The 54,685-nt window shown below is 56.6% G+C and carries 51 protein-coding genes; 20 read left to right on the top strand and 31 right to left on the bottom strand.

All coding sequences use genetic code 11. The features are described 5' to 3' along the window. The 5 genes from FQK12_RS27960 to sdhC all read right to left on the bottom strand — a co-directional run. The coding region (locus FQK12_RS27960; RefSeq protein ID WP_146295651.1) for a 2-oxoglutarate dehydrogenase E1 subunit family protein at positions 1 to 107 on the bottom strand (107 nt) is incomplete at its 3' end. 379 nt (positions 108 to 486) lie between these two features. Next, positions 487 to 1,203, bottom strand: a complete 717-nt coding sequence (gene sdhB, locus FQK12_RS02380; protein WP_004130526.1) for a succinate dehydrogenase iron-sulfur subunit SdhB — start codon at positions 1,201 to 1,203, stop codon at positions 487 to 489. Between the two features lie 15 nt (positions 1,204 to 1,218). After that, positions 1,219 to 2,985 (bottom strand): succinate dehydrogenase flavoprotein subunit, encoded by a 1,767-nt coding sequence (gene sdhA / locus FQK12_RS02385; protein ID WP_014228442.1) that lies wholly within the window; start codon positions 2,983 to 2,985, stop codon positions 1,219 to 1,221. After that, entirely contained in the window at positions 2,985 to 3,332 is a 348-nt protein-coding gene (gene sdhD, locus FQK12_RS02390; protein ID WP_004100278.1) for a succinate dehydrogenase membrane anchor subunit, read from the bottom strand. Before sdhD ends, sdhA begins: the two co-directional genes overlap by 1 nt. Continuing rightward, complete coding sequence (sdhC, locus tag FQK12_RS02395) at positions 3,326 to 3,730, bottom strand: succinate dehydrogenase cytochrome b556 subunit (RefSeq protein WP_014837839.1); 405 nt, start codon at positions 3,728 to 3,730, stop codon at positions 3,326 to 3,328. Before sdhC ends, sdhD begins: the two co-directional genes overlap by 7 nt. Positions 3,731 to 4,369: 639 nt before the next feature. On the opposite strand from sdhC, the gene gltA reads away from it, so the two are divergent. After that, on the top strand, positions 4,370 to 5,653 hold the full coding sequence (gltA, locus tag FQK12_RS02400; protein WP_004100276.1) for a citrate synthase: 1,284 nt from the start codon (positions 4,370 to 4,372) through the stop codon (positions 5,651 to 5,653). A 45-nt stretch (positions 5,654 to 5,698) separates the two neighbouring features. Here gltA and nei read toward each other — a convergent pair whose 3' ends face one another. The 8 genes from nei to FQK12_RS02440 form a co-directional block, all read right to left on the bottom strand. After that, positions 5,699 to 6,490: an endonuclease VIII gene (nei, locus tag FQK12_RS02405; protein ID WP_014228440.1), complete on the bottom strand. Its 792-nt coding sequence runs from the start codon at positions 6,488 to 6,490 to the stop codon at positions 5,699 to 5,701. A gap of 15 nt (positions 6,491 to 6,505) precedes the next feature. Continuing rightward, a complete protein-coding gene (pcp, locus tag FQK12_RS02410; RefSeq protein ID WP_014228439.1) occupies positions 6,506 to 7,150 on the bottom strand; it encodes a pyroglutamyl-peptidase I in 645 nt (214 codons plus the stop codon). A gap of 9 nt (positions 7,151 to 7,159) precedes the next feature. Next, positions 7,160 to 8,155, bottom strand: a complete 996-nt coding sequence (locus FQK12_RS02415) for a DUF979 domain-containing protein (protein WP_014228438.1) — start codon at positions 8,153 to 8,155, stop codon at positions 7,160 to 7,162. After that, on the bottom strand, positions 8,152 to 8,877 hold the full coding sequence (locus FQK12_RS02420) for a DUF969 domain-containing protein (protein WP_014228437.1): 726 nt from the start codon (positions 8,875 to 8,877) through the stop codon (positions 8,152 to 8,154). The genes FQK12_RS02415 and FQK12_RS02420 overlap by 4 nt, the downstream gene beginning before the upstream one ends. 62 nt (positions 8,878 to 8,939) lie before the next feature. Then, a complete protein-coding gene (gene pxpA / locus FQK12_RS02425; protein WP_004848906.1) occupies positions 8,940 to 9,686 on the bottom strand; it encodes a 5-oxoprolinase subunit PxpA in 747 nt (248 codons plus the stop codon). Next, entirely contained in the window at positions 9,676 to 10,608 is a 933-nt protein-coding gene (pxpC, locus tag FQK12_RS02430) for a 5-oxoprolinase subunit PxpC (protein WP_009651642.1), read from the bottom strand. Before pxpC ends, pxpA begins: the two co-directional genes overlap by 11 nt. Then, entirely contained in the window at positions 10,602 to 11,258 is a 657-nt protein-coding gene (gene pxpB, locus FQK12_RS02435) for a 5-oxoprolinase subunit PxpB (RefSeq protein WP_004848901.1), read from the bottom strand. The genes pxpC and pxpB overlap by 7 nt, the downstream gene beginning before the upstream one ends. A gap of 15 nt (positions 11,259 to 11,273) precedes the next feature. Beyond that, on the bottom strand, positions 11,274 to 12,017 hold the full coding sequence (locus FQK12_RS02440) for a type 2 GTP cyclohydrolase I (RefSeq protein WP_014228436.1): 744 nt from the start codon (positions 12,015 to 12,017) through the stop codon (positions 11,274 to 11,276). 270 nt (positions 12,018 to 12,287) lie between these two features. Here FQK12_RS02440 and dtpD point away from each other — a divergent pair, with 270 nt between their 5' ends. After that, positions 12,288 to 13,769 carry a dipeptide permease DtpD gene (gene dtpD / locus FQK12_RS02445; RefSeq protein ID WP_014228435.1) on the top strand — a complete coding sequence of 494 codons (1,482 nt, stop codon included), beginning with the start codon at positions 12,288 to 12,290 and terminating at the stop codon, positions 13,767 to 13,769. Here the strand turns inward: dtpD and phrB are convergent. Together phrB and FQK12_RS02455 are read right to left on the bottom strand one after the other, a co-directional pair. Beyond that, positions 13,732 to 15,180 carry a deoxyribodipyrimidine photo-lyase gene (gene phrB / locus FQK12_RS02450; protein ID WP_014228434.1) on the bottom strand — a complete coding sequence of 483 codons (1,449 nt, stop codon included), beginning with the start codon at positions 15,178 to 15,180 and terminating at the stop codon, positions 13,732 to 13,734. The genes dtpD and phrB overlap by 38 nt on opposite strands. A gap of 244 nt (positions 15,181 to 15,424) precedes the next feature. Further along, the gene (locus tag FQK12_RS02455; protein WP_004848892.1) at positions 15,425 to 15,631 is read right to left on the bottom strand and encodes a DUF2517 family protein; all 207 of its coding nucleotides are present in this window, start codon (positions 15,629 to 15,631) and stop codon (positions 15,425 to 15,427) included. A gap of 309 nt (positions 15,632 to 15,940) precedes the next feature. On the opposite strand from FQK12_RS02455, the gene kdpF reads away from it, so the two are divergent. Genes kdpF through kdpE form a run of 6 tightly spaced genes read left to right on the top strand, consistent with a single transcriptional unit; the run spans position 15,941 to position 23,729 of the window. Further along, on the top strand, positions 15,941 to 16,030 hold the full coding sequence (gene kdpF, locus FQK12_RS02460; protein WP_009651669.1) for a K(+)-transporting ATPase subunit F: 90 nt from the start codon (positions 15,941 to 15,943) through the stop codon (positions 16,028 to 16,030). Continuing rightward, positions 16,030 to 17,709, top strand: a complete 1,680-nt coding sequence (kdpA, locus tag FQK12_RS02465) for a potassium-transporting ATPase subunit KdpA (RefSeq protein ID WP_014228433.1) — start codon at positions 16,030 to 16,032, stop codon at positions 17,707 to 17,709. The genes kdpF and kdpA overlap by 1 nt, the downstream gene beginning before the upstream one ends. A gap of 21 nt (positions 17,710 to 17,730) precedes the next feature. After that, positions 17,731 to 19,779, top strand: a complete 2,049-nt coding sequence (kdpB, locus tag FQK12_RS02470) for a potassium-transporting ATPase subunit KdpB (protein ID WP_004848888.1) — start codon at positions 17,731 to 17,733, stop codon at positions 19,777 to 19,779. A gap of 10 nt (positions 19,780 to 19,789) precedes the next feature. Continuing rightward, a complete protein-coding gene (gene kdpC / locus FQK12_RS02475) occupies positions 19,790 to 20,365 on the top strand; it encodes a potassium-transporting ATPase subunit KdpC (protein ID WP_014228432.1) in 576 nt (191 codons plus the stop codon). 2 nt (positions 20,366 to 20,367) lie between these two features. Further along, positions 20,368 to 23,055, top strand: a complete 2,688-nt coding sequence (gene kdpD / locus FQK12_RS02480) for a two-component system sensor histidine kinase KdpD (protein WP_014228431.1) — start codon at positions 20,368 to 20,370, stop codon at positions 23,053 to 23,055. Next, a complete protein-coding gene (gene kdpE, locus FQK12_RS02485; protein WP_014228430.1) occupies positions 23,052 to 23,729 on the top strand; it encodes a two-component system response regulator KdpE in 678 nt (225 codons plus the stop codon). The genes kdpD and kdpE overlap by 4 nt, the downstream gene beginning before the upstream one ends. A gap of 233 nt (positions 23,730 to 23,962) precedes the next feature. On the opposite strand, the gene araD is transcribed toward kdpE, so the two are convergent. The 11 genes from araD to seqA form a co-directional block, all read right to left on the bottom strand. Beyond that, the gene (araD, locus tag FQK12_RS02490) at positions 23,963 to 24,658 is read right to left on the bottom strand and encodes an L-ribulose-5-phosphate 4-epimerase (protein ID WP_014228429.1); all 696 of its coding nucleotides are present in this window, start codon (positions 24,656 to 24,658) and stop codon (positions 23,963 to 23,965) included. Further along, positions 24,648 to 25,547: an L-ribulose-5-phosphate 3-epimerase gene (locus FQK12_RS02495; RefSeq protein WP_014228428.1), complete on the bottom strand. Its 900-nt coding sequence runs from the start codon at positions 25,545 to 25,547 to the stop codon at positions 24,648 to 24,650. The genes araD and FQK12_RS02495 overlap by 11 nt, the downstream gene beginning before the upstream one ends. Beyond that, positions 25,544 to 27,022 carry an FGGY-family carbohydrate kinase gene (locus FQK12_RS02500; RefSeq protein WP_004848873.1) on the bottom strand — a complete coding sequence of 493 codons (1,479 nt, stop codon included), beginning with the start codon at positions 27,020 to 27,022 and terminating at the stop codon, positions 25,544 to 25,546. Before FQK12_RS02500 ends, FQK12_RS02495 begins: the two co-directional genes overlap by 4 nt. Before the next feature lie 27 nt (positions 27,023 to 27,049). Next, positions 27,050 to 27,979 carry an ABC transporter permease gene (locus tag FQK12_RS02505; protein ID WP_046878552.1) on the bottom strand — a complete coding sequence of 310 codons (930 nt, stop codon included), beginning with the start codon at positions 27,977 to 27,979 and terminating at the stop codon, positions 27,050 to 27,052. A gap of 67 nt (positions 27,980 to 28,046) precedes the next feature. Beyond that, positions 28,047 to 29,531 carry a sugar ABC transporter ATP-binding protein gene (locus FQK12_RS02510; RefSeq protein WP_014228427.1) on the bottom strand — a complete coding sequence of 495 codons (1,485 nt, stop codon included), beginning with the start codon at positions 29,529 to 29,531 and terminating at the stop codon, positions 28,047 to 28,049. A gap of 105 nt (positions 29,532 to 29,636) precedes the next feature. Further along, positions 29,637 to 30,503 carry an ABC transporter substrate-binding protein gene (locus FQK12_RS02515; RefSeq protein WP_014228426.1) on the bottom strand — a complete coding sequence of 289 codons (867 nt, stop codon included), beginning with the start codon at positions 30,501 to 30,503 and terminating at the stop codon, positions 29,637 to 29,639. 280 nt (positions 30,504 to 30,783) lie between these two features. Continuing rightward, a complete protein-coding gene (locus FQK12_RS02520) occupies positions 30,784 to 31,857 on the bottom strand; it encodes an erythritol/L-threitol dehydrogenase (protein WP_014228424.1) in 1,074 nt (357 codons plus the stop codon). Positions 31,858 to 31,973: 116 nt separating this feature from the next. Then, the gene (locus tag FQK12_RS02525) at positions 31,974 to 32,771 is read right to left on the bottom strand and encodes a DeoR/GlpR family DNA-binding transcription regulator (RefSeq protein ID WP_004848865.1); all 798 of its coding nucleotides are present in this window, start codon (positions 32,769 to 32,771) and stop codon (positions 31,974 to 31,976) included. A gap of 322 nt (positions 32,772 to 33,093) precedes the next feature. Next, positions 33,094 to 33,513 (bottom strand): hypothetical protein, encoded by a 420-nt coding sequence (locus FQK12_RS02530; protein ID WP_014228423.1) that lies wholly within the window; start codon positions 33,511 to 33,513, stop codon positions 33,094 to 33,096. 57 nt (positions 33,514 to 33,570) lie between these two features. Beyond that, positions 33,571 to 35,211, bottom strand: a complete 1,641-nt coding sequence (gene pgm, locus FQK12_RS02535; RefSeq protein ID WP_014228422.1) for a phosphoglucomutase (alpha-D-glucose-1,6-bisphosphate-dependent) — start codon at positions 35,209 to 35,211, stop codon at positions 33,571 to 33,573. Positions 35,212 to 35,242: 31 nt separating this feature from the next. Beyond that, positions 35,243 to 35,791 carry a replication initiation negative regulator SeqA gene (gene seqA, locus FQK12_RS02540; RefSeq protein WP_014228421.1) on the bottom strand — a complete coding sequence of 183 codons (549 nt, stop codon included), beginning with the start codon at positions 35,789 to 35,791 and terminating at the stop codon, positions 35,243 to 35,245. A 184-nt stretch (positions 35,792 to 35,975) separates the two neighbouring features. On the opposite strand from seqA, the gene ybfF reads away from it, so the two are divergent. The 8 genes from ybfF to FQK12_RS02580 all read left to right on the top strand — a co-directional run bounded on the left by ybfF (position 35,976) and on the right by FQK12_RS02580 (position 43,633). Then, the gene (gene ybfF / locus FQK12_RS02545; protein WP_014228420.1) at positions 35,976 to 36,749 is read left to right on the top strand and encodes an esterase; all 774 of its coding nucleotides are present in this window, start codon (positions 35,976 to 35,978) and stop codon (positions 36,747 to 36,749) included. Between the two features lie 133 nt (positions 36,750 to 36,882). Further along, entirely contained in the window at positions 36,883 to 37,176 is a 294-nt protein-coding gene (gene ybfE / locus FQK12_RS02550) for a LexA regulated protein (RefSeq protein ID WP_004848855.1), read from the top strand. Between the two features lie 149 nt (positions 37,177 to 37,325). Then, positions 37,326 to 37,856, top strand: coding sequence for a flavodoxin FldA (fldA, locus tag FQK12_RS02555; RefSeq protein ID WP_004100234.1), 531 nt, complete (start codon positions 37,326 to 37,328; stop codon positions 37,854 to 37,856). 291 nt (positions 37,857 to 38,147) lie between these two features. Next, positions 38,148 to 38,600: a ferric iron uptake transcriptional regulator gene (gene fur, locus FQK12_RS02560; RefSeq protein WP_004130476.1), complete on the top strand. Its 453-nt coding sequence runs from the start codon at positions 38,148 to 38,150 to the stop codon at positions 38,598 to 38,600. Between the two features lie 129 nt (positions 38,601 to 38,729). After that, complete coding sequence (gene tcuR / locus FQK12_RS02565; RefSeq protein ID WP_014228419.1) at positions 38,730 to 39,656, top strand: tricarballylate utilization LysR family transcriptional regulator TcuR; 927 nt, start codon at positions 38,730 to 38,732, stop codon at positions 39,654 to 39,656. A gap of 97 nt (positions 39,657 to 39,753) precedes the next feature. Beyond that, positions 39,754 to 41,157 carry an FAD-dependent tricarballylate dehydrogenase TcuA gene (gene tcuA / locus FQK12_RS02570; RefSeq protein WP_014228418.1) on the top strand — a complete coding sequence of 468 codons (1,404 nt, stop codon included), beginning with the start codon at positions 39,754 to 39,756 and terminating at the stop codon, positions 41,155 to 41,157. After that, on the top strand, positions 41,144 to 42,283 hold the full coding sequence (gene tcuB, locus FQK12_RS02575; RefSeq protein WP_014228417.1) for a tricarballylate utilization 4Fe-4S protein TcuB: 1,140 nt from the start codon (positions 41,144 to 41,146) through the stop codon (positions 42,281 to 42,283). The genes tcuA and tcuB overlap by 14 nt, the downstream gene beginning before the upstream one ends. A gap of 54 nt (positions 42,284 to 42,337) precedes the next feature. Further along, entirely contained in the window at positions 42,338 to 43,633 is a 1,296-nt protein-coding gene (locus FQK12_RS02580; RefSeq protein ID WP_014228416.1) for an MFS transporter, read from the top strand. A gap of 52 nt (positions 43,634 to 43,685) precedes the next feature. Here the strand turns inward: FQK12_RS02580 and chiQ are convergent, their stop codons facing one another. From chiQ to nagE, 4 genes are all read right to left on the bottom strand, one after another. Next, on the bottom strand, positions 43,686 to 44,018 hold the full coding sequence (gene chiQ / locus FQK12_RS02585) for a ChiQ/YbfN family lipoprotein (protein WP_004848843.1): 333 nt from the start codon (positions 44,016 to 44,018) through the stop codon (positions 43,686 to 43,688). Positions 44,019 to 44,064: 46 nt separating this feature from the next. Beyond that, positions 44,065 to 45,468: a chitoporin ChiP gene (chiP, locus tag FQK12_RS02590; RefSeq protein WP_004130464.1), complete on the bottom strand. Its 1,404-nt coding sequence runs from the start codon at positions 45,466 to 45,468 to the stop codon at positions 44,065 to 44,067. 438 nt (positions 45,469 to 45,906) lie between these two features. Next, complete coding sequence (glnS, locus tag FQK12_RS02600; RefSeq protein WP_014228415.1) at positions 45,907 to 47,574, bottom strand: glutamine--tRNA ligase; 1,668 nt, start codon at positions 47,572 to 47,574, stop codon at positions 45,907 to 45,909. Between the two features lie 178 nt (positions 47,575 to 47,752). After that, positions 47,753 to 49,705 carry a PTS N-acetyl glucosamine transporter subunit IIABC gene (gene nagE, locus FQK12_RS02605; protein ID WP_014228414.1) on the bottom strand — a complete coding sequence of 651 codons (1,953 nt, stop codon included), beginning with the start codon at positions 49,703 to 49,705 and terminating at the stop codon, positions 47,753 to 47,755. Positions 49,706 to 50,017: 312 nt separating this feature from the next. Between nagE and nagB the strand changes: the two genes are divergently transcribed. The 4 genes from nagB to FQK12_RS02625 are packed head-to-tail and all read left to right on the top strand — an operon-like array spanning position 50,018 to position 54,054. Beyond that, complete coding sequence (gene nagB, locus FQK12_RS02610) at positions 50,018 to 50,818, top strand: glucosamine-6-phosphate deaminase (RefSeq protein ID WP_004130458.1); 801 nt, start codon at positions 50,018 to 50,020, stop codon at positions 50,816 to 50,818. A gap of 60 nt (positions 50,819 to 50,878) precedes the next feature. After that, a complete protein-coding gene (gene nagA / locus FQK12_RS02615; protein ID WP_014228413.1) occupies positions 50,879 to 52,027 on the top strand; it encodes an N-acetylglucosamine-6-phosphate deacetylase in 1,149 nt (382 codons plus the stop codon). An 8-nt stretch (positions 52,028 to 52,035) separates the two neighbouring features. Continuing rightward, on the top strand, positions 52,036 to 53,256 hold the full coding sequence (locus FQK12_RS02620; protein ID WP_014228412.1) for an N-acetylglucosamine repressor: 1,221 nt from the start codon (positions 52,036 to 52,038) through the stop codon (positions 53,254 to 53,256). Between the two features lie 45 nt (positions 53,257 to 53,301). Further along, positions 53,302 to 54,054, top strand: coding sequence for an HAD-IIA family hydrolase (locus FQK12_RS02625; RefSeq protein ID WP_004100215.1), 753 nt, complete (start codon positions 53,302 to 53,304; stop codon positions 54,052 to 54,054). A gap of 75 nt (positions 54,055 to 54,129) precedes the next feature. Here FQK12_RS02625 and tnpA read toward each other — a convergent pair whose 3' ends face one another. Beyond that, positions 54,130 to 54,564 (bottom strand): IS200/IS605 family transposase, encoded by a 435-nt coding sequence (tnpA, locus tag FQK12_RS02630; protein ID WP_014228411.1) that lies wholly within the window; start codon positions 54,562 to 54,564, stop codon positions 54,130 to 54,132. Positions 54,565 to 54,685 lie beyond the last annotated feature (121 nt).

A 54,685-nucleotide genomic window follows, 5' to 3' on the forward strand; every position in this document is an offset into this window, starting at 1 on the left:
GAGTCAGGATCGGTTAAGAAGTCTTCATAGAGCTGTTCTATCCAGCTCTGGTTCGAACCAGAGAGGTAAGAAGAGTCCAGCCAGGCTTTCATTGCGCCGTTCTGCATCGTGATCCCTTAAGCATTTATATGCTTATTTCGCCGTAGAAACTACCACGCACAGAAGTTGTACGTGCCGGGGTTCACTTGTTGCGGATGAGTTGTGGTTTCGTCCGCTAAGGAACCTTTAAAAACTGTCTAATAATCTTCTTTGTTCAGGCTGCGACTGTGTTGCGACCCTCACTCACTCCGGTCACATAGTTCACTATGCTCCCGGAGATTCGTTCTGCTCGCGCCTTGTCTCGCGCTGAACATCTCGATTATTACTATTAATATGGCAGTTTTTAGAGGTTTCCTGCTATATCCCCCGGCGGCGCGAACGCTGCCGGGGCTACTGCTTTTGGTAGCCCGGATAAGCGCTAGCGCCATCCGGGGCAGACCGGGTTACTTACGCACTGCGCTGCAGCAGCATCGACTTAATATGGCCGATGGCGCGCGTCGGGTTCAGCCCCTTAGGACACACACTGACGCAGTTCATAATGCTGTGACAGCGGAATACGCTGAAAGCATCGCTCAGCCCTTCGAGGCGCTCGCTGGTTTCGGTATCGCGGCTGTCGATCAGGAAGCGATACGCGGCCAGCAGGCCGGCCGGGCCGATAAACTTGTCCGGGTTCCACCAGAACGACGGGCAAGACGTTGAACAACATGCGCAGAGAATACACTCGTACAAACCATCGAGTTTCTCACGCTGCTCTGGCGATTGCAGATGCTCGCGAGCCGGAGGATTTTGCCCATTATTCAACAAGTAAGGCTTAATCTTCTCATATTGTGCATAGAATTGCCCCATGTCTACCACCAAATCACGGATAACCGGTAATCCTGGCAGCGGACGGATAACAATTTTCTTACCCGGCTGATTCAGCGCGGAGATCGGCGTGATGCACGCCAGACCATTTTTCCCGTTCATGTTCAGACCGTCGGAGCCACAAACCCCTTCACGGCAGGAGCGGCGGAACGACAGCGACGGGTCTTTCTCTTTCAGCTGGATTAACGCGTCCAGCAGCATCATGTCGCGACCCTCTTCCGCTTCCAGGGTGTAATCCTGCATGCGCGGAGCATCGTCTACGTCCGGGTTATAACGATAAACTGAAAACTCGAGTTTCATATTCCTGTCTCCGCATTAATAAGTACGAATCTTCGGCGGGAATGCCGGACGCAGCTTCGGTTCCATATTGACGCTACGACGCGTCATGGATTCCGACTCTGGCAGATACAGGGAATGGCACAGCCAGTTTTCATCATCACGATCCGGGAAGTCGAAGCGGCTATGCGCGCCGCGGCTTTCGGTACGGTAGTTCGCAGACATCGCGGTGGCGTAAGCGGTTTCCATCAGGTTATCCAGCTCCAGGCACTCAACGCGCTGGGTGTTGAACTCGCTGGAAGTATCATCCAGGCGGGCGTTTTTCAGACGCTCGCGGATGGCTTTCAGCTGCTCAAGGCCCTTCGCCATTGCATCCCCTTCGCGGAAGACTGAGAAGTTATGCTGCATACACTCTTGCAGCGCTTTGCGGATTTCGACCGGGTCTTCACCATTCCGGTTGCCGTTCCAGCGGTTCAAACGTTCCAGAGAAGCGTCGATCTCTTCATCCGTCGCGTCGCGCAGTACGCCCTGCTCGGCGATAGACTCTTGCAGGTGCAGACCCACCGCGCGGCCAAAGACCACCAGGTCAAGCAGCGAGTTGCCGCCCAGACGGTTCGCGCCATGTACCGATACGCAGGCGATTTCGCCTACCGCGAACAGTCCCGGAATAACCACATCTTCGCCCTGCTCGTTGACGGTCAGCGCCTGTCCGCTCACTTTGGTCGGAATACCGCCCATCATATAGTGGCAGGTTGGGATAACCGGAATCGGCTCTTTTACCGGGTCGACGTGGGCAAAGGTGCGGGAGAGCTCCAGGATACCCGGCAGGCGGGATTCCAGCACTTCTTTACCGAGGTGATCGAGCTTCAGCTTGGCGTGCGGGCCCCACGGACCATCGCAGCCGCGACCTTCACGGATTTCGATCATGATGGAACGCGCCACCACGTCGCGACCCGCCAGATCTTTCGCATTCGGGGCATAACGTTCCATGAAACGTTCGCCGTGTTTGTTCAGCAGGTAGCCGCCTTCACCGCGGCAGCCTTCTGTCACCAGAACGCCCGCCCCGGCGATACCGGTCGGGTGGAACTGCCACATTTCCATATCCTGCACCGGCACGCCGGCGCGGATCGCCATACCAACGCCGTCGCCGGTATTGATATGGGCATTGGTGGTGGACTGGTAGATACGACCGGCGCCGCCGGTAGCCAGCACGGTGGCGCGAGCCTTGAAGTAAACCACTTCACCGGTTTCGATACACAGGGCGGTACAACCGACCACCGCGCCATCGGCGTTTTTCACCAGATCCAGCGCGTACCACTCGGAGAAAATAGTGGTGTGATTCTTCAGGTTCTGCTGATAGAGGGTGTGCAGCAGGGCGTGACCGGTACGGTCAGCCGCCGCAGCGGTACGTGCCGCCTGCTCGCCGCCGAAGTTTTTCGACTGGCCGCCGAACGGACGCTGATAAATCGTGCCATTTTCGAGACGCGAGAACGGCAGACCCATATGATCCAGCTCCAGAATCGCTTCCGGGCCGGTTTTACACATGTATTCGATGGCGTCCTGATCGCCAATGTAGTCCGACCCCTTAACGGTGTCGTACATATGCCATTCCCAGTTATCTTCATGGGTATTACCGAGCGCGACGGTGATACCACCCTGCGCGGAAACGGTATGAGAACGGGTCGGAAAAACTTTAGAGAGCAGCGCACAGCTCTGGCCGCTCTGGGAAATCTGCAGCGCCGCGCGCATACCTGCGCCGCCGGCACCAATGACAACAGCATCAAATTCTCTGACAGGCAATTTCATTACACACCCCACACCACAACAAATCCATAAAGAACGTAAGCCACCAGCGCAACAACGATCAGCAGTTGCAGAATTAAGCGCACGGCCAGTGGTTTAACGTAGTCCGTTAATACCTGCCACATCCCGATCCAGGCGTGGATCAGAATGGAAACGAGAGCCAGCAGGGTGAAGACTTTAGTGAACGCGGAGGAGAAAAAGCCCGTCCAGACTTCCCATGAAATTTCACCGGTGGTGGCAAAGAAGCCAACCATATAGATGATGTAGAGGGTCAGAACGATAGCGGTAGCACGGACCAGAATAAAGTCATGTACGCCGTTGCGTCCTAGTGCTGAGGCGTTGCTTACCATACGAGGACTCCTGCGAGAAGTGAAAGCACGACAGTAATAACAAAAGAAATTTTGGCGGAGCGTGTCCCTACTTCGAGGGTTTCTTCAAGGTAGCCAAAATCCATCAGCAGGTGGCGAATACCGACCACCGCGTGATACGCCAGCGCGGTCAGGATGCCCCACATGATGAACTTCACAAAGAAGCTATCCATAATGGATGCCGCAGTGAGAAAACCTTCGGGAGAGGAAAGGCTGGTGCCCAGCAGCCAAAGCAGAATCCCGATCGCCACGAAGGTGATCACTCCGGATACGCGATGGAGAATGGACGCTATCGCCGTGATTGGGAACCGGATCGTTTGCAGATCCAGATTGACAGGTCTTTGTTTTTTCACATTTCTTACCATGAATAACGCCCACATGCTGTTCTTATTGTTTCCTTCCTCCGGTCTGCTTGCGGGTCAGACAGCGTCCTTATCTATAACTAAAAGTCATGTTAAAACGCCTTTCCAGGAGTTAAAGCGTGACAAAATAACGCTGGGTGGCTCGGGATTGCAGGGTGTTCCGGAGACCTGGCGGCAGTATAGGCCGTTCACAAAATCATTACAATTAACCTACATATAGTTTGTCGGGTTTTCTCCCGAACAGTGATCCATGTCACGATAACAACATATTTTTAATTTTTAATCATCTGATTTGACAAATATTAAACATTATTGTTACAACCATTACCAGATAAATGCAATAATACGCAAAAGTTATGGGGTCACTCTTTTACCTGAGAATAAGTTATGCAACAGTGAGAGAGTATTGACCGATGTAATCAGGACAGTTATTAGTGGTATATAGTTTTATAATATTCGGGCTGCTAAAACGCTGATTTGCTGTTGTTTCGTCGTAGGCTGAAGACGTACCATCAAGCGCCCTTGCTCTGTACCCTGCCCTTTTCGCGACGCAGAGCGATGTGCAACATAACAAACTGGTAATGTCATCTGCTACGGGCTGAATGCAAATCCACCACCCGGCAGCCTTAAGCAATAAAGGCGCTAAGGAGACCATAAATGTCTGATGCTAAAGCAAAAATCACCCTGGGTGGTGATACTGCTATCGAACTGGATGTGCTAAAGGGCACGCTCGGTCAGGATGTTATTGATATTCGTAGTCTTGGTTCAAAAGGCGTGTTTACTTTTGACCCTGGTTTTACCTCCACCGCATCCTGCGAATCTAAAATCACCTTTATCGACGGTGATGAAGGTATCCTGCTGCACCGCGGTTTCCCGATCGATCAGTTAGCAACCGACTCCAACTATCTGGAAGTATGCTACATCCTGCTGAACGGTGAGAAGCCGACCCAGGCCCAGTACGACGAATTCAAAACCATCGTTACCCGCCACACCATGATTCACGAACAGATTACCCGTCTGTTCCACGCGTTTCGCCGCGATTCTCACCCGATGGCCGTCATGTGCGGTATCACCGGTGCGCTGGCCGCGTTCTATCACGATTCGCTGGATGTGAATAACCCACGCCACCGCGATATTGCCGCATTCCGCCTGCTCTCCAAAATGCCGACGATGGCGGCAATGTGTTACAAGTACTCTATCGGCCAGCCTTTCGTTTATCCGCGCAACGACCTCTCCTACGCGGGTAACTTCCTGAATATGATGTTCTCCACGCCGTGTGAAAAATATGAAGTGAATCCGATTCTGGAACGCGCCATGGACCGTATCCTGATCCTGCACGCCGACCACGAACAGAACGCTTCAACGTCCACCGTACGTACCGCCGGCTCTTCCGGCGCGAACCCGTTTGCCTGCATCGCTGCGGGTATTGCCTCCCTGTGGGGACCGGCACACGGCGGCGCCAACGAAGCGGCGCTGAAGATGCTCGAAGAGATCAGCTCCGTTGAACACATTCCGGAATTCGTCCGTCGCGCGAAAGACAAAAACGACTCTTTCCGCCTGATGGGCTTTGGCCACCGCGTGTACAAAAACTACGACCCGCGCGCCACCGTTATGCGTGAGACCTGCCACGAAGTGCTGAAAGAGCTCGGTACCAAAGACGATCTGCTGGAAGTGGCCATGGAGCTTGAGCACATCGCGCTCAACGACCCGTACTTCATCGAGAAGAAACTCTACCCGAACGTCGATTTCTACTCCGGTATCATCCTCAAAGCGATGGGCATTCCGTCTTCTATGTTTACCGTTATCTTCGCGATGGCGCGTACCGTGGGCTGGATTGCGCACTGGAACGAAATGCACAGCGACGGCATGAAAATCGCCCGTCCGCGCCAGCTGTATACCGGCTACGAAAAGCGCGATTTCAAAAACGATATCGCCCGTTAAGAGGGCTATCGCAGCGACAAAAAACGCGCCTGAAGGCGCGTTTTTTTATTGCTGACATCCCGGGCACCAGTAAAACGGCCGCGACGATAGCATCGTTCTCTCGATTATTCCGCCGCAGCGCTCGCAGGCCTCCCCTTCGCGATGAAAAACCTTAAAGCGAAACAGCGCGCCGTGGTGCTTATTCTCGTCCACCAGACCGCGGGTGTTGTAGGACAATCGCGGGATCTCCAGCAGCGCATGCGCCAGCGCATCGAGCTGTTTTTCATCCAGTTCAGAGGCTTTATGCCGCCCGGTCAGCCCCACCTGCCAGAGGATCTCCACGCGCAGATAGTTGCCTAATCCGGCAAGAAACGCCTGATCCAGCAGCAGACCGGAGAACTGGCGGTTGCGGAATTTCGCCGACAGCAGCCGCGCTTTGACCTGTTCAACGCTAAGGCGCATATCGAGCACATCCGGCCCGACCCGCAGCAAAAACGGATGGCGGGCGAGCTGCTCGGGCGTCAGCATCTCAATATCAGAGGCGCTGTAGAGCAAAATCGCCCTGCGCGCGGTCTGCAGCCGAACGCGCAGAACGCGCGTCGTTTCAGGCTGCGCCCCCGCGTCCACCACTCGCCAGACGCCGTACAGCTGATTGTGGCTATACAGCGTTAGCCCGCCGGAGAAGTGGGTCAGCAGCGCCTTACCGCGAGTTTCAATGTGCGTCACTCGCTGGCCGACCAGCTGAGGTTGGTAATGTTGTAACTGCGGGAAGGCGAACCACGCCCCGGTCAGGGGTTCGCCTTTAATCGCCGCTTCCAGGCTATCCGCCGCGCGGCGAATTTCCGGACCTTCCGGCATAATCTTGTCCTTGTGTTAATGCGTTGCCCCACCGCCGACTTTCACATCGCCATCCTGCTGCAGGGCAACGGCGATGGCCGTTTCCAGCGCGGCCTGAACCGTCTCTACCGCCATACTGGCTTCGCCGGGATGAGCCGCGGCCTGCTCCGGCAAATACGGAATATGGATAAACCCGCCCTTCGCGCCGCTGCGATGACGCAGGCTGTGCAGCAGGCCGTACATCACGTGATTACAGACAAACGTCCCCGCCGTCTGCGACACCGACGCCGGGATCCCCCGGCTGCGCAGGGCGGTTACGATCGCTTTGATCGGCAGCGTGCTGAAGTACGCCGCCGGCCCGCCGGCAGCGATCGGTACGTCGATCGGCTGCAGGCCTTTATTGTCCGGGATCCGCGCATCATCGACGTTGATCGCCACCCGTTCAACGGTGATGTCGACGCGACCGCCCGCCTGACCAATCGCCAGGGTCAGGACGGGATCCAGCTCATCCAACGCGGCGTTAAGCGCCGTCAGGGCGTCGCCAAAGACGCACGGCAGCTGCCGCGCCGCCACCGGCTGTCCGCCGATAATAGCGCCGTCCAGCCGCTTTACCACTTCCCACGAAGGGTTAACCGCTTCGCCGCCGAACGGCTCAAAACCGGTAATTAACACGCCAGCCATGATCCCTCCTTACAGGAACATCAGGAAATAGAGCAAAAATACGTTCACGATAAGCAGCATAACGCCGGTCGGCACCTGGGCTTTGATGACCGCGTTTTTATCCGGCAGCTCCAGCAGCGCGGCAGGCACGATATTGAAGTTCGCCGCCATGGGCGTCATCAGGGTACCGCAGTAGCCGGAGAACATGCCAATGGCCGCCATCACCGCCGGGTTCCCCCCGTGCTGCAGCACCAGAATCGGGATCCCGACCCCCGCCGTCACGATAGGAAACGCGGCGAAAGCGTTGCCCATCACCATCGTCAGCAGCGCCATTCCCAGGGTATAGACGGCAACAGCGATAAACCGGCTGTCTACCGCCAGGTAGTGCTGCGTCAGCCAGGAGATGCTGTTGCCAACGCCGGCGGCGGTAAACAGCAGCCCGAGCACCGCGAGGATCTGCGGCAAAATAAACGCCCAGCCCACCGAGTCCAGCAGGCGGCGGGCTTCCTGTAACGGCTGCGCGGCCGTTTCATGGGTCATGCGGATAGCCATCACCAGACCGAGCAGCGTGCCCGCGGTCATCGAAAACAGCGTGATCAGCGTGGCGTGATTGCCCGGGCCAAAGATAGCGACCTGCAGCGAGGGGAGATTATTAAACAGCAGCACGCCGATCACCGTCACCACCGGGATCGCCAGCGCCGGGAAAAACAGCCGATTGCCAAGACGCGCGGCGCTGGCGGTACGTTCTTCCTGCGAGCGCTGATGATAGCGACCGAGGCGCACGCCGCCAAAACCGGCGATCAGCGCCAGCACCACCACCACCACGCCAACGCCGATATTAACGGCCCGCTTGTCGCCGACCAGCTCATAGGTCCAGTCGCCAAACAGAAACACCAGGCCATACAGCCCCCAGAACAGGCCGGTTGTCAGCCTGCGCGGGTTGGCCTTATCGCGCCATGACATCACCGCCACCGCCAGCAGAACCGCGCCCGCCAGCCAGTACAGCCAGGTTTGCTGAAAATTCATGCGGCACCGCCTTTCGCCTGCCCGGCGTTAACCTTGTCCAGCTCGCGCTGGAGATGGCGGTCGAGGCGCCACAGGCGGGCAGAGTGGATCAGGAAGGCGCAGACCGCCGTTGGGATCCCCCATAGGGCGATATGCAGCGGCTCGGTCTGAATGCCGCCCGACTCCAGCATAAAGTTATGCATAAAGATAATCGCCCCGAAGGCGACGAAAATATCTTCCCCGAAGAACAGGCCCACGTTGTCGGTCGCCGCCGACATCGCGCGCAGACGATAGCGCACCTCGCCAGGCAAGGCGCCGAAGTTTTTCTCCGCCGCCCCTTCCGCCATCGGCGCCAGCAGCGGGCGCACCATCTGCGGATGACCACCCAGGCTGGTGAGGCCCATCGCCGCGGTCACTTCACGCACGAAAAGATAGACGATAAGCAGACGACCGGCGGTGGCGCTGCGGATCTTCGCGATCCACGTCTGCGCGCGCTCTTTCAGACCGTGCCGCTCCAGCAGGCCAATCACCGCCAGCGGCAGCAGCAGAATAAACGGCAGGTTGCGGGTATTAAGAAATCCTTCTCCCAGCTTTTCCAGAATGGTCGCGATCGGCATATGCGCCGCCAGACCCGTGATGATCCCGGACACAATAACCACCAGTACCGGGTTAAAACGCAGAACAAATCCGACCACGATCGCCGCAATGCCGATCAGTGGCCAGAGAGATAATGACTCTCCCATAGTTACATCCTGTATGTTGTTGTGAATTGTTGTTTAATGTTAATTACTTGATACTATTATTTTTATTCTTCTACTTCCGCACTGACCTGTATATTGCGCCCGGCAAACGCCGCGCGCAAGCGGCGCGCAAAATCCAGCGCGTGCTCGCCGTCGCCGTGCAGGCAGACGGTTTCCGCCACCACGTGCGCCCATTCGCCGGTGATGCTGCGCACCCGGCTGTGCTGCACCATTTCCAGGGTTTGCGCCAGCGACTGCTCTTCGCTCTCGATCAGCGCGCCGGGCTGGGTGCGCGGCACCAGGCTGCCGTCCGCCAGATAGCCGCGGTCGGCGAAGACCTCCTGGCGGGTGGTCAGCTGATAACGCTGCCCGGCGCGAATCAGCTCGCTGCCCGCCAGGCCTACCAGCACCAGACCCGCGTCAACGTCATATACCGCTTTGGCGATAGCGTCAGCAAGCTGCGGATCTTTTGCCGCCTGGTTATAGAGCATGCCGTGCGGCTTGACGTGCTGCAGCTCGCCGCCCTGCGCGCGCACCAGCGCCGCCAGCGCGCCGACCTGATACAGCGTTTGCGCATAAACCGTTTCCGGCGGCAGCTGCATCGCCGTACGGCCAAAATTTTCCCGGTCAGGAAAGCTGGGGTGCGCGCCCACCGCGACGCCATATTTCAGCGCTTCGCGGACGCACTGCAGCATCATCACCGCATCGCCCGCATGGAAACCGCAGGCGATATTGGCGGAAGAGACCAGCTGCAGCAGCGCGCTATCGTTGGCGCAGCCTTCGCCCAGGTCGGCGTTTAAATCAATCTTCATCGTTCAGTCTCCATGCCAGCTGTTCAAAATAACGTTGTCTGTCGGCGCGCGCCTTCAGCGCCTCCTCCAGGGAGCAGGGAACAAAGTGGATCGGCTGTCCCAGCGGGATCTGCGCCAGCTGGTACATATCGGCCTCGATAATGGTCGCAATCCGCGGATAGCCGCCGGTGGTCTGCGCGTCGTTCATCAGTACGATGGGCTGGCCATTATGCGGAACCTGTACCACGCCGGGCAGCAGGCCGTGCGAAAGCATCTCGCGGTCGGTCGTCCGCTTCAGCGGTTGCCCCTGCAGACGATAGCCCATACGATTGCTCTGCGGGCTAAGCTGCCACGGCGAGCGCCAGAACGTGTCCTGCGACACGCTATCAAACTCCTGGTACTCGGGCCCGGGCAGCGCGCGGATGCGGTTGCCGATGGGGAGCTGCTTCACGCCGCGCGGCCCGCGGAACTGCTTATCAGATTTCCCCAGCTTCAGCCGGTCTCCGTCCTGCAAACGTCGACCTTCCAGACCGCCAATCCCCACTTTCAGATCGGTGCTGCGCGAACCCAGCACCTTCGGCACCGCAATCCCCCCCGCCACCGCCAGGTAGCTGCGCACGCCGTGCTGCGGGTTCTTGAGCACCAGATGCTGCCCGGCCTTGACCGCCGTTCGCCAGCCCACCCATACCGGCTCGCCATCGAGCTTCGCCTCGCAGGCGGCGCCGGTCAGCGCAAACCAGCCGCTGCGTTCAAACTGAATATCCACCTGGCCCAGCGTTATCTCCAGCGCCGCGGCGTTAGCGCCGTTACCCACCAGCAGATTAGCGGTGACCAGCGCCGGCTTATCCATAGCGCCACAGCGGCTGATGCCCAGCTGACGCAGCCCTTCACGCCCGCCGTCCTGCACCGAGGTATACATTCCGGCGCGGATAATTTTTAACATACGCCCTCCTTTTGCGGCACGAAACGCACTCTGTCGCCGGAACGCAGCAGCACCGGCTCCTTGCGCTTCGGATCAAACAGCGCCAGCGGCGTACGCCCCAGCAGCTGCCACCCTCCGGGCGTCGCCAGCGGATAGATCCCGGTTTGCGCCCCGCCAATACCGACGGACCCGGCGGGAACCAGCAGGCGCGGCTCCGCCCGTCGCGGCATCGCCAGCTGCTCCGGCAGGCCGCCGAAGTACGGGAACCCCGGCTGGAAGCCGAGGAACCACACCACGTACTCCACCGACGAATGCAGCTCAACCACCTGCTTTTCGCTCAGGCCGCTGTGGCGGGCAATTTCTCCCAGATCCGGTCCGTATTCGCCGCCATAAACTACCGGGACCGAGACCTCCCGCGATTCCGGTTCGAGCGTATCGCACTCCTCCCACCAGAGCTGCAGGCGCTCAATCGCGTCCCACGCCGTCTGCTGCGGGTTGCGCAATATCACGGTAATGTTGTTCATGCCCGGGATGGCTTCCACCACCTCGGTATGGCCTACCAGCCGCTGGGCTAACCGCCAGATCCGCTTCTGGCTTTCCAGCGTCACCGGAGGCTCAAGCTCCAGTACGACTGCCGTTTCACCTAATAAATAACAACGCGCTCGCTGCACTTTTGCCTCCGTTCATCAGGCCGGGTTCGGGATATCAATAAACGTGACGTCCAGTTCGGTATTTTCCGTCAGCCATTCGCTTAACGCGCGAATGCCGCCGCGCTCGGTGGCATGGTGCCCGGCGGCGTAGAAATGCAGCCCCTGCTCGCGCGCCGAGTGTATGGTTTGCTCTGAAACTTCACCGGTAATAAACGCATCGACGCCAAAGCGGGCCGCGCTGTCGATAAAGCTTTGCCCACCGCCGGTGCACCAGGCCACGCGGGCGACTTTATCCGGCCCGGTGTCGCCGCACCACAGCGGTTTGCGACCCAGCCGCGCTTCAATCCATGAAGCCAGCTCCAGGCCCGATACCGCCATCGACAGTTCGCCCCACGGTACCAGCGGTTCAATTTCCCCCATCACATTAATGCCGAGCAGCGACGCCAGCTGAGCGTTATTGCCCAGTTCCGGGTGAGCGTCTAGCGGCAGGTGCCAGCCATAGAGGTTAATGTCGTTAGCCAGCAGCGTTTTGAGGCGATTGCGCTTCATGCCGCGAATGACCGGCGATTCGCCTTTCCAGAAGTAACCGTGATGGACGATCACCGCATCGGCCTCCAGGCGGACGGCTTCATCCAGCAGCGCCTGGCTGGCGGTCACGCCGGTGACGACTTTTTGTATCGTTTCGCGCCCTTCCACCTGGAGCCCGTTGGGGGCGTAATCACTGATGGCCGCGCTATTGAGTTTTTCATTAATCAGTTGTTCCAGTTCACTATTTTTCATTGCCGTTCCACCAGGTTTTCGTTCTGTACAGAGGAATAACATAACGGTATCCGTCCGGTCAGTCGATAGTTCTGCCGCTTCGCCGTCCATTTTGACTTTTCGCGAAATCCCGCAATTTGTCTACTCCCTCGTTCGCGCATTCGTGTATATTTATGCACTATTACAGCATATTAAATAACCAGAAAGCCCATAAGGCCATGAATATCGCTAGTTAATGGCTATTCATGCAGAAAGATCGACTTTCTTTTTTACGGCAGGACAAGGCATTACATGAACACACAATCCTCACAGCCGCGGGCGATTTATTACGTCGTCGCGCTGCAAATCTGGGAATATTTCAGTTTTTACGGCATGCGCGCGCTGCTGATTCTTTATCTCACCAACCAGCTCAAGTATGACGATAATCATGCTTATGCGCTGTTCAGCGCCTACTGTTCTTTAGTCTACGTCACGCCGATTCTCGGCGGCTTCCTGGCCGATAAGCTGCTGGGCAACCGCATGGCGGTGATGCTCGGCGCGCTGCTGATGGCCATCGGCCATCTGGTGCTCGGTGCCAGCGAAATCTCCCCCACCTTCCTCTATCTGTCGCTGGCGATTATTGTCTGCGGCTACGGGCTGTTTAAATCCAACGTCAGCTGCCTGCTCGGCGAGCTGTATGAACCCACCGACCCGCGCCGCGACGGCGGTTTTTCGCTGATGTACGCGGCGGGCAACGTCGGGTCTATCGTTGCGCCAATCGCCTGCGGCTACGTGCAGGAAGAGTACAGCTGGGCGATGGGCTTCGCGCTGGCGGCCGTCGGCATGATCGCCGGGCTGGTGATTTTCCTCAGCGGCAATCACCATTTCCGCCACACCCGGGGCGTGAATCGCGAAGCGCTGCGGGCGCGGAGTTTCGTCTTACCAAACTGGGGCTGGCTGCTGGTGCTGCTGATCGCCGCGCCGCTGCTGATCACCGTGCTGTTCTGGCAGGAGTGGTCGGTTTACGCGCTGATTGTGGCGACGGTTATCGGCCTGGCGGTACTGACGCGGATCTACCTGCGGGCGGAGACCGCCAGGCAGCGTAAAGAGCTGCGTCTGATTATGGTGCTCACCTGCTTCAGCCTGCTGTTCTGGGCCTTTGCGCAGCAGGGCGGCAGCTCCATCAGCCTCTATATCGACCGTTTTGTTAATCGTCATTTTATGGGCTATGAGATACCGACCGCGATGTTCCAGTCGGTGAACGCCTTTGCGGTGATGCTCTGTGGGGTGGTGCTGGCGTGGCTGGTGAAGGAGAATATTAACGGCAACCGTACCGTGCGCATCTGGGGCAAATTCGCGCTGGGCCTCGGCCTGATGAGCGCCGGTTTCTGTATCCTGACCCTCAGCGCACGCTGGTCGGCGGCTTACGGACAATCTTCAATGCCGCTGATGGTGCTGGGCCTGGCGGTGATGGGCTTCGCCGAGCTGTTTATCGACCCGGTGGCGATGTCGCAGATTACCCGTATTGAGATCCCCGGCGTGACCGGGGTGCTGACCGGTATTTATATGCTGCTCTCCGGCGCTATCGCTAACTATCTGGCAGGCGTGATTGCCGATCAAACCTCGCAGGGGTCGTTCGACGCCGCCGGGGCCGTCAACTATTCAATTAATGCCTACATTGAGGTGTTCAGCCAGATAACCTGGGGCGCGCTGGCCTGCGTCGGCCTGGTGCTGGCTATCTGGCTGTATCACGCCGTTAAGATCCGGACTCGTCGCCTGGCGATGGAGTCTTAAGCTCTCTGGCGGCTTCCCAGGCCGCCAGCGTCGCCAGCCGCGCCTGCTTGTGGTCAACAATCGGGCGCGGATAATCCAGCGTTACGCCCTGTTTCTCCGCCCACAGCCACGGTTGATGCACCGCTTTTTCAGGTACCCCGGCCAGCTCCGGCAGCCATTGACGAATAAACTGCCCCGCTTTGTCGAAGCGCTCTCCCTGGGTCGTCGGGTTAAAAATACGAAAATAGGGCGCGGCATCGGTACCCGTTGAAGCCGCCCACTGCCAGCCGCCGTTATTCGCCGCCAGATCGCCATCAATAAGCTGTTCGATAAAGTAGCGCTCGCCCAGCCGCCAGTCGATGCGCAGGTCTTTCACCAGGAAACTGGCGACAATCATCCGCAGGCGGTTATGCATCCAGCCGGTCGCATTAAGCTGACGCATCGCGGCGTCGACAATCGGGAAGCCGGTTTGCCCGCGCTGCCAGGCCTGAAGCGCGGATTTATCGTCCAGCCACGCCACGTTATCGGTCCAGTCGATAAAAGGCCGCCCCTTACACAAGTTTGGGTAGTAAACCATCAGGTGACGATAAAACTCGCGCCAGATAAGCTCGTTGAGCCATACCAATCCGGCTTCGCCATCCAGCGCCCGCGGCTGCTCAACCCGCAAACGGTGCAGGCACTGGCGCGGTGAGAGCGCGCCCACCGCCAGGCACGGCGACAGTCGGCTGGTCCCCTCGATGGCGGGAAGATCGCGCTGCTGCTCATAGTCGGCGGCCTTTTGCTGGCAGAAGCCGCGAAGCCGGGCGATGGCACTTTTTTCATCCGCGGCGAACAGCTCGCTATCAAATGGCGTCTGCGGATAATCTATTTTCACTTCAGACGCCGCAGCGATGGGCCCGCCCGCGCGGACTTTCGGCGCGGCGACGCACTCCGGCAGCGCTTCCTGCAAACGGCGAATAAAGGCATTTTTAAACGGCGTAAAGACCTTATACATTTCACGACTGCCGGTCAGCACGCTGCCCGGCGGCAGCAGAACGCTGTCATCAAAGCCCTGACAGGTCACCTCCGCTAAGGTTTTCTCCACCGCCGCATCGCGCTGGCGTTCATTGATTTCGTACTGGTAGTTGTAAAACAGATGGGTCACCTGCCGCTGCCGGCAAATTCTGGCGAGCAGCGCCACGCTGGCGGTGAAATCTGCGGCATGTTCAATCTGCAGCGGGATCCCCTTTTCGGCCAGCGCCGCTTGCAGGCTGTGAAGGTGGCTGATCATAAACGCCGCCTGGCGCGGCGCCATACCGTGCTGGCGCCATTGCCCTGGCGTGGCGATAAATAATCCCAGCACCTCGGCATGGGGATCGCGGCAGGCGGCGGCGAGCGCCAGGTTATCGTGGATGCGCAAATCCGCGCGAAACCAGACCAGATGGGTGGCCATAGCATTCCTTTCATCATGAAAATTGATAAGTTCGACTTATATTTAACCCTCCCGCCGGCTTAACCTTCGGGGAGTGAATAAGTGTAAGCCACTCATGGCAAAAAAAAACCGCCGGGTAAACCGGCGGCATGATGATAAGGCAATCTGTTGGCACGCTGTGCCGGGTAAGACAGGGTAAATAAGCCAGGATATCAAGCCATTAGCCCGTTTCCGCAGCGCGCGCCCGCTGAGGCATAAACCGTTATTAATAAAAATCTGCGGAGACTTTTTCGGCCTGCGCCAGCCATACCGGCTGTTCGCTGGTTTTCGCCCACACGCGGTGCAGCCAGCTATAAAAACGGGCGCGATCTTTCCAGAACAGCATTACCGGCAGCGCCAGCACGCCAGCAGCCACGGCGAAAGCGCGACGCGCAAAGATGATATGAGCAGGATAAGTTTTGTACAACGCCATAATTTCTCTCCCCTTTGTCAGGCCGGCAAGCAAAGCCGGTAAAGTTAATCTGTTTCTCTGCTTAAAATAGTACCGCTTTGGCTGTAATTTTACTACTCATCCGACCACTAAAAAGCACGTATTTAGCCTTTATTTACATTCACCCGGTAACTTAGTTACAAAAAAGTTAAATTAATACTAACCATTAGTTAAATTGTGGTCTTGGCGATTTTTATATTTTTTTTACACCCCCGCCGCAGATTTTTGCGAAATCTTTGCGCCCGACTGCCTATTCTCCTCGTAAATCAAAAAGACACCCGGAGGTGGATTGTGAGTGCAGGCGTAATCGCTGGCGTAGCGCTGGTGTTCCTGTTGCTGGTTTATCTGGTTTATGCCCTGATACACGCGGAGGCATTCTGATGGCCGCTCAAGGATTTTTACTCATCGCGAGCTTTATTCTGCTGCTGATGATCCTGGCTCGTCCGCTGGGCACGGCGCTGGCGACGATGATCAATGATTCCCCGCTACCGGGCCTGGCCGGCATCGAACGCGGTTTATGGCGGGCGGCGGGCATTCGTTCTCAGGAGATGAACTGGTATCAATATTTATTCGCTATTCTGCTGTTTAATGCGCTGGGTCTGCTGGTCCTGTTCACGCTGCTGATGTTCCAGGGCTCGCTGCCGCTCAATCCGCAGCACCTGCCCGGCCTGTCGTGGGACCTGGCGCTGAATACGGCGGTGAGCTTTGTCAGCAACACCAACTGGCAGGCCTATGCCGGTGAAACCACCATGAGTAGCCTTAGCCAGATGGCCGGGCTGGCGGTGCAAAACTTCCTCTCCGCCGCCACCGGCATCGCGGTGATCTTTGCCCTTACCCGCGCCTATGCCCGGCAGAAAGTCAGCACCCTTGGCAACGCCTGGGTCGATCTGACCCGCATCACCCTCTGGCTGCTGCTGCCCATTTCGCTGCTCATCGCGCTGTTCTTTATTCAGCAGGGCGTGCCGCAGAGTTTTTCCCCGAATCAGGGCTTTACCTCGCTTGAAGGGGTACGCCAGATGCTGCCGATGGGGCCGGTGGCTTCACAGGAAGCGATCAAAATGCTGGGTACTAACGGCGGCGGCTTCTTTAACGCCAACTCAGCGCATCCGTTTGAAAACCCGACCGCGCTGACCAACCTGGTGCAGATGCTGGCGATCTTTCTCATCCCGGCGGCGCTGTGCTTCGCTTTCGGCGAGGTGGTGGGCGATCGCCGTCAGGGACGGGCCATTCTATGGGCGATGACGCTCATCTTCATCGTCTGCGTGGCGGTAGTGATGTGGGCGGAAACCCGCGGTAACCCGCATCTGCTGAGCCTTGGCGCCGACAGCAGTATCAATATGGAAGGCAAAGAGAGCCGGTTCGGTATTCTCGCCAGCAGCCTGTTTGCCGTGGTCACCACCGCCGCGTCCTGCGGGGCGGTCAACGCCATGCACGACTCCTTTACCGCGCTGGGCGGAATGGTTCCCATGTGGCTGATGCAGATAGGCGAAGTGGTCTTCGGCGGCGTCGGCTCGGGTCTGTACGGCATGCTGCTGTTCGTGATGCTGGCGGTATTTATCGCCGGGCTGATGATTGGCCGCACCCCGGAGTACCTCGGGAAGAAAATTGACGTCCGCGAAATGAAAATGATTGCGCTGGCGATCCTCGTGACCCCGACGCTGGTGCTCCTCGGCACGGCGCTGGCGATGATGACCGAAGCCGGTCGCGCGGGCATGTTCAACCCCGGGCCGCACGGCTTCAGCGAAGTGCTGTACGCCGTCACCTCGGCGGCCAACAACAACGGCAGCGCCTTTGGCGGCCTCAGCGCGGCGACGCCGTTCTGGAACCTGCTGCTGGCGTTCTGCATGCTGGTTGGCCGCTTCGCAGTCATTATCCCGGTGATGGCGATTGCCGGTTCGCTGGTAACGAAGAAAATTCAGCCCGCCGGCAGCGGCACGCTCGCCACCCATGACGCGCTGTTTATCGGCCTGCTGATCGGCACCGTGCTGTTGGTTGGCGCCCTGACCTTTATTCCCGCGCTGGCGCTCGGCCCGCTGGCGGAACACTTTTCCTTACTTTAAGCGATTGCGGAGCAACCTGTTATGAGTCGCAAATCATTAGCCCTGCTGGAGCCGACGCTGGTGCGTCAGGCCCTGCTGGACGCCGTGAAAAAACTGAGCCCTGCCGTACAGTGGCGTAACCCGGTGATGTTTATCGTCTGGATTGGCAGTCTGCTCACCACCCTGCTGGCTCTTGCCATGGCAAGCGGGCAGATCGCCGGCAGCGCCGGATTTACCGCCGCCGTTAGTCTCTGGCTGTGGTTCACTGTCCTGTTCGCCAACTTCGCCGAAGCGATGGCGGAAGGCCGCAGTAAAGCGCAGGCTAACAGCCTCAAAGGGGTCAAAAAGACCGCCTTTGCCCGTAAGCTGCGCGCGCCGCAGCACGATGCGCAAATTGACCACGTCCCCGCCGAAGAGCTGCGTAAAGGCGACGTGGTGCTGGTCGAGGCGGGGGATATTATTCCCTGCGATGGCGAAGTTATCGAAGGCGGCGCGTCGGTGGATGAGAGCGCCATTACGGGTGAATCCGCGCCGGTTATCCGCGAGTCCGGCGGCGACTTCGCCTCGGTGACCGGCGGGACGCGTATTCTCTCCGACTGGCTGGTGATCCGCTGCAGCGTCAACCCCGGCGAAACCTTCCTTGACCGGATGATCGCCATGGTTGAAGGCGCCCAGCGCCGCAAGACGCCGAACGAAATCGCGCTGACTATCCTGCTTATCGCCCTGACCCTGGTATTCCTGCTGGCCACCGCCACCATCTGGCCCTTCTCCGCCTGGAGCGGTAACGCGGTCAGCGTCACGGTGCTGGTGGCGCTGCTGGTGTGCCTGATCCCCACCACTATCGGCGGCCTGCTGTCGGCCATCGGCGTCGCCGGGATGAGCCGCATGCTCGGCGCGAACGTGATCGCCACCAGCGGCCGCGCGGTTGAAGCGGCGGGCGACGTCGACGTCCTGCTGCTGGACAAAACCGGCACCATTACCCTTGGCAACCGCCAGGCTTCGGCATTCCTGCCTGCGCAGGGCGTGGAAGAGAAAACCCTTGCCGATGCCGCCCAGCTGTCGTCGCTGGCCGACGAAACGCCGGAAGGCCGCAGCATCGTGGTGCTGGCAAAACAGCGCTTTAATCTGCGCGAGCGCGATCTGCAATCGCTGCATGCCACCTTCGTGCCGTTTACCGCCCAGACCCGGATGAGCGGCATCAACATCGACCAGCGGATGATCCGCAAAGGTTCCGTGGATGCCATTCGCCGCCACGTTGAGGCCAACGGCGGCCACTTCCCGGCCGACGTCGATAAACAGGTTGAAGACGTGGCGCGTCTTGGCGCCACGCCGCTTGTGGTCGCCGAAGGCGAACGCGTGTTGGGGATTATCTCGCTGAAAGATATCGTCAAAGGCGGCATCAAAGAGCGTTTTGCCCAGCTGCGTAAAATGGGGATTAAGACGGTGATGATCACCGGCGATAACCGCCTGACCGCCGCCGCTATCGCCGCGGAAGCGGGCGTGGACGACTTTCTCGCCGAAGCGACGCCGGAGGCCAAGCTGGCGTTGATCCGCCAGTATCAAGCGGAAGGACGGCTGGTGGCGATGACCGGCGACGGCACCAACGACGCCCCGGCGCTGGCGCAGGCCGACGTGGCGGTCGCGATGAACTCCGGTACCCAGGCGGCGAAAGAGGCGGGCAATATGGTGGATCTCGACTCTAACCCCACCAAACTGATCGAGGTCGTACATATCGGTAAACAGATGCTGATGACCCGCGGTTCGTTAACCACTTTCAGTATCGCCAACGACGTGGCGAAGTACTTTGCCATCATTCCGGCCGCCTTTGCCGCCGTCTATCCGCCGCTGGCGATGCTTAACGTGATGCATCTGCACTCGCCTTCTTCGGCGATCCTGAGCGCGGTGATTTTTAATGCGCTGATTATCATCTTCCTGATCCCGCTAGCGCTGAAGGGCGTGAGCTATAAGCCGCTGACGGCCTCGGCGATGCTGCGCCGCAACCTGTGGGTCTACGGCCTGGGCGGACTGCTGGTGCCCTTTATCGGTATCAAAGCGATCGACCTGTTATTGACCCTGACCGGGCTGCTGTGAGGAAAAAACCATGTCATTCATTCGTCCTGCTGTTGTGCTGTTTATTCTGTTAACGCTGCTCACCGGCGGCGTCTATCCGCTGTTAACCACCGCGCTGGGACAGTGGTGGTTCCCGCAGCAGGCCAACGGCTCGCTGGTGCGGATTGACGGCGAAGTGCGCGGTTCCCGCCTTATCGGGCAGAACTTTACCGCGCCGGGCTATTTCCAGGGCCGCCCTTCCGCGACGGCGGAGATGCCGGATAACCCGCTGGCGTCCGGCGGCAGCAACCTCGCCGCCAGCAATCCGGCGCTGGACAAAGCCATCAGCGAACGGGTGCAGGCCCTGCGCGCCGCCAATCCGGACGCCAGCGCAACGGCTCCGGTGGAGCTGGTGACCGCCTCGGCGAGCGGACTGGATTACAGTCTGACGCCTGCCGCCGCTCTGTGGCAGGCGCCGCGCGTCGCCAAAGCGCGCCAGCTTAGCGTGGAGCAGGTCACGCAGCTTGTGAACGAGGCAACGCAAAAACCGTTGCTCAGTTTTCTCGGCCAACCTGTGGTAAATATACTGCAGCTGAATATGTCGCTGGATGCCCTGAAGGATAAGTAAAAATGAGTGACGAGCCGCTGCGTCCGGACCCTGACCGCCTGCTGCAACACGCCGCCGCCCCGCATCGCGGTAGGCTAAAGATATTTTTTGGCGCCTGCGCCGGGGTCGGTAAAACCTGGGCGATGCTGGCGGAAGCGCAGCGGCTGCGCGCCCAGGGGCTGGATATTCTGATTGGCGTGGCGGAAACCCACGGACGCAAAGAGACGGCGGCAATGCTTGAGGGGCTCAGTACCCTGCCCCAGCGCCGCCTTTCCCTCCGCGGGCGCTACGTAAAGGAGTTTGACCTTGACGGCGCGCTGGCCCGTCGCCCGGCGCTGATTCTGGTCGATGAGCTGGCGCACAGCAACGCGCCCGGCTCGCGTCATCCTAAACGCTGGCAGGACGTCGAAGAGCTGCTGGAAGCCGGCATTGACGTATTTACCACCGTTAACGTCCAGCACCTCGAGAGCCTGAACGATGTCGTCAGCGGCATCACCGGCGTGCAGGTTCGCGAAACCGTCCCGGATCCGTTTTTCGACGCCGCCGACGATGTGGTACTGGTGGACCTGCCCCCCGACGATCTGCGTCAGCGGCTCAATGAGGGAAAAGTCTATATCGGCGGCCAGGCCGAGCGGGCCATCGAGAACTTCTTTCGCAAGGGCAACCTCATCGCCCTGCGCGAGCTGGCGCTGCGCCGTACCGCCGATCGGGTCGATGAGCAGATGCGCGCCTGGCGCGACCGTCAGGGCCAGGAAAAAGTCTGGCATACCCGCGACGCCATTTTGCTGTGCATCGGCCATAACACCGGCAGCGAAAAGCTGGTCCGCGCCGCCGCCCGGCTGGCGGCCCGGCTGGGGAGCGTCTGGCATGCGGTGTATGTTGAAACCCCCTCTCTGCACCGCCTGCCGGAGGCGAAACGGCGGGCGATTCTCGCCGCGCTCAGGCTGGCGCAGGAGCTGGGCGCGGAAACCGCCACCCTCGCCGATCCTTCGGAAGAGAAGGCCGTCCTCCACTACGCCCGCGAACATAATCTCGGCAAGATAGTGATTGGCCGCCAGCAGAAAAGGCGCTGGTGGGATCGCAGCGGCTTCGCCGATCGCCTGGCCCGTCACGCGCCGGATCTCGACCTGGTGGTGATCGCGCTGGATGAAAAGGCCGCCTCCCTGCCGGCGCGCGCCAGCGATAGCCGGACGGCGATGGAAAAATGGCGTTTACAGCTCCAGGGGTGCGTCGTCGCCATCGCCCTGTGCGCGGTTATTACCGTCGTCGCCATGCAGTGGCTGATGGCCTTTGAGGCCGCCAACCTGGTGATGCTGTACCTGCTCGGCGTGGTGATTATCGCCCTTCTGTACGGCCGCTGGCCGTCGGTACTGGCGACGGTGATTAACGTGGTCAGCTTCGACCTGTTTTTTGTCGCGCCGCGCGGCACGCTGGCGGTTTCTGACGTGCAGTATCTGCTGACCTTTGGCGTGATGTTGACCGTCGGGCTGCTTATCGGCAACCTCACCGCCGGCGTACGCTACCAGGCGCGGGTGGCGCGCTATCGTGAACAGCGCACCCGGCATCTGTACGAAATGTCAAAAGCGCTGGCGGTGGGCCGCAGTCGTGAAGATATCGCCGCCACCAGCGAGCGGTTTATCGCCTCAACGTTTCAGGCGCGCAGCCAGCTGCTGCTGCCCGATGAAACATTAAGACTCACGCCGCTGACAAAGCCCGCGGCGGCAATCACCTGGGATGACGCGATTGCCCGCTGGAGCTTTGATAAAGGACAACCCGCCGGTGCGGGCACCGATACGCTTCCCGGAGTGCCCTACCAGATCCTGCCGCTGAAAAGCGCCGCCCGCACCTGGGGACTGCTGGTCGTGGAGCCGGCCAACCTGCGCCAGCTGATGATCCCCGAACAGCAGCGCCTGCTGGAAACCTTCACCCTGCTGGTCGCCAGCGCTCTGGAACGGCTGGCGCTCACCGCCAGCGAAGAGCAGGCCCGGCTGAACAGCGAACGGGAAAGCCTGCGCAACTCGCTGCTGGCGGCGCTGTCCCACGATCTACGGACTCCGCTTACGGTGCTATTTGGCCAGGCGGAGATCCTGACGCTCGATCTCGCCAGCGAAGGATCGAAGCACGCCCCGCAGGCCAACGAGATACGCCAGCACGTGCTCAATACCACCCGCCTGGTGAATAATCTGCTGGATATGGCGCGGATCCAGTCCGGCGGCTTTAATTTGCATAAAGAGTGGCTAACCCTGGAAGAGGTCGTCGGCAGCGCGCTGCGTATGCTGGAGCCGGGGCTCGGCGGGCGGCATATTCAGCTTGCGCTGCCGGACCCGCTACTGCTGGTTCACGTCGACGGTCCGCTTTTTGAGCGGGTACTGATTAATCTTCTGGAAAATGCGGTGAAATACGCGGGAGCACAGGCGCAAATCGGCATTACCGCGGACGTCGATCCGCACACTTTAGTGCTTGAGGTATGGGATAACGGACCGGGTATCCCCACCGGGCAAGAACAGGCTATCTTTGATAAATTCGCTCGCGGCAATAAAGAGTCGGCGATCCCCGGCGTCGGGCTGGGGCTGGCCATTTGCCAGGCGATCGTTGAGGTGCACGGCGGGACCATTAGCGCCGCGACGCGCCCGCAGGGCGGCGCCTGCTTCCGTGTTACACTGCCGAGGGAAACGCCCCCTGAACTGGAAGAGTTAGCCGAGGAAATGTGATTAACGTTCTGATCGTTGAAGACGAAAATGCTATCCGCCGCTTTCTGCGCACCGCGCTGGAAGCCGACGGCATGCGCGTATTTGAAGCGGAGACCCTGCAGCGCGGGCTGATCGAAGCCGCGACCCGCAAGCCGGATTTAACCATTCTCGATCTTGGACTACCCGATGGTGACGGCAACGCGTTTATTCGCGAGGTTCGCCAGTGGAGCCAGATGCCGATTATCGTGCTATCGGCGCGCACCGAGGAGCAGGACAAAATCGCCGCGCTTGACGCTGGTGCCGATGACTATCTCAGTAAACCCTTTGGTATTGGCGAGCTGCAGGCGCGGCTGAGGGTGGCGATGCGCCGCCATGCCGGCGCCCAGGCCGACGAACCGCAGGTGCGTTTTGCCGATATTGATGTTGATATCCCCGCCCGCCGCATCGTACGCGGCGAGCAGGAGATCCACCTGACGCCGATTGAATTTCGCCTGCTGGCGGTACTGCTCAATAATCCCGGCAAGGTGCTGACCCAGCGACAGCTGCTCAATCAGGTCTGGGGGCCGAATGCGGTGGAGCACAGCCACTATCTGCGCATTTATATGGGGCACCTGCGGCAAAAGCTGGAGGCCGATCCGGCGCGTCCGCAGCATTTGCTGACCGAAACGGGGATCGGCTATCGGTTTATGCCCTAGCCGTTGTCCCCGGCTCGCGCTTCGCTTAGCCGGGCTACGGGTCCGCCGTCGTCTGCCAGGCGGTAGCCCGGACAGGCGCGTCAAGCGCCGCCTCCGGGAAATGTGCCAGGCCTCATAAATCAACGCTGTTTCATCCCGGTGGCGCTACGCTGGCCGGGCTACGGGTTCACCGTCGACTGCGGGCCGGTAGCCCGGATAAGGCGTTTACGCCGCAATCCGGGGAAGGCAGGCGATTATTGTCCGTAGTAGGCCCCTGCCCCGTGTTTACGCAAATAGTGTTTATCCAGTAGCGTCGCAGAGACCGGCTGTTCGTCAATGCTCAGCTGACGGGTCCACATATTCATATAGGCAATCTCCTCCAGCACCACCGCATTATGCACCGCGTTCGCCGGATCTTTTCCCCATGCAAACGGGCCGTGGCCGTGGACCAGCGCGGCGGGCACGCTGAGCGGATCGGTATGCTGCGCGCCCAGCGTTTCAATAATCACGTGACCGGTATTGGTTTCATAATCACCGCGGATTTCATCATCGCTGAGCGGGCGGGTACAGGGGATCGGCCCATAAAAATAGTCGGCGTGGGTGGTGCCCATCGCCAGCAGCGGCCTGCCCGACTGCGCCCAAATCGTCGCGTGGCGCGAATGGGTATGCACAATTCCGCCCACGCCGCTAAACGCCTTATACAGCTCCAGATGGGTAGGCGTATCCGACGAGGGCTTATAGCGCCCCTCCACCACCCTGCCGGTCGCCAGCTCCACCACCACCATATCCTCGGCCGTCATCACGGCGTATTCCACGCCGGAGGGTTTGATCACCACCAGTCCGGCGTCGCGATCGATGCCGCTGACGTTGCCCCAGGTAAAGGTCACAAGATGAAATTTCGGCAGCGCCAGATTGGCGTCAAGAACCGCCTGCTTGAGGTTATCCAACATACTTCACTCCTGAATTCACAATGCCTTCATACTGAGGCGGGCGAAACGCCTGCTGGTATTTATCCGTTAGCCACGCTTTAGCGTCGGCGATTCTCTCGCTGTCCAGCCCGTCATTTTTGGCCCACATCTCAATCAGCCAGGCGCCGCGATAGTTAAGCGCCGAGAGCGTACGAAATATCTCGATAAAATCGACGCAGCCGGTCCCGAATGGCACATCGCGAAACTGCCCCAGCGAAGCGTGGGAAACCGGCTGGGTATCCTTCAAATGAATGGCGGTGATTTTATGAATGCCTTTTCTCAACTCTTCAGGAACGTCGTTTTGCCAGGCGCTTAAGTTGCCAACGTCCGGGTAGACGCAAAACCACGGGCTGCAAACCTTCCGTTCGAGATCCAGCCAGCGGGAGATATTGCTCATAAAGGCGGTATCCATAATCTCCATTGACAGCATCACCTGCGCTTTCGCCGCTTCGGCCACCGCCCAGTTGATGCCCTCGATAAAGTATTCCCGGGTCTGCGCCGAAGAGGATTCGTAATAGACGTCATAGCCTGCCAGCTGGATGTTGCGAATGCCGACGTGGCTGGCAAAATCCAGCGCATCAAGCATCAGTTCCCGCGCCTTGAGCCGGGTATCGCGATTGACGCTACCAAAGGGATGGCTGCGGTGCGCGGAGAGGCACATGCTCGGCACATCAATGCCGCTGTTAATTTTGTCGGCCACGAACGCCAGCCGCTGCCCCCGGTTCCAGCGCAGCCTGGCCTGGCGCTCGGGGCTTTCGTCAACGGAGATTTCAATAAAATCAAACGCCAGGCCCGCCGCCATTTCAAAGCGTTTCGGCCAGTCCAGCGCCGCGGGGAGCGCTTTTTCGTAGATGCCAAGTCTGGGTTTCATTGCGCCGCTCCCGTCGCCCTGGAGAGGCTTTGCGCGACCGCTAAGTAACGGGCGTAGCCTTCACGCAGCTGCTGATGCCGATTGCTGTCGGGTTGATAGCAGACCACCTCGGGCTGCGTGGCGGCAATCGCTTCGCTGAAGTTAGCGTAGGCGCCGCTACCGGCCGCGGCGCACAGCGCGGCGGCTCGACAGCCGGCCTGTTCGATATCCACCACTTCCAGCGGAAGATTGGCCGCATCGGCGTACATCTGCGTCCAGCCTCTCGACTGGCTCGGCCCGCCGGTAAAGCGAATTTTTTGAATATCCCGATTGAGTTCAATAATGCGGTCCTGATGCACCAGGTGAGAAAAAACGATGCCGCGATAGATGGCCGCAATAATATCCTTTTTCGTATGATGCCCCGCGAGGCCCACCAGCGCGCCGGGCAGATCCATCGCCAGATTGGAACCGAACAAATAGGGTAAAAAAATGAGGTTGCTGTCGGTATCTTGCGCAATCCAGCTTTCGAAATGGTCGTAGCAGCGGTCATCGTCAGGGAAAAACTGCTTCACAAACCAGGAGAGATTGCTCGCCGAAGTGGGGCTGCCCTCGTGAACGAAGTATTTACCCGGAATGCAGTATTTCCCCCAGATGTAGGGAAAGTCGCTGGCAATAATGCTATCCGTCACCGAGGTGGCGATACTCCAGGTGCCGGCCACCGCGCTCAGGGTATCCGCCCGGTCAATCCCCGAGGAGACGGCGGAGGCCACCACGTCGAAAAAGCCGCCGAAAACCGGCGTCCCCGGGCACAAACCGCAATCCAGCGAGGCCTGCAGGGTAATGTGGCCCACGCAGTCCGTCGAGTTCACCACCGGCGCGGTTTTATCCGCCACTTCCTCAATGCCAAACAGCGCCATCATGTCGCGGTCATAGCGGGAGGTAAACTGGTTATAAAAATTGCTGCCGGAAATATTAGTGATCTCCGCCGTCGCCTCGCCGGTTAGGCGGAAACGTACGTAGTCGTGCACCATTAAAACGGCGTCGATCCTGTCGTAATTGGCCGGTTCATGCGCTTTCAGCCACGCCAGTAGCGACACCGGATGTCCGGTCCACAGCTGCTGCAATCCTTTTGGGTATGCCAGCTTGTCTATACCTTCGCGATACCATTTTTTGACAAACGCCAGCGCCCGGGTATCGGATGAGATAATCCCGTTGCGCACCGGCTCGCCTTTTTTATCAATCGCGTAGAGCCCTTTGCCGTGCGAGGAGAAACCGATCCCGCCGATGCTTAGCGGCGGCACCTGGCTTTCATACAGCGCTTTTTTTATCACGCTGCAAACAGTGTCCCATAGCTCATGCATGTTCCGCTCGGTAAAGCCCGGCTGTTCGGATAATACCTGCGCATATTGCGACGCCACGTGAATCTCTTGCCCTAACTCATTATATATACCGGCTTTGGTGACCGTACCACCGATATCAACCCCGATAAAATTCATATCCCTTCGCCTCATATTTAAAATAAGTTAACGTCTGGCTGAGCTAATAAAGGTGGCGCCCCAAATAATAAGCCCTTTCACCACGTACTGAACGTAAGGAGAGATCCCCAGAAGGTTTAAACCATTATTCAGTACGCCGAGCATCATGGCGCCAATCAGGGTGCCGATAATCATTCCGCGGCCGCCGGCAATCGATGCCCCGCCGAGCACCACGGCGGCAATGGCATCCAGTTCAAATCCGACGCCGGCATTCGGCTGGCCGCTCATCACCCGCGAGGTGAAAATAAGGCCGGCAAAACTGGCGGTAAAACCGCTGATCACGTAAACCAGCAATTTATAATATTTCACCCGCAGGCCGCTCAGGCGCGCCGCTTCTTCATTACCGCCGAGGGAATAAACATAGCGACCAAACGGCATATGATTCAGGACGATATAAAAGATGAGATATAAAACCACCATCAGAATAATAGGCACCTGAATACCGAACAGATATTCACGGCCCCAAAAAGCGAATGAATCCGGTAAGCCGGAGATGGGGTAGCCGCCGGTATAGATCAGCGCCAGCCCCTTCGCAATAATCATTGCCCCGAGGGTCACGATAATCGGCGGCATTTTACCGTAGGCGGTTAAAAAGCCGTTCAGCGCGCCAAAGGCGACGCCGGAGCACAGACCGATAAGAATGGCTAACCACGGATCTAAACCATAGTACTTCATTAATCCCGCCATCAGGGTACCGGCCAGGGCCATGACCGCGCCGACGGAGAGGTCGATTCCGCCGGTCAGAATGGCAAAGGTCATCCCGATGGCAATGATGGCATTAATCGAGACCTGACGAGCGACGGTCGATAAGTTATCGACCGTTAAAAAGTAGTCATTAAAAATAGCCATACAGGAGAACAGGAGTACCAGACCAACAAACGGCAGGAACGCGGGCATTTTTAATAAACCATGGAGCATCTTTTTATTTTTATCAGGAGATGCGGCGGGCGCTAATGACACGTTTTCATTACTCATTTAATACTCCCTAAATAATATTACCGGCAGCGTGCAGCATAATCACAGTGGAATTGATTTGGTCGTTCTCGAGTTCGGCAACGATATTACCGTCGCGAAAAACCATTACCCGGTCGCTAACGCCAATCACCTCTGGTAGCTCAGATGAAATCATAATTATTGAAATACCCTGGGCGGTGAGGTCGCGCATAATCTGATAGATTTCTGATTTCGCTCCGACATCAATACCGCGAGTCGGTTCGTCAAAAATAAGAATATTGACATCATGATTTAACCAACGGGAAATAACGACTTTCTGCTGGTTACCGTCGCTCAACGTGCCCACCGCGGTCCCGGCATCCGGCGTTTTCACGCCAACGTGATTAATTAAACGCTCGGCGGTCAGGCGCTCTTCGTTATCGCGGATAAGCGAGAACTGGCAGGCGTGTTTGTTAAGCCAGATATTATCTTTGACCGAAAAAGGCAGCACCAGTCCCTGCGTTTTGCGGCTTTCCGGCAACAGACCAATGCCCAGACGCAGAGCCCGGTCGGTGGATTTTATCGTCACCTCTTTTCCGGCCAGGCGGACGCGCTTTTTGAAGCATTTATCCGCGCCGGTCAGGGCCAGGATCGCTTCGGAACGCCCCGACCCCACCAGCCCGGCGAGGCCCAGGATCTCCCCTTTGCGCAGCGTCAGTCGATTGAGCTGGCTACTCTCGGTAAGCTGAATTTCGGCCTCCAGCAGTATCTCATCATGCGCCAGCGTCCGCCGCTCGGGATAGATATTCTCCACCTCACGGCCGACCATCATCTGGATCATCTCGGCGATATCGATATTGTCGACCTTTGCCGACCCGATATATTTGCCGTCGCGGAGAATGCTCAGGCTGTCGCAGATCTCATATATCTCCTCAAGGTGGTGTGAGATAAAGAACATCCCGACGCCTTTGGCCTTTAAATCGCGCATCACGCGGAAAAGATGCTCCGCCTCGCTCGGGGTTAAGGTCGCGGTGGGTTCATCCAGAATGAGAATTCGCGCATCCAGCGACAGCGCTTTGGCAATTTCCACGAACTGCTGTTCGGCGACGCTGAGATGGCAAATTTGCTCATCGGGATCGAGGGTCACGCCAAGATCTTTAAAAATGCGTAACGCCTCGCGGCGCATCGCTTTACGATCTAGCAGGCCAAAACGATTTACCTTTTCGCGATTAAGGAAAATATTCTCATAAGCGTTCAGATAGGGAATAAGAGAAAACTCCTGAAAGATAATCCCTACGCCGCAGGCAATCGCGTCACGATAGTTATGAAAATGCTGCTGCTTACCGTCAATAAAAATATTACCGGCGTCAGGTTGATATATCCCGCAAAGGATTTTCATTAACGTCGATTTACCCGCGCCGTTTTCACCTAATAAAGCATGCACCTCCCCTCGGCCAAGGGTGATATTGACATTATCCAGCGCCTTGACCCCGGGGAAGCTTTTACTGACGTTTTTGACTTCCAGTAAGCTGGGCATAAACATCGCTCCATAATGGCTCGATAAAATAGCGAGCCATACTTTAAGAAGAATCCGGCACGGCTCACCTGAATAAGCGAGAGCCGCTATGGCGTAATAATGCGATTACCAGTGGAAATCTTTGGCGTTGGTTTTATCGATAAGCTTCACATCAACAGGGATCTCTTTAGGAATATTCGCCCCCCAATGTTTGGCCAGGGCAATACCTAAACCAATACGCAGCTGATCGCGCGGGAACTGAGCGGCGGTGGCAATAAACGGCGTATTACCTTTAGCAATTTCAGCGACCGCTTCCGGAGAACCATCAACGCTCACCAGCTTCACATCGCGCCCTGATGCCTGAATCGCCGCCAGAGCGCCGAGTGAGCCAACATCATTCACGCTAAAAATACCGTTGAGCGTCGGGTTGGACTGCAGCATATTTTCCGTCACGCTCATGGAGGTATCGCGCTCTTGTTTACCATTCAGTTTGGTAATCACTTTAATATTAGGATGCTTTTTCATCGCATCTTCAAAGCCGCGCACGCGCTCCAGAATAGGTACCACCGGAATCCCGTCGAGAATCGCTACGTTGCCTTTATCACCCAGCGCTTTGGCTAAGTGTTCCCCGGCAATAAAGCCCGCATCATAGTTTTTTGAGCCGACAAAAGAATCTATCGGGCCATTAGCCTGAGCATCTATCGCCACCACCACCACGCCGGCTTTTTTAGCGGCCAGCACGGCGGTTTCCGCACCGACGCTATCAGCCGGGTTAATCAGCAAAATATCTATTTTCTTTTGCAGCATATCCTCAACGTCGCTAATCTGCTTGGAGACATCATGCGCCGCATCCGCGGTATAGACGGTGGCGTTAATATCTTTTGCCGACTGCTCAAGCGACTCTTTCATGGTGACGAAATATTCGTTATTCAATTCCTGGAACGACATACCGATAGTCAAAGGTTTGGCATTAACGCAGGCAACCATGCTCATCGCAAGAAGTCCTGAGAGTATTGCTTTAGTCTTAAATTTTACAGGCATTCACTATCTCCTTATTGAGTAATGCGCTGAGAAATAAAATTTATTTATCAGCGTTTTCATGGTGCGGATGCTGCCTGATATACTGAGCAATAAATACGCCGCTGGCAGATAGCCAGAAGCCACCGATATTGTTCTCAGTTATCCCCATGATTGAAATCCAGTATTTAATGAACAGCCATCAGCGGTCATTTGCGTAATAATTAAAAATGGCGAACTTAACTAGTTAAAAAATTTATGGCTTAATGACGACCTTAATCGAATCGAGCGATTTAGCCATCTCAAAAGCGGCTTTCCACTCATCAATAGAATAGAAATGCGTCACCACGCCTTTGGCGGTCAGCAGACCGCGCGCAAAGAGATCGATGGCGATTTCATAGCTGTAAGGCCCCAGATGCGCGCCGCGGATATCCAGCTCTTTACGGTCGCCAATAATCGACCAGTCGGCGGTCGTTTCTTTACCAAACACGCTGAACTCAACGAAGCGTCCCAGCTTACGAATCATCTCCAGACCCTGGGTCACGCCGATAGGGGCGCCCGTCGCTTCGATATACACATCGCAGCCGTAGCCATCGGTCATGGATTTTACGATAGCGATGGCGTCCTCTTGCGCCGCATTGATGACCACGTCGGCGCCAAACGCTTTCGCCAGCGCCAGGCGGTCGTCCATCGTGTCGATGACAACCAGTTTCTTCGGCGTTTTCAGATGAGCGACCTGCACCATACACAGCCCCAGCGGCCCGGCGCCGGCGATAACAACCACATCATCCAGTTCGATATCACCGCGGCGTACCGTGTGGATTGCGCAGGCCATAGGTTCGATCAGCGCGGCATCTTCTTCACTTAATGATTCAGGAATTTTGTGAATAATTGCCCGTTCGGAAAAACGCATATATTCAGCCATACCGCCATCGGCGACCTCCTTCTGGAAACCGTAAATATCATGGGTTTCGCACATCCAGTATTTGCCGGTTTTACAGAAACGGCACTCATGGCAGGGGACAATCTGTTCAGCCAGGATGCGATCGCCAATTTTTAATTGATATTTTTCAGCGGAGCCCGGGCCTAATTCGGCAACCCGACCGTAAAACTCATGGCCGGGCACCACCGGCGTTTTCACCCACGGATTATCGCCCCAGAACATCGGCGCGCCGTCCTGGGCCTTGCAGTCGCCGGCGCAGATTCCACACCCGTCAACCTTAATGACCACTTCCTTTTCTTTGGCGACCGGGCGGGGAATTTTCTCAAAGCGATAATCCTGGGGACCATGGCAGACAACCGCTTTCATATCTTCAGGTAATTGTTCCATCGTAAACCTCTTTTTCGGATAAATAATGAAGAGGGATGGTATTGCTGGCGCAATACCCCTCCATCGGGCACAAGGGCTATTCAATAATAATGCCGGTAGAATATCTGGCAGAGCGGCTATTTAGTCTCGACAATATGTACCTGGTGCTGGCGATAGGTATCAGCTGGTAATTCGTTAGTGATCAACACATCAATATCCGCCAGATCGCATATTTTATAGAGTGAATAACGTTCAAACTTACTGCTATCGACCATCAGGATTTTTTGATCGGCAACTTTCAGCATCTCCTGCTTCAGCCGGACGTTGACTTCATTGCTGTCTTTTATTTCCAGCCCGGCGTCGAGACCCTGGCAAGAAAAAAACAGCTTATTGACCTTAAAGTTGTTGATAATGAACTCGGCGACCGGACCGTGAAAATCACCGTGGCGCTCAGAATATTCACCCCCAACGCTGACTATTCTTATTTTCTTACGACAGGCTAAGGTTTGAATAATATTCAAAGAATTGGTAATCACGGTCAGCTCGATGTCAGGCAGCTGGCGCGCTAAAAACCAGCAGGAGCTGCTATTATCCATGATAATGCACTCATGCTCATGAATAAACTGCAGCGCGCCTTTAGCAATACGCATCTTACGTTCCGGCTGCTCTTTGGTGCGCTTAATAAAGGCCTCGGCTTTATCGACAAAGTTCCCGTGATTTGTCGGCGTATCGGCAGCTAAAAATGATGCATTATTTTCAGAAATCATTGCACCGCCAAAGCTACGAACTATTTTTTTATTTCTCGCCAGCGCGGTTAAATCCCGGCGAATGGTTTCTGGAGATACACCGAATATCTGTGAGAGCTCATTAACTCTGGCGCATCCTTTTTCTACGACATATTCCACAATTAATGAATGACGTTTAACTTGTAACATAGACGTTCTCAAGAAAGCATTCAGGATTTAATGACATAAATATAACAAAATCGTCCATATCAGTAAGTGACATAAATCATACAAAATCAAAACAAGTTTTTAGCTTTTTTTAGTTTGAAGTTGATCATATATATCAGGCAACTTTCATTTTGGATGGAATAAATTTGTGATTAAAATCGCAGAATTAGCCGTGATTGTTCGTTTGCTTTAGCCGTATATTCGCTAAAACGGGCAAACCCGGTCAAAGCAATAATACCCGTTTATGCCCGATTCAGTCAGCGTAATACCCGCCAGGCCTGTGCCGTCTGGATAACACATAACGTTAAACCTTGCAGCATCGCCATAATGTCACGACTTTTGCCGCCTCTGAGACCAGCAGCAGAGCAATAAAGAAGGCCGCGCTTTTCAACGCCACCGCCTGCGCCAGCCAGGCCACCAGCGAAAGCGACGGGAGCATAAAGGCCAGACGCAGCGGCGTCTGCGCATAGGCCAGCCACGGCGCATAGCGGCTCTGGCGCCAGAAGAGAACCATCGACGCGGGAATGCTGATAGTCAGAATAAAATGAAGGGTAAACAGCCAGGCGGCCGCGGAGCCCCAGGTTTGCAGCAGCGGTAAAAATGAGAGGATATCGTCGTAAAGCGGTACTCGCCGGTGGTAGATGTTCCAGCCAATAAACTGCAAGAGATAAAAGAGATCCATCCCACCCCAAAACCAAAAAACGTTTTTTCGTTCCAGATTCATCGCTATCCCTGCGAAAAAAAACAGGCCCTGAAAAGGGCCTGTTTATCGTGCGGTCAATTAGGCGTTTTTCAACACTTCGCTGACAATCTCTACCGCTTCTTTCTCAATCTGCTGACGATGTTCAGCGCCGAGGAAGCTTTCGCAGTAGATTTTATAGGCATCTTCGGTACCTGACGGACGCGCGGCGAACCAGCCGTTGTCGGTCATCACCTTCAGACCGCCAATCGCCGCCCCGTTGCCCGGCGCCGCGGTCAGACGCGCGGTAATCGGATCGCCTGCCAGGGTGCTGGCGCTCACCATTTCCGGAGAGAGCTTAGACAGCGCCGCTTTCTGGGCAGACGTCGCGGAAGCCTGCAGACGGTTGTAGCTTGGCGCGCCGAAGCGCTCTGCCAGCTCGTCGTAGTGCTGCTGCGGGTTTTTGCCAGTGACTGCGGTGATTTCCGCCGCCAGCAGGCACATGATGATGCCGTCTTTGTCGGTAGACCACGGCGTGCCGTCAAAGCGCAGGAACGACGCCCCCGCGCTCTCTTCGCCGCCGAAGCCGAAGCTGCCGTCGAACAGGCCGTCAACGAACCACTTAAAGCCAACCGGCACTTCCACCAGTTTGCGCCCCAGATCGTTGACTACGCGGTCAATCATCGCCGAGGAGACCAGGGTTTTACCGACAGCCACATCTTTGCCCCACTGCGGGCGATGCTGGAACAGGTAGTTAATCGCCACCGCCAGGTAGTGGTTCGGGTTCATTAACCCGGCCGGCGTGACGATACCGTGACGATCGTAATCCGGGTCATTGGCGAAGGCCAGGTCAAACTTGTCGCGCAGCGCCAGCAGGCCCGCCATCGCGCACTCGGAGGAGCAGTCCATGCGGATTGCGCCGTCTTTATCGAGGTGCATAAAGCGGAAGGTCTGATCGACGTGGTCGTTAACGATGGTCAGGTTGAGATTGTAATGCTCAGCGATACGCTTCCAGTATTCGATACCGGAACCGCCCAGCGGATCGACGCCCAGCGTCAGTCCGGCTTTCTGGATCGCCGCCATATCGACGATATCCGCCAGCCCTTCAATAAACGGCTGCACCAGATCCTGCTCTGTGACGTGGCCGGAGGCCAGCGCCGCATCAAGAGAAATACGCTTCACCCCCTGCAGACCGGCAGCCAGCAGTTCGTTGGCGCGATTCTCTACCACCTTAGTCACGTTGGTATCCGCCGGGCCGCCGTTAGGCGGGTTGTACTTGATACCACCGTCTTCCGGCGGGTTGTGGGACGGCGTGATAACAATACCGTCAGCCAGCGGGCCGCCCTTCTTGTTGTGCACCAGAATCGCATTGGAAATCGCCGGCGTCGGGGTGAAGCCGTTGTTTTCCTGAACGATGACGTCAACGCCGTTCGCCGCCAGCACTTCCAGTACGGAAATGAAAGCCGGTTCGGAGAGTGCGTGAGTGTCCTTACCAACATAGCATGGGCCGGTGATCCCGTTCTTCGCGCGATCTTCAGCAATTGCCTGAGCAATCGCCAGAATATGCTGCTCGTTGAAGTTGTGGCGCGCCGCGCTGCCGCGGTGACCGGAGGTGCCAAACTTCACTGCATGTTCCGCGTTGCCAACTTCCGGCTTCAGCACATAGTACTGGGCAGTCAGTTGGGCGACGTTAATCAAATCACTCTGTTGCGCAGGTTGACCCGCGCGCTTATCGATTGCCATTGCCTGATCCTTCTGGTGCAAAGTTAACTAACTAGATCGTACCGCAAACCTTTTCGATCAATTCCGCAGGGAACTGCATTGACTGCATGATATGTTCGATCATGCTGCATTTGCGACCGGTATTGGTATTTGTAATGACCCACCACGGCGTCCCCGGTACCTGCTTAGGTTTCGTCTGATTACCGTTTTTCTGCAGCGTGCGTTCATCCTCAGCGAAATAAACGCGAGTGCGCCCGTGCAGGGACTCGGTCGCCTCGGCAAACGCTTTGCTGTCTATGGCGTAGAGGGTCGTCAGAACCAGCATGAAACGGTTTACCGCGCGCTTTTGTTCGGCGTACTCATCAGATAACAGCAGCTCACGCATAGCGCGAACTTTATCTTTCAGAGGATTGGCGGGTTTCACTTCAACGACAGGCGTTGGCGCAGGGGCCGTAGCGGCTTTCGCTACCGGTGCGACAGGCTGGGAAACGGCGGAAAACTTCAACATGCGCCGTAAAATGTCGGATGCGCTCTCGCCAATATGCTTGGTGTGGCTGGCAATATAGCTATAGAGTTCATCATCAACTTCAATTGTTTTCATCTTAATCCAGTGCGATATCTTTTTCTGAATACAAGTTGTCGGGATTATAGGGACAAATCCCAACCGCGGATAGCGTCAAACCAGGATGGCGGTAAAACTCGGATATCTTCCGGGTCTTGCAGCCGGATGGCAGAATGTCCAACATAATACCCTAACCCGACGGAGCGAAAAAAAGAACTTTGCCATGAAATTAAATAGCCGAGCGCAATCTGCACAGAATCCGCACAATAATCCCCCTATCGTCCTGGTCCACGGCCTTTTTGGCAGCCTGGATAATCTTGGGATCCTCGCCCGCGATCTGGTTCTCGATCGCGATATTATCCAGGTCGACATGCGAAACCACGGCCTTTCGCCGCGCTCGCCTGACATGACCTATCCCGCGATGGCCCAGGATCTGCTTGATATTCTCAATGAATCACAGATTGAGAAAGCCACCTTTATTGGTCACTCAATGGGCGGTAAAGCGGTGATGGCGCTGAGCGCGCTGGCCCCGGAGCGTATCGCGGGCCTGGTCGCCATTGATATCGCCCCGGTGGATTATCACGTCCGCCGCCATGATGAAATCTTCGCCGCCATCAATGCCGTCACCGACGCGGGGGCCGCTACGCGTCAGCAGGCGGCGACGGTCATGCGCCAGCGCCTTAACGAAGAGGGCGTGATTCAGTTTCTGTTAAAATCTTTCGTGGACGGCCAGTGGCGGTTTAACGTACCGGTGCTGTGGGAGCAGTACGATAATATCGTCGGCTGGCAAACCGTTCCGCCCTGGCCGCATCCGGCGCTGTTTATTCCGGGCGGCAACTCCCCCTACGTCACCGATGCCTACCGCGAGACTTTATTAGCTCAGTTTCCCCAGGCGCGCGCGCACGTTATCGCCGGCGCCGGGCACTGGGTGCATGCAGAAAAACCGGAGGCCGTTATCCGCGCGATCCGTCGTTATTTGACCTCTATCGCCGCGTAACTGCCTAAAATATACTCGACCGCGCGGCTTAATGCCCGCGGCCGTTGGCGCAGCCCGTCGCCTGATGTATTATGGCGCGCTGTCTGCGTCGGCTATGCCCGATAGCTTGTTTCCCCCGAAGTCACTCTGAATCATGGCAAAAGAACAAACGGACCGTACGACATTAGATTTGTTCGCAACTGAGCGTCGGCCGGGTAGACCGAAAACGAATCCGCTTTCGCGCGATGAACAGCTGCGCATCAACAAACGCAATCAGCTTAAACGCGATAAGAGTCGCGGTCTGAAGCGCGTGGAGCTAAAGCTCAATGCCGATGCTGTCGATGCGCTTAATGAGCTGGCCGAAGCCCGTAACATGAACCGCAGCGATCTCATCGAAGAGATGCTGATGAACCAGCTGGCAGCCCTGCGCGGCCAGGATAAAGCCTAAAACCCTCAAAAAATAAGCTTTCGTGTAGCAGAGTGTGCAGTTGGGCGTGATTGCTGTTTCCGCGCCCTTCTCAGTTCTGCTATCATTGCCCCTATCTGCGGGCATTACGCCACTACCACATCATTAAGTTTCAAGAGGTTATTTTACTCATGGCAATCATCGGCATCTTTTTTGGCAGCGACACCGGCAACACCGAAAATATTGCAAAAATGATCCAAAAGCAGCTTGGTAAAGACGTTGCTGATGTTCACGACATTGCCAAAAGCAGCAAAGAGGATCTGGAAGCTCACGATATCCTGCTGCTCGGCATTCCCACCTGGTACTACGGCGAAGCCCAGTGCGACTGGGACGATTTCTTCCCGACGCTGGAAGAGATCGATTTCAATGGCAAACTGGTGGCTCTGTTTGGCTGTGGCGATCAGGAAGACTATGCTGAATACTTCTGTGATGCGCTGGGGACCATTCGCGATATCATCGAACCGCGCGGCGCAACTATCGTTGGCCATTGGCCGACCGCCGGCTACCATTTTGAAGCCTCTAAAGGCCTGGCCGATGACGATCACTTTGTTGGCCTGGCCATTGACGAAGACCGTCAGCCTGAGCTGACTAACGAACGCGTGGAAAAATGGGTAAAACAGATTTCTGAAGAGCTGCACCTCGAAGAAATCAAGAATGCCTGAGTCTGAACGGCGTAATCATCAGGTTTCGCCGAATTAATAGATAAAAGCAATCAAAGTTATAGCTACAAGTTTTTAACTTTTAATCACATATCTGTACAATGTCCTCTGATTTAACGGGGTCGCGTGAAGCACTTTGTAGCGAGTGCCTCGTTTTTGACAGCATACAAGGCCCGATGCTTGCAGTTTTCATTTCACCATGGCAGTTCTATAATGAGACGCATTACATCGGGTGATTCTCTGTATTACTTCCGCTGAAGGAAGTAGATCGTTTAGCAACAGGACAGATTCCGCATGACTGACAACAATACCGCATTAAAGAAAGCTGGCCTGAAAGTGACGCTTCCGAGATTAAAAATCCTGGAAGTGCTGCAAGGACCGGATAACCATCATGTCAGTGCGGAAGACTTATACAAACGCCTGATTGATATGGGTGAAGAGATTGGCCTGGCCACCGTCTACCGCGTACTGAACCAGTTCGACGACGCCGGCATCGTCACCCGTCATAATTTCGAAGGCGGTAAATCCGTTTTTGAACTGACGCAGCAGCATCATCACGATCACCTGATTTGCCTCGACTGCGGCAAAGTGATCGAATTTAGCGATGATTCCATTGAAGCGCGCCAGCGTGAAATTGCCGCAAGGCACGGTATTCGCCTGACTAACCACAGCCTGTACCTGTACGGCCACTGCGCAGAAGGCGACTGCCGCGAAGATGAACATGCCCACGACGCGGCAGAGAAATAATCACCGCATCGTGTACCGCCAAAAGCCAGCCTGAAGGTTGGCTTTTTTTTGCCCGGAATCTGCCGCCTCTTTCTCTCGCGCTGCAATACGTTTACTGTCAGTGCATCCTGACGTGTACGGAGAGTCGACATGGAGCTTCGCCAGCTACGCTATTTTGTGCGCATTATTGAAACCGGCAGTATGGGCCGCGCCGCGCTTGACCTGGATATCGGCGTCTCCGCGCTTAGCCAACAGATGGCGCGCCTGGAGAACGAACTCGCCATTCGCCTGCTGCAGCGGACGTCTCGCGGCGTCATGCCGACCAGCGCCGGCCTCGCCTTCTACTCCCAGGCGCAGCTCGCGCTGCGTCACGCCGATGATGCGGTTCTCGCCGCGCGCGAGGCGCGCCTTTCCGGCCACGTCAGCGTCGGTATGGCCCCCAGCACCGCCTCCGTTCTCGGGGTGCCTTTTATTCACGCGATGCGCGAAAACTATGCCGACGTCCGCCTGCATTTGGTCGAGAGCCTCTCCGGTAACCTGGAACGCATGATCAACACCCGCCAGCTTGACTTAGCTATCGTGTTCCAGAAGGAGAAGCTTGTGCGCTGGAGCGCCAGGCCCATCCTTGAAGAGCGTCTGTTTCTGATTGGCACCTATGACGTCCTGTCCCCCCTTCCCGAAGCGAGTATCTCGCCTGGCCAGCTGGCCGCTATCCCGCTGATTATGCCAAGCCTGGGGCATGGACTGCGCGGCAGGCTGGAAGCGATCTGCCAGGAGCATGCCCTGAGCGTCGATGTGGTGGCTGAAATCGACGGCCTGGCCCTGCTGATGCGCGCCGTCCGCGACGGGCTCGGCGCCACTTTGCAGCCGGGGGCGGCAATTTCCCATCTCGACAGCGAGTCCCTGAGAGTGATCGGCGTCGACAATCCGATACTTAGTCGACCTAATTTTCTCGTCAGCCTTTCCGATGATGAACTGACTCCGGCAGGCCTTGCGGCCCGCGTAATACTGGCGAAAGTCATGCGTCAGCTGGTTGAGTCAGGTCGCTGGCCCGGCGCCAGCCTTTACGCAAACTAAACCCCCCTTTAGCAATACGCCATAGCGTCCAGCCGGCCGTAACGCATACATTTCCATTACAATTTTAACAATCAAGCAAAGCGTAATGGAGCCATAAATGGTGGATGTACTGGTCATTGGCGGCGGCAATGCCGCGCTATGCGCCGCCTTAACCGCCCGGGAAGCTGGCGCGTCCGTACTGCTGCTGGAGGCCGCGCCGCGGGAATGGCGAGGCGGCAACTCTCAGCACACGCGGAATCTTCGCTGTATGCACGATGCTCCGCAGGATGTTTTGGTCGACAGCTATCCGGAAGAAGAGTACTGGCAGGACCTGCTGCGCGTCACCGAGGGCAACACCAACGAAGCGCTGGCGCGCCTGGTGATCCGCACCTCATCGCAGTGCCGGGACTGGATGCGCCAGCACGGGGTTAACTTTCAGCCGCCGCTCTCCGGCGCCCTGCACGTGGCCCGCACCAACGCCTTTTTTATGGGCGGCGGCAAGGCTCTTATAAATGCCTATTACCGCAGCGCGGAGCAGATGGGCGTAAAGATCCGCTACAACACGCCGGTACAGGCGCTCGAATTAGATAACGGCGAATTCGTCGCCGCGCTGGCGGGCGAAGAGAGGATCGTCGCCAAAACCTGCGTCCTCGCCGCCGGCGGATTTGAATCTAACCGCGAGTGGCTGCGTGAAGCATGGGGACAGAACGAGCGCGGTGAATGGCCAGCCGATAATTTTCTCATTCGCGGCACTCGTTTCAATCAGGGCGTGCTGCTCAAGTTTATGATTGACGCCGGGGCTGACATCATCGGCGATCCTTCGCAATCCCACTGCGTCGCCATTGACGCCCGGGCGCCGCTCTACGATGGCGGCATCTGCACGCGCGTGGACTGCGTATCGCTGGGGGTGGTCGTCAACCGCGACGCCGGGCGCTTTTATGATGAAGGGGAAGATTTCTGGCCCAAACGCTATGCCATCTGGGGCAGGCTGGTCGCCCACCAGCCGGGGCAAATCGGCTACTCGATCATCGACAGCAAAGCGATCGGCCACTTTATGCCGCCCGTTTTCCCCGGCGCCCAGGCCAATACCATTGAAGAGCTGGCTCGCCAGCTGGGGCTGGACGCGGAACGCCTGGCGCAAACCATCGCCCGCTACAATGCCGCCTGTACGCCGGGCCAGTTCGATCATACCCGCCTTGATAACTGCGCGACATCCGGCCTGACGCCGCCGAAAACCCACTGGGCGCGGCCCATCGATACCCCGCCCTACTACGGCTATGCCCTACGGCCGGGGATCACCTTTACCTACCTTGGGCTGTACGTTAATGAACGCGCCGCCGTCCATTTTGCGGGCAAGCCGAGCCGCAACCTGTTCGTCGCCGGCGAAATGATGGCCGGCAACGTGCTGGGCAAGGGGTATACCGCCGGCGTGGGCATGTCCATCGGTACGACGTTCGGCCGTATTGCCGGCCAGCAGGCCGCCCGCGCGGCACAGCAGGAGACACACCATGAAATCGCTTGAAATGCTGATCATTGACGCGCAAATCATCACCGAGTCGGAAGCGGAAGTTGAACGGGTGATGCAGGTCTGTAATGCCTGTCGCTATTGCGAAGGGTTTTGCGCCGTGTTTCCGGCCATGACCCAGCGCCTGGCTTTTGGCAAAGCGGATATAAACTACCTGGCCAACCTGTGCCATAACTGCGGCGCCTGCCTGCATGCCTGCCAGTACGCGCCTCCGCACGAGTTTGCCATTAATGTCCCGAAGGCGATGGCGGAAGTGCGCCTGGAGACCTATCAACACTATGCTCAGCCCGCGGCTTTCGGCAGCCTGTATCGTCGGGCCGGCGTAACCACGGTACTGGCGCTGGTCGGCGGGCTGATCCTCTTTCTGCTGCTGGCGATGGGGCTCAAAGGCTCCCTGCTTCATCCACCGCTGGCCGGCGATTTCTACCAGATTTTTCCCCATAACCTGCTGGCGTGGATGTTTGGCACGGTCTTCATACTGGCCATGGGGTTACTGATGGCCGGGGTGATCCGCTTCTGGCGCGAGATCTCGCCGGGTCAGCCTCAGGCCATCGACATCGCTGAAGCCTCGCATAATGCGCTCACGCTGAAGTATCTCGACGGCGGGCACGGTAAGGGCTGCAACGAGGCCGATGACGCGTTTACCCTGCTGCGCCGCCGTTTCCATCACTTTACCTTCTACGGGTTTCTGCTCTGTTTCGCCGCCACAGTGGTAGCCACGGGTTATCACTATATCGCCGGCTGGGAGGCCCCCTACCCGTTCTTCAGCGTACCGGTTGTGCTGGGCACGCTCGGCGGCATCGGCCTGCTGGTGGGCCCGGCGGGTTTGCTATGGCTGAACCTGCGCCGCTCGCCGCTGCACGGCGACCCGCGGCAAAAACCGATGGATCGCGGCTTTATTCTGCTGCTGCTGCTGACCAGCTTCACCGGCCTCGCCCTGCTGGCGGGACGAGACACCTCGTGGATGGGCATTCTGCTTGCCATTCACCTCGGCGTGGTCATGGCGCTGTTTTTGACCCTGCCATACGGAAAATTCGCCCACGGATTTTATCGCTGTGCGGCGTTACTCAAGTGGGCGATTGAGAAACGGCGCGGAAAACAGGCGGCAGTCGCAGGCGACTAGTCCGCTCATCTTACCTCTATAAAAACAAGATAAAGACAATGGAGAGCAACCCCTATGACGCAACCCTCATCGCGCGCCGGTACCTTTGGCGCCATTCTCCGCGTGACCAGCGGTAATTTTCTCGAACAATTCGACTTTTTTCTGTTTGGCTTTTACGCCACCTATATCGCCAGAACGTTCTTTCCGGCGGAGAGCGAGTTTGCGGCGTTAATGCTGACCTTCGCCGTGTTTGGTTCGGGCTTTCTGATGCGCCCCATCGGCGCGATAGTGCTGGGGGCCTATATTGACAGGATCGGACGGCGTAAAGGGCTGATGGTGACGCTGGCGATTATGGGCTGCGGGACGCTGCTGATAGCGCTGGTTCCCGGCTATCAAACCATCGGCATTCTCGCCCCCGTTCTGGTATTAGTGGGTCGCCTGCTGCAGGGATTCTCGGCGGGCGTCGAGCTCGGCGGCGTGTCGGTCTATCTGTCGGAAATCGCCACGCCGGGGAAAAAAGGGTTCTATACCAGCTGGCAATCCGCCAGCCAGCAGGTGGCTATCGTCTTCGCGGCGTTGATTGGTTATGCGCTGAATGAAACGCTCGGCCACGATGAGATTGCCGAATGGGGCTGGCGTATTCCCTTCTTTATTGGCTGTATGATTATTCCGCTGATTTTTGTGCTGCGGCGTTCGTTGCAGGAAACCGAAGCCTTTCTGCAGCGCAAGCATCGCCCTGACACGCGGGAGATCCTGAGCACGATTGCCAAAAACTGGCGCATCATCACGGCGGGGACCTTGCTGGTGGCGATGACTACCACCACCTTTTATTTTATTACCGTCTATACGCCGACCTACGGTAGAGCCGTTCTGCATCTGAGCGCCCGCGACAGTCTGCTGGTGACCATGCTGGTCGGCATCTCTAACTTTATCTGGTTACCGATTGGCGGCGCAATTTCTGACAGAATAGGCCGTCGGCCGGTGCTGATGGGCATAACCCTGCTGGCGCTGCTCACTACCTGGCCGGTCATGCACTGGCTCACCGCCGCGCCGGATTTCACCCGCATGACGCTGGTCCTGCTCTGGTTCTCGTTCTTCTTTGGTATGTATAACGGCGCGATGGTGGCCGCCCTGACGGAAGTGATGCCGGTCTACGTCCGCACCGTGGGTTTTTCACTGGCCTTTAGCCTCGCCACCGCGATCTTCGGCGGCCTGACGCCGGCCATTTCCACCGCGCTGGTCGAGATAACGGGCGATAAAAGCTCGCCGGGCTGGTGGCTGATGTGCGCCGCGCTATGCGGCCTGGCCGCTACCGCGATGCTCTTCGTACGCCTGGGCCGCGGCTACCAGCCGGCAGAAATACCCCGCTAAAATAGCAACGGGCGGAGTTGACGCTCCGCCCGTTTGCTTGCCGCCGTCTGGCTTAACGCGGCGTATTGTTGCTGTGGATCTCTTTCCAGATCTGGTCGCAGCGCGCCTCTACAGCCTGATCGTTCCCGGTTTTGCGCGCCTGGATACACTGCTGATAATCCAGCACCCGCACGCTTTCCTGGGTCGCGAACTGCTGATGCTGTTTCTCCTGCTTCAGCACGTTCAGTACGCTCTGACAGGCTTCAACTTTATCCGGATTGCCCTCTGCGGTATTAATGCAGGCGCTGTAGGCATCTTTTAACTTTGAGTCTTCCTTAGGCGCTGGCGACTGGGTACAGGCAACCAGACCTGCTGCCATAATGGCGACAAGTATTAACTTTTTCATCATGAACCTCGGGAAATTGCGGCGGGTTTCCCCCGCCGCAGTGGCATCAGAAAATGGTGAACGGAGCGATAACCATGAACTTCACGTCGCGCTCATCCTGGAAGATGTTGCCGTAACCGCCGCTCCAGCTTGGGATATCGGAGTGGTTGTCGTATTGCGTAAAGTGGAGTTTGAACAGCGTGCCCTTAGCGCGTCCTTCCTGAACGGTGTACATGGCATCCAGGCTATAGGCGGACTCTTCCAGGCGTTTATCCGGGTTGTAGTACGCATCAGGCGAGGACATTCTCCCCGGCTTCGCATCCCAGGCATAAACGTAGGAGGCGCCGAAGGCCCAGCCCGGCATGTTCCAGTTCTTCATGTCATACATCGCGCCGAAGAACACCGCTTTTTCACCGTTGGCGTTGAAGTCCGAACGGTTATCCCACCAGATATCCAGTCGCCCGTTAGACGATGCGTAAGTTGGCGTCATACGCTGCAGGAAGTAGCCCTGCTGACCATCAGCTTTAACCCAGGTTCCTTCCAGACGCAGGTCCAGAACGTCGGCAACCTTATAGCCAAAGGTCAATGCCTGCAGCCACGCGGTGCCGTCATAGATATCGTTAACCCCGCCGTTGCTGACCTTATCGCGGGTGCCGTAGAACTGATAGCTGGTGGTTAACGGCGTGCCTGCAACATCAAACTTATAGCTGGCCTTGGCAAAATACTGGTCGATGTAACCCTGTGCCTGACCAAACGCCGCTTCCAGCACAAGGTCGTTTTTAAAATCATATTTGGCGCCGAGAGAGTGAAGGTAATCCACCTTGGTTTTCTTGTCGTTCTGGTAGAACTCATCCATCTCAATGTGCCACGGCGCTTTATATTCGTTCGTCCACATATAGGAGAAACTCAGCGCGCCCGCATCGCCGTAGTCAAAGTTCGCACCGGCTTCAGCCCCCTGATAGGTACCCGGCATAAAGCTCCAGTGCGGCGCCAGCAGCGTCTGGCCGGTTGGTTGAATATAGCCCGCGCGCGCCCAGGTCGGGCCAAATTTAAATTTTGCGGCTGCTTTATACAGGCTGATCCCGCTCTTATCGCCGGAATAGTCTTCATCGTAGGTTTTATTACGCGAGGAGAAAGCGATTTCGTTCGGGTGACCGCTCTCGCTGCTTTCGCCCATTTCGATGGCGGTAAAGGCAGCAACGTCAATACCGAACATGTCGGCGGCATAGCCGGACTGGAAGTCGAGGTTGGCGTTCCAGGTGGAGTGCGACAGGTTAGTTTTATATTTATCGCCGTCGGTCACATCTTTACGGTCGCGCTCACGCTGCCAGTAATAGATGCCGCCGGTTAACGTTGAATCATCAATGAACCCTTCTGCTTTTGCATCCGGCACCATTGCAAATCCTGACAGGGCTGTGACACCAGCAATAGCCAGCGCCAGCGTACTACGTTTGCCACTAAACGTACGCATATGCATATCCTCTTTGACGTTTTAAAAGTGCGGTTACCAAAGGCAACACGCAAAAAAATAAAATAAGACTGCTTAAAAAGTGGTGCGGTAAAAATTCGCATAACCACTGGGTATAGACTATTTTTCGTGACGCGAATTATCAATCTCTTTCGCCGACCAAAGATGAAGATTATGACAAAGCGCACATAATTTATGTCTTTTTGTTTCAGTCGTAGATGTCACACGTTTGGCGGGTGAAATGCTTGCAAAAAAAGAGAAAATTAGGGGAAATGAAAGCGATTACATATTTATATGCAATGGATGGAAAGAGTTAATAAAAGCGGTTATTACAATCTGTAAACAAGATTAATTCGCATCGCGAAAATATGAGGATTTAATTCTCTGATTCTGAATAAAAAAAACGCCGCAGTAAGCGGCGTTCTCAATAACGGCGGGTAGCTACGCGCCGACTTTCGCCCATGTGTCGCGCAGACCGACGGTGCGGTTAAACACCAGATTGGTTGCGGTTGCATAGCGGCTATCCAGGCAGAAATACCCTTCGCGCTCGAACTGATACGCTTTTTCCGGCTGCGCCTGCGCCAGGCTCGGCTCGGCAAAACCCTGTTTGATCACCAGCGATTCCGGGTTCATCACCGAGAGGAAGTCCTCCGCCGCGCCCGGGTTCGGTACGCTGAACAGGCGATCGTACAGGCGGATTTCTACCGGCAGCGCGTGCGCCGCGCTCACCCAGTGAATCACGCCCTTCACCTTGCGGCCGTCGGCTGGATCTTTGCTCAGGGTATCGGCATCGTAGGTGCAGAAGATAGTGGTGATGTTGCCTTCCGCATCTTTCTCCACGCGCTCCGCTTTGATCACGTAAGCGTTACGCAGGCGAACTTCTTTGCCCAGCACCAGACGCTTGTACTGCTTGTTCGCTTCTTCGCGGAAGTCGGCGCGATCGATCCAGATTTCGCCGCTGAACGGCACCTCGCGGCTGCCCATCTCCGGTTTATTCGGATGATTCGGCATGGTCACGATTTCGCTGCCGCCCTGCGGATAGTTTTCGATAACCAGCTTAACCGGGTCGATAACGGCCATCGCGCGCGGGGCGTTTTCGTTCAGATCTTCACGGATGCAGGATTCCAGCGAAGCGATTTCGATGGTGTTGTCCTGCTTGGTCACGCCGATGCGTTTGCAGAACTCGCGGATGGATTCAGCGGTATAGCCGCGACGGCGCAGACCGGAAATGGTCGGCATACGCGGGTCATCCCAGCCCTCAACGTGCTTCTCGGTCACCAGCTGATTCAGCTTACGCTTGGACATCACGGTGTATTCGAGGTTGAGGCGCGAGAATTCATACTGGCGCGGATGCACGGGGATGCTGATGTTATCCAGCACCCAATCGTACAGGCGGCGGTTATCCTGGAACTCGAGAGTACACAGCGAGTGGGTAATCCCTTCCAGCGCATCGCTGATGCAGTGGGTAAAGTCGTACATCGGGTAGATGCACCACTTGCTTCCGGTCTGGTGATGGTCGGCAAACTTAATGCGGTACAGCACCGGATCGCGCATCACGATAAACGGAGAGGCCATATCGATTTTCGCGCGCAGGCAGGCTTTACCTTCGGCAAATCCACCGCTGCGCATTTTTTCAAACAGCGCCAGGTTCTCTTCCACGCTGCGATCGCGGTACGGGCTATTTTTACCCGGCTCTTTCAGCGTGCCGCGGTACTCACGGATCTCTTCCGCTGACAGTTCGTCAACGTAGGCCAGACCTTTATTGATCAGTTCAACCGCATACTGGTGCAGCTGATCGAAATAATCAGACGAGTAGCAAACATCCCCGGACCAGTGGAAACCTAACCACTGCACGTCGTTTTTAATCGACTCAACGTATTCGATATCTTCCTTCACCGGGTTGGTGTCATCGAAACGCAGGTTGCATTGGCCCTGGTAATCCTGAGCGATACCAAAGTTCAGGCAAATAGACTTCGCGTGGCCAATGTGCAGATAGCCGTTCGGTTCCGGTGGAAAACGGGTATGAACGGTGGTGTGCTTACCAGTAGCCAGATCTTCATCAATGATCTGACGAATAAAGTTAGTCGGGCGGGCTTCTGCCTCACTCATCGTGGGTTCCTCAAAGCGTAAACAACGTATAACGGCACATGATCTTACAAGCAGGGCGTAGAGACAACTATTAGTTACGCAAAATAGCGATCGGAAGGAGATTATGGGGGTGTTTGCGGTAAAAAAAAGCGGCGCAGGTTTCGCTGCGCCGCTGAGGCATAAACGCCACTCAGGAGTCTTATTTGCCTTTAATTTCGTACAGCGGCGTCTGGCCAGCAACCACTTTACCGGTTGCCTGGATAACCAGCGCGCTGTAGTCGTCGCTATTGCTGCATACGACCGGGCTAATCATCGAGCGCGCGTTAGCGTTCAGGAACGCAAGATCCAGTTCCAGAATCGGCTGACCCGCTTTCACTTCCGCGCCCTCTTCCACCAGACGTTTAAAGCCCTGGCCGTTAAGCGCGACGGTATCGATACCCATATGGACAACGATTTCCGCACCGTTTTCAGTTTCCAGACAGAAAGCATGGTTGGTGTTGAAAATCTTCACCACGGTGCCAGCCGCCGGCGCAACAACAATCTTATCAGTCGGTTTCACCGCCACGCCGTCGCCGACGGCTTTGCTGGCGAACGCTTCATCCGGGACCTGCTCCAGCGCTACAATGTCGCCGGTAATCGGCGAAACCAGCGCTTCGACGGTTTTCGCGTTAGCGACAGCCTGCGGTTTAGCGGCCTGAGCGGCTACGGGGGCGCTGTGAGGCGCTCCAGCCGCCGCGGCAACCGGGCCACGGGCAACTACTTTCTTCATTTCATCGCCGACGGATTCGGCTTTCGCACCCACGATAACCTGGATGGTCTGCTTGTTCAGTTTAACCACACCGGAAGCGCCGAGGCGCTTACAGGCCGCGTCGTTAACCAGCGCAGAGTCCGCCACGGTCAGACGCAGACGGGTAATACAGGCATCAATCGCTTTCAGGTTATCCGTACCGCCGACCGCCGCGATGTAGTTGGTCGCCAGCTGGGTTAAACCTTCTTCGGTATTGCTGTTGGCCTCTTCAGTGACCACGTCATCCGCTTTATCTTCACGACCCGGCGTTTTCAGATTGAACATGCGGATTACCGCGCTGAACAACAGGAAGTAGATAACAAAGAACACAACGCCCATCACAATCAGCATCCAGACGTTTTTACTGGCTGCCGGCAGGCTGTACATCAGCACATAGTCGATGGCGCCTGCGGAGAAAGAGAAGCCCGCGTGGATACCCAGCGCCGTCGCAACGAACAGGCTGATACCGGTCAGGATGGCGTGCAGGAGATACAGCAGCGGCGCCAGGAACATGAACAGGAATTCCAGCGGCTCAGTCACACCGGTCAGGAACGCGGTGATAGCAACCGACAGCAGCATACCGCCGACCATCGGACGACGCGCTTTCGGGGCCGCGAAATACATCGCCAGCGCCGCACCCGGCAGACCGAACATCATGATCGGGAAGAAGCCGGACATGAACATCCCCGCGGTGCCGTCACCCGCATAGAAGCGGTTGATATCACCGTGGAACACGGCGCCAGCGGCGTTGGTGAATTCACCAATCTGGAACCAGGCGATGGTGTTCAGCACCTGATGCAGACCCGTCGGGATCAGCAGACGGTTGATGAAACCAAAGATACCGGAGCCGAGCGCGCCCGCGCCCACAATCCATTCACCACCTGCATGGATGGCGTTCTGCACCGGCGGCCAGACGTAGCCGAAGATGGCTGCCAGCACCAGGCAGAAGAAGCCGGTTGCGATAGGTACAAAGCGTTTGCCGCCGAAGAAGCTCAGGAAGTCAGGCAGTTTGATACCCGACCAGCGGTTATAGACGGCACCGCCAACCAGACCGGTAATGATACCCGCCAGGACGCCCATATTGATGGCCGGGTTGATAGTGACCATCGCTTTCGTCAACACGAAGTAACCTACCGCCCCCGCCAGCGCTGCGGCACCGGCGCTGTCTTTCGACCAGCTGGATGCGACGCCGATAGCGAAAATCAGCGCCAGGTTGTCAAAGATTGCCCCGCCCGCCTGGGCGATAAACGAAATGTTAAGCAGATCCGGTTGACCGAATCGCAGCAGCAGCGCCGCGACCGGCAGCACTGCGATAGGGAGCTGTAACGCCCTACCGAGTCGCTGAAAAAAACCTAAAATATTCATCTTATTCCCCCTATGAGACCCCGATAAGGCTCATTAAAGTCACTTTATTATTGTGTAACCTGGTTAAATTTTTAACTTACCTGCAAAGTGTCTGAAAAATTAATTCGTCTCGCAAATTAAATGGGTATTTTTTGTGACAATAGTCACCAAATATCGTATTCACCTCCGCCTTTGACTGGCTAACAACGAAAACTTATTTTATCATTCAAAAAATCAACACGGATTGACCCCGCTCGGCGCAGTTGCTGCGATACTCTTAATAGTATGCTGGCGCCAATCCGCCAGGTTCTAATTTAACTATAGAGGTGAACAATGAGACTGATCCCCCTGGTAACAGCTGAACAAGTCGGTAAATGGGCTGCCCGGCATATCGTTAACCGCATCAATGCGTTCAAACCGACTGCGGACCGTCCGTTTGTCCTGGGCCTGCCTACCGGCGGTACGCCTCTGACCGCTTATAAAGCCCTGGTTGAGATGCACAAAGCAGGCCAGGTTAGCTTTAAGCATGTTGTCACCTTCAACATGGATGAGTACGTTGGGCTGCCGAAAGAGCATCCGGAAAGCTATCATAGCTTTATGCATCGCAACTTCTTTGATCACGTTGATATCCCGGCGGAAAATATTAACCTGCTGAATGGTAACGCGCCGGATATTGATGCAGAATGCCGTCGCTATGAAGAAAAAATTCGTTCTTACGGTAAAATCCACCTGTTTATGGGCGGCGTGGGTAACGATGGCCACATCGCTTTTAACGAACCAGCCTCTTCTTTGGCTTCACGTACACGCATCAAAACCCTGACCCATGATACTCGCGTAGCGAATTCCCGTTTCTTCGACGGTGACGTTGACCAGGTGCCTAAGTACGCGCTGACCGTTGGCGTGGGCACGCTGCTGGACGCGGAGGAAGTGATGATTCTGGTGCTGGGTCATCAGAAAGCGCTGGCGCTGCAGGCGGCGGTGGAAGGCAACGTAAACCATATGTGGACCATTACCTGTCTGCAGCTGCACCCGAAAGCGGTGGTGGTCTGCGATGAGCCGTCCACCATGGAACTGAAAGTTAAGACACTGAAATATTTCAACGAGTTAGAAGCCGAAAATATCAAAGGTCTGTAATGTAGTCTCGTCCCGCGGCTGCCCCCGCGGGACAACCATTTTTGACAACCGGGGGTCGTAATGTATGCATTAACCCAAGGCCGGATTTATACCGGTCACGAAATTCTGGATGACCATGCGATTGTTATCGCCAATGGCCTTATCGAACGTATCTGTCCTCAGACTGAACTGCCCACCGGGATCGAACAGCGCTCGGTTGATGGCGCGATCCTTGCCCCCGGTTTTATCGACGTCCAGCTTAACGGCTGCGGCGGCGTGCAGTTCAACGACACGGCGGACGCGGTCACCGTTGAAACGCTGGAGATTATGCAGAAGGCCAATGAACGCTCCGGCTGCACCAGCTATCTGCCCACGCTGATCACCTCCAGCGACGACCTGATGAAACAGGGCGTACGCGTGATGCGCGAATACCTGCAAAAACATCCTAACCAGGCGCTGGGGCTGCATCTTGAAGGCCCGTGGCTGAATATCGTTAAAAAAGGTACCCACAACCCGGACTACGTACGCAAACCGGATGCCGCGCTGGTGGATTTCCTGTGCGAAAACGCGGACGTGATAACCAAAATCACGCTTGCGCCGGAACGGGTGGAACCGGAGGTTATCCGCAAACTGGTGGCCGCCGGTATCATCGTCTCCGCCGGTCACTCCAACGCGACGCTTAAAGAAGCGAAAATCGGTTTCCGCGCCGGGATTACCTTTGCTACCCATCTGTTTAACGCCATGCCGTATATTACCGGCCGTGAGCCGGGCCTGGCTGGCGCGATTTTCGACGAGCCGGATGTCTACTGCGGCATCATCGTCGACGGTATGCACGTCGATTTCGCTAACGTGCGCCTCGCTAAACGCTTGAAAGGCGACAAGCTGTGTCTGGTTACCGACGCGACGGCGCCGGCGGGTGCCAATATTGAGCAGTTCATTTTTGCCGGTAAAACAATATACTACCGGAACGGCCTGTGCGTAGATGAGAACGGTACCCTCAGCGGCTCTTCATTGACCATGATTGAAGGGGTGCGTAACCTCGTTGAGCATTGCGGCATCGCGCTGGATGAAGTGTTGCGTATGGCGACGCTCTACCCTTCCCGCGCCATTGGCGTAGACAAACAGTTAGGCAGCATTGCCCCGGGGATGGTCGCTAACCTGACCGCATTCACCCGTGATTATAAAATCACCAAGACCATCGTTAATGGTAACGAGGTCGTCACTGAGTAAGTAAAAGTATGACAGCAGGCGGACAGGCTCAAATTGGTAACGTCGATCTCGTAAAACAGCTGAACAGCGCGGCCGTCTATCGGCTCATCGATCAGCACGGCCCCATCTCGCGTATCCAGATTGCGGAACAAAGCCAGCTTGCCCCTGCCAGCGTAACTAAAATTACGCGTCAGCTTATTGAACGCGGACTGATCAAAGAAGTCGATCAGCAGGCCTCCACCGGGGGCCGCCGCGCCATCTCCATTGTTGCCGAAACCCGCGGCTTCCACGCCATCGGCGTACGCCTTGGCCGCTACGACGCCACCCTGACCCTCTATGATTTAAGCAGCAAGACTCTTGAAGAAGAGCACTACCCGCTGCCGGAAAGAACTCAGGAAACGCTGGAACACGCCCTGCTTAACATCATCGCCGCCTTTATGGAGAGCTGTCAGCGTAAAATCCGCGAGCTGATCGCCATTTCGGTGATCCTGCCGGGGCTGGTCGATCCGGAAAGCGGCGTCATTCGCTATATGCCGCACATTCAGGTGGAAAACTGGGGGCTGGTTGAAGCGCTGGAAAAACGCTTTAAAGTTACCTGCTACGTCGGCCACGATATTCGTAGCCTCGCGCTGGCGGAGCACTACTTTGGTGCGAGCCACGACTGTGAAGACTCCATTCTGGTGCGCGTACACCGCGGGACCGGCGCAGGGATCATCTCCAACGGGCGGATTTTTATTGGCCGTAACGGTAACGTCGGGGAAATCGGCCATATCCAGGTCGACCCGTTAGGCGAGCGCTGCCACTGCGGTAACTTCGGCTGTCTGGAAACCGTCGCCGCCAATGCCGCTATTGAACATCGCGTTCGTCATCTGCTGGAACAGGGTTATCAGAGCAAAATTTCCCTCGATGACTGTTCGATCAAAACGATCTGCAAAGCCGCGAATAAAGGCGATGCGCTGGCCTGTGAGGTGATCGAGCACGTTGGCCGCCATCTGGGTAAAACCATCGCTATCGCCATTAACCTGTTTAATCCGCAAAAGGTGGTGATTGCCGGGGAGATCGTGGAAGCGGAAAAAGTCCTTCTGCCGGCAATCGAAGGCTGTATTAATACCCAGGCGCTGAAGGCGTTTCGCAAAAACCTGCCGGTAGTGCGATCCACGCTCGATCATCGCTCAGCCATTGGCGCTTTTGCCTTGGTAAAGCGTGCGATGCTCAACGGGACTCTGCTCCAGCGTTTGCTGGAAAGCTAAAGCCGCTTTATAGTTTCGCCTTTCTCCAACGATGTCGGACAGTTCATGACCATTCAAAACGTAATTTGTGATATTGACGGCGTGCTGATGCACGACAATGTGGCCGTGCCGGGCGCCGCTGAATTCATCAAACGCATACTTGAGAAAGAGATGCCGCTGGTGATGCTGACCAACTACCCTTCTCAAACCGGTCAGGATCTGGCAAACCGCTTTGCGACGGCGGGAATCGATGTTCCTGATACCGCCTTTTATACCTCAGCAATGGCCACGGCGGATTTTCTGCGTCGCCAGGAAGGCAAAAAAGCCTATGTGGTCGGGGAAGGCGCGCTGATTCACGAACTGTACAAAGCCGGCTTTACCATCACCGACGTCAATCCGGATTTTGTTATCGTCGGTGAGACGCGCTCCTTTAACTGGGAGATGATGCATAAGGCCGCTTTTTTTGTCGCCAACGGCGCGCGCTTTATCGCCACTAACCCGGATACCCACGGTCGCGGCTACTACCCGGCCTGCGGGGCGCTGTGCGCCGGTATAGAAAAAATCTCCGGTCGTAAGCCGTTCTACGTGGGGAAACCGAGCCCGTGGATTATCCGCTCCGCGCTCAATAAAATGCAGGCGCATTCGGAACAGACGGTAATCGTCGGCGATAACCTGCGAACGGATATTCTGGCAGGCTTCCAGGCCGGTCTGGAAACCATTCTGGTGCTTTCCGGGGTTGCCACGCTCGATGATATCGACAGCATGCCGTTCCGCCCTTCCTGGATTTATCCCTCCGTTGCGGAAATCGATATCTTCTAAGTAAAAGACCACCTTCTGAGAAGGTGGCTTTTGAGAATGCCCCCTGTAAGGGGGGCTATTGTCACCTGCCGCTGATTACTCTAGCAATTCCATCTGCTGTTCATACGTTTGTTCCGTTTTCTCCTGATGCCTCACATATCGTCTGATAATTTCTTCATTCACTCCCACCGTATCGACAAAGTAGCCTCGCGACCAAAAATGATTCCCCCATAGCTTCTTCCTGATATGTGGAAAACGGTTATAAAGCCTGATGGCACTGCGTCCTTTTAGATGGCCCATCAGAGTTGATATCGAGATCTTTGGTGGAATGATGACGACCAGATGTACATGATCGGGCTGAACATTTAGCTCCAGAACCTCACAATCCTTTATTCCACAGAGGATATAGATCGTCCTGTACAGCTCCTTACCCAGCTTATCTTTCAGGATCCTGAATCGGTACTTGGGTGTCCAGACTATGTGGTATTTGCAACGCCAATATACATGTGATGAACTCCTGTAAAGTCCCATGTCGGTTTGTCTCCTTTTACTTGTGGTGAGTAAGCAGAGATATTCCGACATGGGCATTCTTCAGGCTATAGCCTTACAGGAGCAATCACCACCTCCCTAGGAGGTGGTTTAGGGATGACAA

This window comes from Klebsiella sp. ME-303 (assembly GCF_007910085.1).
Classification (GTDB): domain Bacteria; phylum Pseudomonadota; class Gammaproteobacteria; order Enterobacterales; family Enterobacteriaceae; genus Klebsiella; species Klebsiella michiganensis.

Excerpts from the sequence above, each read along its gene's own strand:
- sdhB (WP_004130526.1), bottom strand. The coding sequence starts at position 1,203 with ATGAAACTCGAGTTTTCAGTTTATCGTTATAACCCGGACGTAGACGAT.
- sdhA (WP_014228442.1), bottom strand. The coding sequence starts at position 2,985 with ATGAAATTGCCTGTCAGAGAATTTGATGCTGTTGTCATTGGTGCCGGC.
- sdhD (WP_004100278.1), bottom strand. The coding sequence starts at position 3,332 with ATGGTAAGCAACGCCTCAGCACTAGGACGCAACGGCGTACATGACTTT.
- sdhC (WP_014837839.1), bottom strand. The coding sequence starts at position 3,730 with ATGTGGGCGTTATTCATGGTAAGAAATGTGAAAAAACAAAGACCTGTC.
- gltA (WP_004100276.1), top strand. The coding sequence starts at position 4,370 with ATGTCTGATGCTAAAGCAAAAATCACCCTGGGTGGTGATACTGCTATC.
- nei (WP_014228440.1), bottom strand. The coding sequence starts at position 6,490 with ATGCCGGAAGGTCCGGAAATTCGCCGCGCGGCGGATAGCCTGGAAGCG.
- pcp (WP_014228439.1), bottom strand. The coding sequence starts at position 7,150 with ATGGCTGGCGTGTTAATTACCGGTTTTGAGCCGTTCGGCGGCGAAGCG.
- FQK12_RS02415 (WP_014228438.1), bottom strand. The coding sequence starts at position 8,155 with ATGAATTTTCAGCAAACCTGGCTGTACTGGCTGGCGGGCGCGGTTCTG.
- FQK12_RS02420 (WP_014228437.1), bottom strand. The coding sequence starts at position 8,877 with ATGGGAGAGTCATTATCTCTCTGGCCACTGATCGGCATTGCGGCGATC.
- pxpA (WP_004848906.1), bottom strand. The coding sequence starts at position 9,686 with ATGAAGATTGATTTAAACGCCGACCTGGGCGAAGGCTGCGCCAACGAT.
- pxpC (WP_009651642.1), bottom strand. The coding sequence starts at position 10,608 with ATGTTAAAAATTATCCGCGCCGGAATGTATACCTCGGTGCAGGACGGC.
- FQK12_RS02440 (WP_014228436.1), bottom strand. The coding sequence starts at position 12,017 with ATGAAAAATAGTGAACTGGAACAACTGATTAATGAAAAACTCAATAGC.
- dtpD (WP_014228435.1), top strand. The coding sequence starts at position 12,288 with ATGAACACACAATCCTCACAGCCGCGGGCGATTTATTACGTCGTCGCG.
- phrB (WP_014228434.1), bottom strand. The coding sequence starts at position 15,180 with ATGGCCACCCATCTGGTCTGGTTTCGCGCGGATTTGCGCATCCACGAT.
- FQK12_RS02455 (WP_004848892.1), bottom strand. The coding sequence starts at position 15,631 with ATGGCGTTGTACAAAACTTATCCTGCTCATATCATCTTTGCGCGTCGC.
- kdpA (WP_014228433.1), top strand. The coding sequence starts at position 16,030 with ATGGCCGCTCAAGGATTTTTACTCATCGCGAGCTTTATTCTGCTGCTG.
- kdpB (WP_004848888.1), top strand. The coding sequence starts at position 17,731 with ATGAGTCGCAAATCATTAGCCCTGCTGGAGCCGACGCTGGTGCGTCAG.
- kdpC (WP_014228432.1), top strand. The coding sequence starts at position 19,790 with ATGTCATTCATTCGTCCTGCTGTTGTGCTGTTTATTCTGTTAACGCTG.
- kdpD (WP_014228431.1), top strand. The coding sequence starts at position 20,368 with ATGAGTGACGAGCCGCTGCGTCCGGACCCTGACCGCCTGCTGCAACAC.
- araD (WP_014228429.1), bottom strand. The coding sequence starts at position 24,658 with ATGTTGGATAACCTCAAGCAGGCGGTTCTTGACGCCAATCTGGCGCTG.
- FQK12_RS02495 (WP_014228428.1), bottom strand. The coding sequence starts at position 25,547 with ATGAAACCCAGACTTGGCATCTACGAAAAAGCGCTCCCCGCGGCGCTG.
- FQK12_RS02500 (WP_004848873.1), bottom strand. The coding sequence starts at position 27,022 with ATGAATTTTATCGGGGTTGATATCGGTGGTACGGTCACCAAAGCCGGT.
- FQK12_RS02505 (WP_046878552.1), bottom strand. The coding sequence starts at position 27,979 with ATGCTCCATGGTTTATTAAAAATGCCCGCGTTCCTGCCGTTTGTTGGT.
- FQK12_RS02510 (WP_014228427.1), bottom strand. The coding sequence starts at position 29,531 with ATGCCCAGCTTACTGGAAGTCAAAAACGTCAGTAAAAGCTTCCCCGGG.
- FQK12_RS02515 (WP_014228426.1), bottom strand. The coding sequence starts at position 30,503 with ATGAGCATGGTTGCCTGCGTTAATGCCAAACCTTTGACTATCGGTATG.
- FQK12_RS02520 (WP_014228424.1), bottom strand. The coding sequence starts at position 31,857 with ATGGAACAATTACCTGAAGATATGAAAGCGGTTGTCTGCCATGGTCCC.
- FQK12_RS02525 (WP_004848865.1), bottom strand. The coding sequence starts at position 32,771 with ATGTTACAAGTTAAACGTCATTCATTAATTGTGGAATATGTCGTAGAA.
- FQK12_RS02530 (WP_014228423.1), bottom strand. The coding sequence starts at position 33,513 with ATGAATCTGGAACGAAAAAACGTTTTTTGGTTTTGGGGTGGGATGGAT.
- pgm (WP_014228422.1), bottom strand. The coding sequence starts at position 35,211 with ATGGCAATCGATAAGCGCGCGGGTCAACCTGCGCAACAGAGTGATTTG.
- seqA (WP_014228421.1), bottom strand. The coding sequence starts at position 35,791 with ATGAAAACAATTGAAGTTGATGATGAACTCTATAGCTATATTGCCAGC.
- ybfF (WP_014228420.1), top strand. The coding sequence starts at position 35,976 with ATGAAATTAAATAGCCGAGCGCAATCTGCACAGAATCCGCACAATAAT.
- ybfE (WP_004848855.1), top strand. The coding sequence starts at position 36,883 with ATGGCAAAAGAACAAACGGACCGTACGACATTAGATTTGTTCGCAACT.
- fldA (WP_004100234.1), top strand. The coding sequence starts at position 37,326 with ATGGCAATCATCGGCATCTTTTTTGGCAGCGACACCGGCAACACCGAA.
- fur (WP_004130476.1), top strand. The coding sequence starts at position 38,148 with ATGACTGACAACAATACCGCATTAAAGAAAGCTGGCCTGAAAGTGACG.
- tcuR (WP_014228419.1), top strand. The coding sequence starts at position 38,730 with ATGGAGCTTCGCCAGCTACGCTATTTTGTGCGCATTATTGAAACCGGC.
- tcuA (WP_014228418.1), top strand. The coding sequence starts at position 39,754 with ATGGTGGATGTACTGGTCATTGGCGGCGGCAATGCCGCGCTATGCGCC.
- tcuB (WP_014228417.1), top strand. The coding sequence starts at position 41,144 with ATGAAATCGCTTGAAATGCTGATCATTGACGCGCAAATCATCACCGAG.
- FQK12_RS02580 (WP_014228416.1), top strand. The coding sequence starts at position 42,338 with ATGACGCAACCCTCATCGCGCGCCGGTACCTTTGGCGCCATTCTCCGC.
- chiQ (WP_004848843.1), bottom strand. The coding sequence starts at position 44,018 with ATGAAAAAGTTAATACTTGTCGCCATTATGGCAGCAGGTCTGGTTGCC.
- chiP (WP_004130464.1), bottom strand. The coding sequence starts at position 45,468 with ATGCGTACGTTTAGTGGCAAACGTAGTACGCTGGCGCTGGCTATTGCT.
- glnS (WP_014228415.1), bottom strand. The coding sequence starts at position 47,574 with ATGAGTGAGGCAGAAGCCCGCCCGACTAACTTTATTCGTCAGATCATT.
- nagE (WP_014228414.1), bottom strand. The coding sequence starts at position 49,705 with ATGAATATTTTAGGTTTTTTTCAGCGACTCGGTAGGGCGTTACAGCTC.
- nagB (WP_004130458.1), top strand. The coding sequence starts at position 50,018 with ATGAGACTGATCCCCCTGGTAACAGCTGAACAAGTCGGTAAATGGGCT.
- nagA (WP_014228413.1), top strand. The coding sequence starts at position 50,879 with ATGTATGCATTAACCCAAGGCCGGATTTATACCGGTCACGAAATTCTG.
- FQK12_RS02620 (WP_014228412.1), top strand. The coding sequence starts at position 52,036 with ATGACAGCAGGCGGACAGGCTCAAATTGGTAACGTCGATCTCGTAAAA.
- FQK12_RS02625 (WP_004100215.1), top strand. The coding sequence starts at position 53,302 with ATGACCATTCAAAACGTAATTTGTGATATTGACGGCGTGCTGATGCAC.
- tnpA (WP_014228411.1), bottom strand. The coding sequence starts at position 54,564 with ATGGGACTTTACAGGAGTTCATCACATGTATATTGGCGTTGCAAATAC.